This is a genomic window from Arsenophonus apicola, assembly GCF_020268605.1.
GTDB lineage: Bacteria > Pseudomonadota > Gammaproteobacteria > Enterobacterales > Enterobacteriaceae > Arsenophonus > Arsenophonus apicola.
The window spans coordinates 2,998,918-3,056,588 of sequence record NZ_CP084222.1; the positions used below are offsets into that span (position 1 = coordinate 2,998,918).

A 57,671-nucleotide genomic window follows, 5' to 3' on the forward strand; every position below is an offset into this window, starting at 1 on the left:
AATACATGACCCGTACTCGAGTAATCTAGATAACAACGTTCAGAGGCCGCCTCTCCCCATTTTAACAGTAGCGTACCTGAAGCTTGTTCCGTTCTGACATATACTTGATTATTTTGACCAACCATACCAATCACATTATTTTCTTGGTCAAAAACTTCCGTACCAATCGGTAAAAGAGAATGATCGGTTAGCTGTGCTTTAATCAATAAGGCATAACCTGCACGGGTTTTAAACATGACTTTAACCGCGGCGCCAGCATAAGAAGCCACTTGTTTTTCATTCTCATTTAATTCAAAATTTTCCGCCATTCCTTGTGGATCGATAATAATCTTATTATAACGATATGGCGTTATAGATGGGACTAATGCATAGCCATTGTCATCAATTACTGTTCCTTGTGCATTCAATACAGCCGCACCAGATGCGCCTTTAGCTTCAACTAAAGCAAAGGTGTCTCCTAAATAAGGGCCAAACGTAATCCCACCACTATGAAGCGCTAAAGCGCCCTGAGCATTAGCGCCCGCCTGCCAATAGTTTTTGCCCTTAGATGCATTAATACTCAAATTAGTATTAGAAAAACGTTTCTGTAAGCTACCATTAACGGTTGATTGGTCATACTGCCTTACATAACTGGCGCCAACACTATAATTTATGTTTTGTTGTTCATTCGCCGTTCCTGACAACATTACCTGATATTGATCACCAATATTTCCACCATGGGTATAACTACTACTTACTGTCGGCGTATAACTAGAATATTGACTACCCAATGGAAAAGAGAAAGAAACGGAGGTGGAGGTCTCTTCTTTGCCTAGATGTCCACTTGATTCGGCCAACTGCTGTCTAGCAACAACAACATTCATTGTTAAACCATTATCAAACGCTTTATTGTAGCCTAATTGCAACTGACTATCGCGCGGACGGTTATCACGATAATTTTGGATTGAGCCTGAAAGAAATAGATTACCAAATTCATTTAATTGCTGACTTAAGGTCAGTTCAAGCCGATTAAGTTGTCTATAAGTTGAAGAACTCCATGCTGTGCCACGAGTAACGGCTTCACGGATGCCTAAAACATCTGAAAGTTCGCGATAACCGTCTGTCGAATAACGATAACCAGCCAATGAAATTGTAGTATTAGTTATATTAAAAGTGCGGCTATAAGACAGATTAGCCATCCAACCCTGAAGGCGTATAGAACCATCAGCTGATTGATTATCGATAGGAACAACTGAATTAGAATAAGTGGTATTAAACCCTAGGGCTCCAAATCGACTACCATAGACACCCCCTAACATAATGGCCTGATATTTGTCAGCAACCCGCAAACCTGAACTAACAGAGAAACTATTACTCAAGCCATACTGATAAATAGCATCAGCAAAAACCGAATCTTGGCCAATATTACGTGTTCGGCCAACAGAAAAATTATAGCGATAACTACCGGGACGTAGAGATTCAGGCACCGCTTAAAATGGCACACTAAAACGCCGGACTGAACCGTCTGCCTCGCTAATTTCCACATCAAGATCACCGTTATAACTGGTAGGGTAGAGATCGGTAATCGAGAAAGCACCCGGTGAAACTGTCTTTTGGTAAATTTGATTACCATTTTGTTTAATAGTAACGGTTGCCGTTGTATTAGCGACTCCTTGTACAACCGGCGCATAACCACGCAAGGAATCAGGTAAAGTCCGCTCATCACTGGCAAGGGCTAGCCCATTAAAATTCAAACCAGAAAAGAATTTTCCTTGGGTAACCAATTGACCTAATGACAGCATCCCTGCGATAGCGGGAAAAGGACGTTGCAAATAACTACGGATGTTACTCCATTTAGCGCCCGACTGGCGCGAATATGTGTAATTGGATTGTTGCCGATATTGCCATATACCAAAATTCATACCACCATTTAAAGAGAGGTAAGCAATATCTTGATCTTTAACATTGTTATCATTATTAATATGATAATAATTTCCAATATAGTTAAGAAAAAAAATAGAATTACCCGCATCTAATAAATTAGGATCAATATAACCTCTTGGAATATTCTGTAATCCATCGTCAGGAATGGTTAAGTCCAGTCGTAAATCTGATAAAGTTAATTTGACCTGGCTACCAGCAATATATTCCGGCAAAAAAATACAACTTTGAGCGGATTTTTTATCCGTTAATTTTACTATTATCCCAGCTTGCTTGATCGTCGCTAAATTAAAACATGGGCCAACTGTGTGATTTTTATTTTTAACAAAAGTTATTTCTTTAGATTGAAAAAAATGATTATTAATATAAATGTCAACTTTATATTTACCAGGAATAATTGAATTAGCCTGATTAAATTGAGCTAACATTGTCGGGCTTACTACCCCACCACGAAATAAAGTTGGATCAAAAGTATAAGTCTCATTTGTTGAATAGACTAAAGTAGGAACAAAAGTTAATAATAATACATATTTTGTCGGCCGGAAATGACAAAATACCATTCGCCCTATTAACATAGACTTATAAATCATTAGTAATCCAATAGGGCAGTACATACTTAATTTCCTACTAACAAATAAAAATAGCAAAATAAAATATATTTATCTTTGGTTATTATTAAGCAAATAAAGGTAATTCAGTAACAACATCAACACCATAATCGTTCAATAGAGTAAGGCGTATAATATTTTTTGCGTTACGGTTAATAGCCCGCGGTAATTTCCAACGTGTCGTTGATTTAGGTGATAACATAATAGAATCCGCTAATTTAAATGACTGGCCATTAGCAATTAATGTCGCAGAATGAACAACGGCATAATACCCAGTAGGGTTTTCAACAACTATTTGCTCATTACTCTGTTTAAATATCAGTTTATCCGCCAGTTGATTTATATCATCTGACAAGTTTTTAGGCCGATAAAAAATTTTTATTCGTGTATTAAATAATAATACTAATTTATTAGCCTGATGCTGTTGCTCATTAAAAGCTGGAACCTGACTAAAATTAAAATAGAAAAGGGACTCCCTATCTTTAGGAAGTTTATCATCTACAGACATTAATCGTATTATTTGTCCTGATTTAGCTTCTATCCGAAAAATTTGCGGATTAACAATAAAAGGCATCTCTGTCATTTCTTTGCTTGAATTCTTATTACTATTCTCCAACCAAACTTGAATAACATTCGGATGATTATCATTATTAGATAATTGTATCGTTTTATCTTTCATTCCTTCATAATAAATAATACGTGTTCCTGTCATTACCACACTAGCATGGCCATAAGACATTAAACTAGTAAAAAACAATGTGATAATAGCAATAAATGAAGTTAATATATTACTCATTTTAAAATCCAAATAATCATTACTTTATAGTCAATAAATATCTGTAACAAAATTATATTTAATAAATATTTAGTAATTAATAATTTCTCTAAAATCAATTATTGCTGAAAATATTGCTATTTTCAGCTTAAAATAAAATGATCAGCAGAAATTATAAATAACCCACTGTATATTCGACCATCGCTTTTACCTGACCGGCCTTTGCGTTACCATTTTCAGAAATATATTGCACCCCAAATGTATGAGAAGCTGTAGTTTCATCTTTTTTAAGAACTAAACCTGGAACACTAGTCTCACCATTTAATACCACTGGAGTTGTTCCACTTTCATTGGTAGTAATCTGAATTGCGACATTTTCTGCCCCATTATCAGCAGAAGTTACCAAATTAGCTAAATTACCCGCAGTGGTTACATTGTGCCCTAAAAATTTTGTTTTAATATCAATATTACCACTAGTGGGTGCAGTACAATTTTTTATTATCACTGTAAATGGTGTTAAGCCAGCAGTGCTACCTGCGGTAGATAGCTGAGTAACAGAAACGTTAGGTAAAAGAACTATTGAATTAGTCTCTTTATTAACTTCGGTTTCACATGTTTGTGCACTTACCTCTCCCTGGAAAGTGATTGTCGGAGCAGCATTAGCAGCAACAGGCATAACACTAATAACTAACAGTACTAATGGGAATTTCATAAATACCTCAATATTATTAATACAACATCAATCTATTATTATTTATAAAAATAAAAGATAGCGTTATGAAATAATTTCTTAACGGTAATATTTAATTTTATTAAATAAGAATAAATTAATAGGTGAAAACACAGTAACTATAAATAAATAACTTATTTTGTATTTGCTATTATAAGGGTTTAGATAAATATCGCTTTAAATAAATTCATCGATAAAAAAATACTTACAGTTAATGAATATTAAATCACTATCTGTAAGTTTCTTTAATTATGCAATTTTAAGTCATCAATATCAATCATAATGAATAAAAAAGAAATAAATGTTTATTTTATTCATTGATATTAATATTAAATCCCACAAAACTATTTAACACCAACAATAAAACCCAACAAAATTAATGGATTTAGTTTATTACACATATATTTTGCGAAATTTCACTTATAAATAACAAAATACTCATTAAAATTAGCAAAATATTTTTATTCTATACACGGTAATTGGTCATAACAATTTAATATATAAGAAAAATTTTGCTTTTTCACTAATGCATAAAATCTTTTTCGCCAGTAGAAAAATACCATTAAAATCATATATTAAATAAGAAAAATCAATAATTTATTCAATAAGTTAACTATAATAACAGTATAACTTTTTGATATTATTAATAGAAAAATAAAAAAATGATAACTATCAGAATTATCTGTAATTTTATATTAATCAATATTTATTATTTTTTGACTAATTCAATATAAAAAATATATTCTAATCAAAAAATACATTTTGTTACTTTTTATAAACAGCACAAAATGCTAATTAATATTTTCTTATTTAAAGTAAGACTGAATTATAATTATCACTGTAAGTAATAGTTCAATGTAGTAACTTTATTTTTAATATTTTAAATGGCTAACCTAAATAAAATTGCTCACATACTTTAACACAAGCATTATGTAAAATAGTCAATACAATAAAATTTCAGATAACTTTAAAATTATTAAATCTACTTATTAGTTTACAATAGGTATTAGGTATAATTTAGGTAGAATTATCACAATAAATTCTACCTATAAGAAAAAATCACCATCTGAAATATAAAAATTCCTAAACAAATAAACGAATAATTTCAACTATTAGCTTTTTAATAGTGAACATTTCTATCCAAGTTATTATTTATATTATGATTTACATTACCATTAGGCCAAACAGAGTTGTTATTTACATCACCATTAGGCCAAACGGAGTTATTATTATTCTAGTTACCACCCTGTTCACCTCCATTGTTATTACCCTGGCTACCTCTATCTCTATTATGCTGCCCATCCCAGTTATTATTACCTTGCCCACCGCCATTGTTATTACCTTGCCCACCGCCATTATTAATTTGGCCTCCACCATTGTTATTACCCTGCCCGTTACCATCACCGCCTAAGGTTGTAACCTTAAAAGAATTTAAAAAAACCGAATTTTCTTTTGCCCAACTTTTTGTATCATCATAAAAAAGATTGCTTGCTCCAACTCTTCTCATAGCCACATCGCCACTGCCTGTCGGGCCTATTTTATAAATTCTTACAGCAAATTTGTGTGTTATCGGATCCCAGCGTCCACTAGTCCAGCAAGTAGACGTAGCATCTAAATTATTAATCCAGCCCTTTGACGGAAAAAGCATTTTTCCACACATTGAATTAATACCTAATGCATAACCAATCCCGGCAATGTTTGTCTTATATACTCTCACACCATCAATATCTGTAGCGAATTCACCATATGCTCTTCCACCAGTAGTCATATTTTTTACGTTAGAACACTGATAAGTTTTAATTAAATCGGTTGTGAACGTATCTAATAATGTACCTACAGGCATATCATCGGTCACAATAATATCTCTCCCATTGACCTTTATCTGTCCACCAATCTCAATACATTGAGCAAAAACCGATGTGGTATAACCAAAACTATAAGTAAGTAGCATAATCAAAGATAAATTTTTCATAAACATGTTCCTTATTAAAATAGATTTCAAAAGAAAATTATTTAAAGTTATAAATAGATTTACTTATAAAATGAATAGATAGAGATAATTATATAAATTAATTTATTAATTGAACTGCCATTAAAAAATATTAAATTTCATGACTTGCTATAAATTATAAATAACTTACAACAAGATATTATTTAATAAAAATAGCTTTTTTATTTCATTTTATTGATTTGATATATGCAGCATTATCATTATTGATAATAAATTACCTTTAGTTCTGTTTACATTTCAATATAAAAGATTTTATTTAATAATGTAGATAAACATTAAAAAAACAAATCCCTATAACTAAATAACTTTCGGTTATATGTAGGTTAATAACCTTTATTTCAGATTAAAAATTATTATTATTAGTATTATGACTCATGCCATTATTTCCATTATTAGGCCAAATATGATTATGATGATTATCTTTATCAATATTGTTGTTATTATGTTGATTACTATTATTGTTGTTATCCTGGTTACTATTATTACCTGTTGTTGCAACGTTAAAAGCATTTAAAAATACCGGATTTTCCTCAGCCCAATTATTATGGTTATTATATGACAAAATAGTGGCACCAATTTGTTTCTTGGTTACAGTTCCACTTGCCGTCGGCCCTATTTTATAGATCCTGACCTTAAAATTATGGGTTATCTGGTTCCAGGTATGGCTAAACCAACAAACAGCAATATTATCTATATTATCTCGCCAACCTTTAGATGGAAAGATCATACCACCACGACACATTGTTTGAACGCCAAGCGAATAACCAATCCCTGCAACATTGGTTTTATACACCCTAATACCATCTATAGTCGTTGAAAATTCACCATACAACTTTCCTCCGGTAGTCATATTTTTGGTATTATTGTCATCACAATGATAAGTTTGTAGTAAACCGATGGTAAAAGTGTCTAATAAAGAACCGATAGGAGTATCATCATGTACAATAATATCTCTGCCATTTATTGTTAATGGCCCCCCAACAGCAATACATCCAGCAAAAGATAAAGCACTATAACTTAAACTAGATACAGCCAAAAGGATCCATAACATATTTCTCATAAGCACCTCTTTTATTAGGGTAGATTTGCGTGTTTAATCTTTAACATTTATAAATAAATTTACTAAAATAGAGTTTTTATAAAAATCGATTTAGTAATTAAAATTTTATTAAAAAATAATATTAATAACATTAGTTAATTTTTTTTTATCTGTATATTTATTGCCACTAGAGATAAAATATAATTTTATCTAAACATTAATAAAAATCTTTTATCTAGATATTTAAAAAATTTAATCAATTATACCAGAAAATATTGTTATTCAAAATTACAAATCATTATTGTCACTTTCATTAGCGTTATTATTTGCGTTATTATTTTCATTATTATTAGTGTTGTTATTGTTGTTATCATTGACGTTATTATTAGTGTTATTATTGGCATTATTATTGGTGTTGTTATTAGCATTATTATTGGCGTTATTATTGATGTTATTATTGATGTTATTATTGGCATTGTTGTTCATATTTTTATTAATATCTATATTGTTATTATTAGGCCAATTATGTTGGTGATAATGTCTATGATAGTGTTGATGATGATGTTGAATATTGCCACTTAGCTTATTATCATTTGATTTATTATCATTTATTTTATTGTCATTTGGCTTATTACTATTATCTATTGTTGTTACTCTAAAACTATTTAAAAATACTGGATTTTCCTCAGCCCAGATGCTGGTATCTTTGTATGCCAAAATAGTTGCGCCAATTTGTTTTTTTTCAACAATTCCATTTGCTGTAGCACCTATTTTATAGATCCTGACCTCAAAATTATGAGTTATCTGATTCCAAACCTTATTTGACCAACAAACATCGATATTATCTACATTATCTCTCCAACCTTTAGTTGGAAAAACTATATCTGGACACATTGTTTGAACACCAAGTGTATAACCAATTCCTGCGATATTTGTCTCATATACCCTGATACCTTTTATTAGGGTCGCGAATTTACCATAAAGTTTGCCACCGCTAATCATATTTTTAGTATTATTATCACAACGATAAGTCTTAAATGAACTTGATGTGAAGGTGGCTAACAAAGTACCAATAGGTGTATCATTTTGAACAGTAATATCTTTTCCATTTATTGTCAGCGGTCCACTAATAGCATCGCAAATACCAAAACTCATTAAGCGATTAAAACTAAAAAAATCATTAAAATGAGCTAAAGCAAAAGTTGTATAACAAAAACTAGAAATAATAAAAATAATTATCAATATAATCCTCATAAATTTTCCCTTCATTAAAATAGAGTTATAATAATTAATATTTAAAATAAAAACATTACCATACAACTCAATTTTTAATTAATAATTTTATTAAATTAGGGTTTATCAAAGTAGATAAATTTAAAACAATTTACAAATAAAACTCAGGAGTATTAAAAATATCATTTAATTATACATTCGACTAAATTAATGCTTTCTTCAAATATATTCAATAAAGGTAGAGCTAAATCAATCGACCCACCCTACCTATATATTTTATATATTTATAAAAATATTATTGTAATCTTTCATAAATAAATATTTACCAAAGAGTGATATTATTTTTAATGACTATATTGATAGTTAAACCTAATATTATTACTATTACCACTTTTATTTACATTGCTGCTTCTATTGGTATTACTACTTCTATTGGTATTAGTGCTGTTATTAGTGTTAGTACTGCTATTGGTGTTGGTACTGCGATTGGTATTACTACTACTATTGGTGTTACTACTACTATTTATATTAGTACTCTCATTAGCATTGGTACTCTCATTGGCATTAGTACTCTCATTGGCATTAGTACTCTCATTGGTATTAGTACTCTCATTGGCATTAGTACTCTCATTGGTATTAGTACTATTATTGGTATTGCCTTCCTGCCCACTAGTTCCACTTTCACCACCGCTATTATCTAGCGAACCATTATTATTGCCTTGCTCACTACTATTGCCCTCCTGCCCACTAGTTCCACTTTGACCACCGCTATTATCTAGCGAACCATTATTATTGTCTTGCTCACTACTATTACCTTCCTGCCCACTAGTTCCACTTTGACCACCGCTATTATCTAGCGAACCATTATTATTGCCTTGCTCACTATTATTACCTTCCTGCCCACTAGTTCCACTTTGGCCACCGCTATTATCTAGCGAACCATTATTATTGTTATTATTGCCTTGGCCGGCACTATTATCAATTGAGCCATTATTATCCGGCTTATTATCATTAGTATTCAACGTCACAACTCTAAAATTATTTAAAAAAATTGAATTTTCATGTGCCAATGTATTTTGGTTATTAAACGCTAAAATTGTGGCTCCAATTTTTTTCTTTTCAACAATACCACTTCCTGTAGTAGGGCCTATTTTATAGATCCTGACCTCAAAATTATGTGTTATCTGGTTCCAAATATCTTCATTCCAACAAGTTGCTATATTATCTAAATCTCCCCTCCAACCTTCAGTAGGAAATGATAAATCACCACACATCGATTGAACACCAAATGAATAACCAATACCTTCAATATTAGTCTTGTATACTCTGATTCCATCTATATAAGTAGCAAAATCACCATAAGCCCTTCCACCTGTTCGCATATTTGCTGTATTATTATCATCACAACGATATGTTTGAAAAGAACCTAATGAAAAAGTATCTAATAGTGTAGAAACAGGGGTTTCATTTTTTACAACAATATCTCTTCCACTTATTGTTAGTAGTCCTGCAACAGCGTTACATTTCGCAAAGGCTAGATTCATATAATAAAAATTACAGATAATAAAATTAATTAATAATATGATCCTCATATGTGTTTTCCTTTTTTAAATAAAATTATGAATAATCATAAATAAATTCATCACAATATATAAATTAAATTATACATTTCAAATCAATCATTACATTAAAATTTAATCTATTAACTCATATTTTTTTAAATTAAAATTACTGAACGTTATATATCTATAAATAAAAATTTAAACATAATAAAAATACTATTAAATTATTAAAAAAATAAATTAATATCTTCTTATAATAATAAGATATATTATTAGAATAATAAGAGTCGCTTTAACTATGTTTCAAAAAAATTAATTATCTATTTATTATATTGATACAAAAAATAAATCATCACAACAATAAAAAAGAATAAAAATTTTATCCTATTAGGAACCTTATTACTTATTAACATTATTCTTATTATAACTGTGGACTAAGATATCTTATTTATACTAGTAACGAAAGTGCTATCTAACAATTACCTAAAAATATCATATATAACAATAAATTGTACAATTTGCTTTTAAATCACAGTATTATATTATTATAATCAACTGTTAATAGTAGTATTATTTTTTATCTTTATTAGCTGGATATTACTATAACTAAAATAATTTTATTCTATATGTATAAAAATTTAATAACTCAAAATTTATATCTCATGATTATTTTATTTTAAAAGTTTGATTGAAATAAATATAGCAAAAAATATATTTTATAATTGTTAGTATACAAATTGAATTTATTATGTTTATGTTGAGTTATTGTCAAAATACAATAAAACAATTTATGTAGTACAAAGTTATTGAATAGAATACTCAACTTTGGCAAAATTTTATATTGTTTAATTTGATATGATTAATAATATGAATATTTAAATTAATATAAAGTTATTAAATATAGTATTATAACAAAATTGATATTATTAAATATTGAAATCATTGACTATTCTAAAAATTAATTTATAAAAACATCGTAATTTAAAAAATAAAATATCTTAAATATTTACAATAAAAATACAAAGCTCAATATAATCTATATTTGATTATTCTAAAATAACACTTTCTGCTAACAATGAAAATTCATCAAATTGTGCATTCTTCTGCTTCATTTTTGATTCGTTTTCTATTAATTCTGCAAAAAATGAATCTATTGGTATATTTAATGCTTGAGTAATTGAATATAATGTATTTACTTTAATATCATTGACCCCACGTTCATAACGTGAGAGCTGTTGTTGACTAACGCCAATTTTTTCAGCTAATAATTCTCCAGAAAATCCTTTTTCTTTTCGTTTAAATTTAATCATTTTACCTATATTTATATTGATACTCATACATTATCCTTGTATAGAAATAAAAATTGTGACTAGTAAACAAGACTTCGTCTAAATAATGAATAACGTTATTATTTACTCTTCTTAATATAGAAAAATCAACGACCATTTACCACCCCTCAACTTAATAAATGATTAACCTTAATAGCATTGATAGTTATTCTATTGTCAATGTTCTAATAGAAAATTTTATTTAATGATTTTCAATAAACAACTAACAATATAAAAACATGATATTTAATAGGCAGTTATCTTATCATAATAAAATTTTTAACTTTTAGTATTGCTAGATTCTTAACATTTAATAACTCATTAATAAACTTACATTAACAATACTTAATCTGTAATATTGTCACTTATACTCACTAATCGTGACTTTTCCAATGAGTTATCTATTAAACTACCATTCAATGGTTTAATAATACTATAGCAAAACTACATTAATAACTATCCAGATGCTATTAATTACACAATCATCACATTATATAAATAACAATTACATCATCATTCATTAAATTAATATAAAAATCATTTCTCTAACCTTCTTAAACTTTATAAAATGAACTATTAACTATAAAAAATCAATATAATAATATAAAATCATAGATAAATTCAAACTCAATCCTATCTATTGCAAATAATCAACATTTTTAAAATTAATACCATTTATTACTTTCATCTCTTTTAATCAAATAACAATAATGAAAATAAATATTTGCATAAAATAACTCACAATATAAAGCCATTAAAGATTGGTTATAGAAAAAATATTATTTCAAAAAAATCATATTGTTAATTAATTTTGTATAAATAAAATTTTATATCATTTCATTATTTTTTATATTATAAAGTTATATAATAAAACTAAAAATTATTAGTTGAATAAAACATATTTTTATCAATTTTATAAAAATCTGATATCATCTGTGATCCATCGTATGGCAATAAGGAGATTTTTATGCTCAAATATATAATTATGTTCTTAACTTTTATCTCATCTAGTCACGTTGTAGCCTATAACATAGAAATTGATAAAAAAACGGAACAAAAATTAGATAAAATAATCTCGACTAAAGTTATTCCTAATCAATATGCTGAAAGAAGCGATCTATTAAATGAAATATCAGCTTCTTTCCTAAATACACCTTATAAAGCCAATACACTTGTCGGTTCACCAACTATACCGGAAGATTTAGTTGTCAATTTCAATGGCGTTGATTGTTTTACTTTACTGGATTATATACAAGCAATTAGTCATTCAACCAACAAACAAACATTTTTACAAAATCTGAAAAAAACACGCTATACAGATAGCAATGTTAGTTACTTAAAAAGAAAGCATTTCTTCTCTGATTGGTTTGCTAATTCTCCACAAAATGCCAATGATATTACAAATAAAATAAGTGATGACTATATTACCGTAACTAAACATCTTAATCTTAAGTCTGATGGTAGCAAATTTATTCCTGATTTAAATATCATCGAGCGTAAAATTAATTATATTCCATCAGACAAAGTAAACTCACATACATTACAAAAATTAAAAACCGGAGATTACATAGGAATTTATTCAAAGCTGGATGGCTTAGATGTTTCTCATGTCGGCATGGTTATTAAAAAAGGAGAGCAAATTTTTTATCGCAATGCATCATCACTTGCAAAAAATATGAAAGTTGTTGATACACCTCTACTTGATTATATTCGCTCACGGCCAGGTATTATTGTTTTGCGTTCCATTTAACAGTTTAAATTTTGATTTATACTCTTTGATATTATAAGTTCAAAGAGTATCTATCTTTTTAAAAATATTAGCAAAAAACCATAGTTCAAAATAAATCAAGCTATTTATTCTAGTCAACAATTGCCACATTTACTTTCAATATCCGAAATTAGCCAAATCAATTAACAATAATATAAATAAAATAATTCAAAATAAGAAAAAAGCTTTTCATTCAATAAAAAACTATTATTCTTATAGTAAACAGTACTAAATCAATAATATTTTTACTATAAAAAAGTCAGATAAAACACTCAATATTAGATAAGTTAAAAACATCCTATATTTAAAAAATCCGCCATTAACAAAAATAACCATAGTAATTATCAAATAGATAACTAATTAAGCAATCGATGAGAAATTTGTGACACCAGTCGTTGCTCTTATTTATTTAATCAATTCAAAAAATTGGTTACGATTAAGCTAACCAAAAAGCTTTTAAAAAATATTTATTCAAATAATTTTAAAAATATTTACATATTAAGCACTAAAAAATCCAATTTCTACTACAATCACTTGATGAAGCAAATTACTATACAATTCGTTCACATTATCATGGCACATTTAAACAAGTTTTATATGTTTTAGTTAATTAAAATTTAAAAAATAGATAATCCTAAATACAAGTTAATTTTGATATGACTATAGCCTCTCAATCAGAGTTATATTTTCATAAAAAAATTTATAGGATTTTTATGAAAAAATAGAATAATTTGATTTTCTATATTGAAAATATAATCTGAATGCTTTTAACTACAAAAACTGACCATAATTAAAAAATTAGACAATAATTTATATTTCTACAATTTTATAGGATATGCAATGCGACTAACAAAAAAATATTTAATAAATAATAATATAGCTGCGTCACTCCCTTAACCAAAATCAGCTATTCCCGTTTGCTTACTCTACTTTTCAAACATTTTACATATCAAATGGTGTCTTTAATCAATGAAATCTATTCGCCTTTATAAATTATTGTTACTAATAATGACTTTTACTCTGCCATACTCGAGTTTCGCACAAGAGCGACCATTATTATCAATCACAGTCAATGAGTCCTCTTATCAGCAGCAACGCGATGATGATCTATCCCGGCCAGCGGTACAGAGCGAGTCTCGTATTTTGCCAATTTGGGGTAATGAAGCACGAGCTCGTGGTTATGATCTACCTGAACCATTTGGTATTGGTTATGGCTATAAGAACCTACGGCAGGACGTAGTCGTAGATAAAATTAATTTTATCTCACCAAAATACCCAGGATTTTCTGATTTAATAACAATAAATGCCGGCCATACCCGCGAGAAAAATGAATCGCATATGTTAAAATTAGATACTTGGGTATTACCTTTTTTAAATATATATGGCGTTTATGGCAAAACCAAAGGTTCCTCGAAAACCAAATTGGCTGGCGTTTATTTGGGGGATGCAGAACTAGATTTTGCACGAAATATGCCTTTCGTATTAGATTTTGAAGGGAAAACCTACGGTGGTGGCGTGGTTCTAGCTGGTGGCTACAAGCAATTCTTTGCTACTTTAGATGCTAATTATACGCGTACTAACCTTGATATTTTAGATGGGGATATAAGTGCGTTAGTTATTACGCCGCGCATCGGCTACGAGTTTACTTTTCAGCCTTTATTATCAGGACAAGGCAATACCAAAGTACATGTATGGGTAGGTGCTATGTATCAGGATATAACTCAACGCTTTAAAGGCAATATTAGTAATCTGAATTTACCTGAAGAATTCGCCGGATTAGTTAAATTGCTTGATGATCCTAATATGAAATTTGATGTTAAACAACATCTTGCGCACAAATGGAATAGTACGATGGGTGCTAGAATCGAAATTACTCGTCACTTTAATATTTTAACTGAGGTGGGATTTAATAATCGCAATAGTTTTTATATCTCGGGCGAATTTCGTTTTTAAATAAAATAATATTACTCATTAAGTTGATTGATTTATGTACTTCTGGCTTATACCATCAATCTTTAAAAAAGATAATTCAGTTAAACAGTACAGATTGCTGTATGTGAAAGATTGGAGGTTGAATTTGAAATTATTTGTTCAGATTATCTGCCTTTGCATTTTCTTAATCGGTTGTAAAGAAAACGCAACAACTTCAATAACCATACAGCCAGTACTCAAAACAGAAACTCACGAAGAAGCACACAGGGTTTGGCCTGTTATGCAATCAATAACACCACCGCAAGGCTTAAGACCTTGTTGTGCTTTTGGTTATAATCTCAAAGTTAAACTTTGGCAAATACCAATCCCTTTTTATCGAATTGAAAATATTGTTGAAGCAAACAAACTAGGTGAACATCATTATAATGATAGCTTTTGGGGGACATTAACAGCCCTTAGCGGACTTAGTAAAGAAAAATTAGGCATTCTTTATACAGAAAAAGGAGGGTTTATTGACATTGCCCATGTAAAAGATACTGCAGATTATACCCTATATCTTTTTACTGAAATTTTTGCTCATCTGGGAGAAAATTATCAAATACAACTGGATGATGAATTAGCTACCCGCAAAATACAACTTTTTGCCACCAAACCATCAACTTCCTATCTTGAACGTTATACACTAAGTGCTTACCTCGCGGCTGAGTTAGCATTTGAATTAGCTGCCTGGCATGAAATTGCTCAAAGTTATGGCTATGAATCTGTACCTGGTTTTTCTGAAGGCATTTCCGCTTTTTCACCTGAAGATCTCTATTCCAACTTGTTAGGCGCTCGTCTTGCCCTGACACTAATTTTACAAGGTCAAGCAAGTTCAGTATCACAATTTAGTACTGCTATGGCTAAAATATTACCATTAGCACTAAAAGAATTAGGTGCTTACACTAAAAAAGAAACCCAACAAATGTTCGATCAGGAAGATAATCTATGGTGGAATAGCAAAATGCATGTACCTGAAAAATTTCTGTTGCTAAAACGAGACTATGAAACCAGTAGTACACGTATGCCAGTCATGCCACCTAAAAATATCCAACACGGACACAAACTGTCACTTCCTCAGAATTATAAACATTATAATTTATCCCAATTTGCGCAACTACAACTGTGGCCAACAAAATATTCTACTGTGTTACCCGCTAAAAATGGTTACTGGACGCGTGAAGACTTTTCACAAATAGCGAAATTTACTGAAATTCGCGATAATTTAGCGCTAAAGCAGCAATAAAATGATTAATTTATGCTAAAAATAGAGTAGTTCACTAATTAATTAATTAAATTTAACTTTTTTATATATTAAAAAATGCAACTTATTGTAAAATAAAAATAATATTATTTTTCATTAAAAATAACAAATTAAAACTAAAATATAACTAATATATGGCTAATAATGAGTAGCACTTGTTAAATTTATCTGCTAGGATTTGTGCAATTTTTGTTCAACTTGAAACGAGGAGAAGCGCCATGCCCTCTCGAACGATGAGGACTAACGCCGTCTTCGCTTTCTTGATGTTATTGTTATCAACTAGTTTTAGTTATTCATCAACCAGTACGAGTTTGTCTCTAAATGAGTATTATTACAAACCTGTGCAGACAAAAGAACTAACTCGTCTGCCTGATATGCGCAAATACCCATCAGGAGCAGCTCGCAAGAAAGCGTTTTTAAAAGCAATTGTCCCAATAATTGAAAAATACAACTACAAGATCATGAAAGATCGTCAGTGGTTATTATCCAAGCGTTACAATAAAAATTGGAATGCAGCCGATAAACAACGACTAAATCAGATTTGTACCAGTTATAATATACAATGCAGTTCCCCTGCTAGCTTAAACTGGAACAATCTGCTAAGTCGTGTAGATATTATTCCTACCCATTTTGTTGTTACCCAAGCAGCAACAGAATCAGGTTGGGGAGCTTCTGGCTTAGCACAGAAAAATAATAACTTGTTTGGCATGAAATGCGGTCGTAAGTGTACCTATAGCAAAGGTACCATCAAAGGCTATGCGGTATATTCATCTGTCGATGCATCTGTCTATGCATACTTAAAGAATTTGAATACTAATAATGCCTATCAATTATTACGCAATTCACGCGCACAGCAGCGTAGAACTCAGAATTCATTAAATACTAGTGTATTAATTGATCATCTGAAAAACTACTCACAACTTGGAAGAGAATATAATCGTTATTTACAACAGATGTTCTCTAGTAACGAAGAATTAATCACCCAAGTTCAACAGAATATGCCAAAACATATTTGATCGACTTTGCTGTAATAATTACTAAAAATAAAATCCATACATAATAAATGTATGGATTTTATTATTTTTTTAATATAAACACACTGATCCCTAACAGAATAGCATCATTTAAAATTCGGTTTATTCGCTAGCATCAAAGAAAAACAAAAAATAGCATCCCTATAATCGCACCAACTGTCCCTAGAATGGTTTCCATTAAAGTCCAAGTTTTTAATGTTTGGCCCTCGCTAGCACCAGTAAATTTACTAAATAACCAAAACCCAGAGTCATTTACGTGGCTTAGTACAATTGATCCGCCAGAAATACAAACTGCCAAAGCAGCTAATTGAGCGCCAGAATAACCTAACTCACTGATAACCGGCAATATAAGCCCAATAGTTGTTAAACAAGCTACCGTCGCTGAGCCTTGAATAATACGTACAGCAGCCGCTAAGACAAAACAAGCCAATGCGATTGGTAAACCAGTATTCATTAACGCATTACCTAATACTGGCCCAACACCTGAATTTACTAAAACTTGCTTAAAAACGCCTCCAGCGCCTGTTATGAGTAAAATAATTCCTGCCGGTTGGATCGCTGCGGAGCAGATTTCCATCACTTTTTCTCTATTCATACCATAGCGAAACCCTAAACCATAGATAGCAAATAGACAAGCTAACAGCAATGCTATAAATGGGTGGCCAATAAACTCTAACCATTGCTCTGCAACAGAATCTTTTACCAAAAAATAATTACTTAATGTTTTCAATCCTACCAACGCTAAAGGAAATAGTACGATTAATAAGCTGAATGTAAAACTTGGCATTTTTCCTTTTTTGCTCTTATTACCTTGATAATTTTCAGGTAACGCAATAAAAACATGTTGGCTAATAAAATTACCAAATAATGGGCCAGCGATAAGCATTGCAGGGATCGCTGCACATATGCCAATTAAAATCATCCAACCAAAATCAGCATTCATCTGAGATGCAACCAACATTGGCGTTGGGCCCGGAAGTAAAAATGCAGCAGCAGCAGCTACTCCAGCAAAGAGCGGGATAGCTGTTTTAACAACATTCCCGCCTAAACGGTTAGTAATGGTAAAAACAATACCAATTAATAATACTATGGCGACATCAAAAAAAAGTGGCAATGCACAAATTAATCCTGTAATACCTATAGCTAAATTAGTCCGCTTTTCACCAAAACAAGTTATTAATTTTATCGCAATTTGCTCTAATGCGCCCGTTTCATGGAGTATTCGTCCAAACATGGTTCCCAATGCCACAACAATTGCTAAGAATCCTAATGTTCCTGCCATACCTTCTTGCATTGTTTCTATAATTTTTTTAACCGGCATGCCAGAAAACAGTCCCGCTAAAATAGAAACTACCATCAATGCAATGAAAGCGTGTAATCTTGCATACATAACCAGAAACAACAATAAAAAGACTGCACCTGCTGCAGTCAAGGTCAATATCAGCATATTGAATGTTTCAGGAATAGGCGTGTTCATCTATTTTCCTTAGTAATAATTTCATCAATTAATTTTACTGTATTATCAATAACCTCAATTAATGGTGGCTTAATATCGATGACATACACATCTTTTTCATCATTACTGGGTACTTCCAAAGTGTCAAACTGCGAGACCAACATATTTGGTTTGAAAAAATGATTTTTACGCTTTTTTAATCGGCCTTCTATTAACTTAAAGTCTCCTTCAAGATAAAGGAATGACAGATGTTGATTTCCATCTCTTAAAATATCTCGATATTTTTTTTTCAAAGCGGAACAAACAATTAAAGAAACACTATTTGTTCTTTGCATAGCAAAAATAGCATCATTCAATGCTTTAAGCCAAGGCAGTCGATCAGAATCATTCAAAGCATGGCCAGCCGACATCTTTTCAATATTGGCACGTGGATGCAAAAAATCACCATCTAAAAACGCAGCTCCTGTTTTCTGAGCGATCCCACTCGCAACTGCAGATTTACCACTACCAGATACCCCCATCAGTATAAAAACATGGTGTATTTTTTTGGTATCACTCATTAAAAACTCCGTTAAAAATCAGGCAATATATAAAATCTTACTGATAATTATCAGTTATAAAAAAATAATATAATAGATTTGTGATAGGAATCTCAGTAAAGAGGCGGATCTGAGCACAAGTAAAACTCGTTATCGGTTTTATAGCTCTTAATATAACCAGCAATAATTAATATTAGTTCCGTTAGCTCGTTGAAATTAATCATTTTAATTACGATTGACTATATGTGCTATTTTCCAATTTAGTATCTATTTATAACAATAGAAAATAAAAAAACATTATTAGAAAATAGTAAAAGATATTATTTATTTTAGAACTATGGTAGATATCAAAAAGTATAAATATGATAATATCATTATTATAATGATCTTCACCTTAGGATAATTCATGACAAAGCAAGATCAGGAAAAAATACTGTCCCAAGCTAAGAAAATATGCCAAGCGCGTAACGTACGTTTAACGCCACAAAGAGAAGAGGTATTGCGCCTTGTAGCAGCTCAACCTTGTGCTATTAGTGCTTATGATTTGCTTGACCTACTTAGAATTTCTGAACCTCAAGCTAAACCACCAACCATATATCGTGGCCTAGAATTTCTCTTAGAACAAGGATTTATTCACAAAATAGAATCAACAAATAGTTATGTTATTTGTCATCATTTTGAGGATCCTAAACATACTTCAGTTATGTTAATTTGTGACAGTTGCGGCAGTGTCGCCGAAAGTAATGGTCAAACAGTAGAAACCGCTATTATAAAATTAGCCAAACAGACTGGTTTTCAGTTATCTCATACCGTTGTTGAAAGCCATGGACTATGCTCGCCTTGCTACAAAATCGAGAAAAAATCCTGTTAAAACTATGCATTATTAAGGTTAAATAGAGATACAAAGGCCAGGCGTATGAACAATCGGCCTTTATTAAAAAATCAATAAAAATTTAAAATATCTTACTTAATACTTATTAGTTATAAATCAAACAAACTAGAAAATAATAATATTTTTTTCAATAAATTAAACTGAATTAACTTAAAAAATTAATTAGATATAAAATGACTAAAAATTTGACTAAAATGAATCACTACTACGAATAATACCAACAGCGAGTCCTTCAATAGTTAAGTTTTGTGTCCGCAAATCCACAATAATTGGCTCAAATTCAGGATTTTCAGCAATTAATTCAACTTTACTACCCGCTTGCTTGAAACGTTTAACCGTCACTTCATCATCAATACGTGCAACAACAATTTGCCCATTATGTACCTGTTGTGTTTTGTGTACAGCAAGTAAATCACCATCCATAATTCCGATATTTTTCATGGACATACCATTAACACGCAATAAAAAATCAGCACTAGGTCTAAAAATAGTAGCATCAATCCGATAATGGCTTTCGATATGTTCTTGGGCAAGTAATGGTTCTCCTGCCGCCACCCGACCAATAAGTGGTAACCATTCATCCTCATTTTCTTCTTGTAGTAGCCGGATACCGCGAGAAGCACCGGAAACAATTTCGATCACGCCTTTACGTGCCAAAGCCTTTAAATGTTCCTCTGCTGCATTTGGTGAACGAAAACCTAAACTTGTTGCAATTTCAGCGCGTGTGGGAGGCATACCCGTTTGCGAAATGTGTTCACGCACCAGATCATAGACCTGCTGCTGCCTCAACGTTAATTCTTTCATTTCGCCCCCTATTTATTTGCATTCGCACATTGTCACTGTAAGTATATACAGTTATATCAAGATTTTAAACTGAAAAATGTGTAAAACCCTATTTTTTATAACTAGCTCACGAAATAATGATTACTGATCACAATTGCCCAAATAAAAATAGCTAACCAAATTGAAATAAAAACAGCCGCTGAGCCCATATCTTTTGCCTTACCAGAAAGTTCATGTAATTCTGTACCAATTCTATCAACCACTGCTTCAATCGCACTATTTAATAATTCAACAATAGCTATTAATACCACTGAACTTATAAGTAGTAACCGTTCAATCCATTGTACATCAAGGAAAAAAGCCACACTGATGGCAATAATCACCATAATTGCTTCTTGTCTAAAAGCGGCTTCACTCTTCCAAGTTGACCTTAATCCTTTGAGCGAATAACCGGTTGCTTTAATAATTCGGGTTAGTCCCGTTGTTTGATTTGCCATAAAATTTACTCTCTAGATATAGTTCTATATGGGATTTAGTATAATTATTATCTTTTAAACAGATATTAATTACTATTTCTGATATGCTTGGGTAGGATTCAAATAAGAGGCTATCGCTCATCTATGTCATTTTGGCGTAAAATTTACTACAATCTATTAGATTTACCAATGAAATTATTGGTAAAAAGTAAACTCATACCAGCAGATCCAATTAAAGAATTGCATCTTGATACGACACGTCCTTTTCTATATGTATTACCTTATCATTCTAAAACAGACTTATTGACGTTACGTCAACAATGTTGTTCTATTGGTTTACCTGATCCACTTGATCCGATTGAAATAGACGAAATTAAATTACCTGCCTATGTCTTTATCGATGATGGCCCGCGTGTCTTTCGTTATTATTCGCCAAATCCACGTAAAGATTCCGTAAAAACGTTTACGGCTTATCTTGATCTTCATTGCCATAATCCCGAACTAAACATTCAGATGCTACCCGTATCAGTGATGTTCGGTCGAGCACCTGGTCGAGAAGGCCACTCACCAGCGCCTCCGTTACGTTTACTTAATGGTATTCAAAAATTCTTTGCCGTTATCCGGTTAGGACGTGACAGTTTTGTTCGTTTTTCACCCACTGTCTCTTTGCGCCAAATGGCTGGCGAATATGGTACTGATAAAATTATTGCCAACAAACTTGCTCGAGTCGCCCGCATTCACTATTCACGGCAACGATTGGCAGCAGTTGGCCCCAAACTTCCTGTACGCCACGATCTATTCAATAAGCTGTTAACTTCAAAAGCAATTGAAAAAGCAGTTGAAGATGAGGCTAAAGCAAAAAAAATCTCACTAGATAAGGCAAAACATAATGCGATTGCCATGATGGAAGAAATTGCCGCTAATTTTTCCTATGAAGCGATCCGTATTACTGACCGCGTACTTAGTTGGACATGGAATCGACTTTATCAAGGAATTAATGTGCAACATGCCGAACGTGTACGCCAATTAGCGCAAGATGGCCATGAAATTGTCTATATTCCTTCTCATCGTAGTCACATGGATTATCTATTGCTCTCTTACGTACTTTATCATCAAGGCTTAGTTCCTCCTCATATCGCCGCTGGTATCAATCTTAATTTTTGGCCTGCTGGCCCAATTTTTCGTCACTTAGGTGCTTTTTTCATTCGCCGCTCCTTCAAGGGCAATAAACTTTACTCCACCATATTTCGTGAGTATCTCAGTGAACTGTTTGCTCGTGGTTATTCAATTGAATATTTTGTCGAAGGCGGCCGCTCTCGAACAGGCCGACTACTGGAACCAAAAACTGGCACGCTGTCAATGACCCTACAAGCAATGCTACGAGGTGATTCACGTCCAATTACCATTGTCCCTATTTACATTGGCTATGAGCATGTATTAGAGGTTGCTACCTACGCTAAGGAACTAAAAGGGGCAGCAAAAGAGAAAGAAGGATTTTTTTCAATGTTAAGAGGTTTACGCAAATTGCGTAAACTAGGACAAGGTTATGTTAATTTTGGTCAACCGATTGCGCTAACACAATATTTGAATAAACATGTTCCAGAGTGGCGTCAATCTATTGATGCCATTGAGCCCCAACGTCCAACATGGCTAAATTTAACCGTGACTCGGCTAGCTCATAAAATTATGGTTAGAATTAACAACGCCGCTGCCGCTAATGCGGTAAATTTATGTTCAACGGTGTTGTTAGCCTCACGCCAGCGTGCATTAACCCGAGAACAACTGATTGAACAAATAGAATGTTACCTTCAACTATTAAGAAATGTGCCTTATAGTGGTGATAGCACGACACCAAATAAAACTGCCGAGCAGCTATTAGAAGACGCATTGCAATTGGATAAGTTTGAAGTCGAACATGACAGTATGGGTGATATTGTCGTATTACCACGTGAAAATGCAGTATTGATGACCTATTATCGAAACAATATTATGCATTTACTAGTTTTGCCTTCCTTAGTAGCCAATATCGTATTGCATAATGAAAATGTTCAACGTCAGGAAATTGGTTATCAAGTTGCACTCATCTATCCATTCTTAAAAGCAGAACTCTTCATGCGATATAGCATTGAAGAATTGCCTGAATCTATCGATATTCTGTTGGATGAATTGGCACGCCAACAACTAATACTATTAACAGCAGAAGGTTTTGTAACTATCAATCCAGCTCGTATTCGCCCTCTTCAGCTTTTAGCTGCTGGTATTAAAGAAACGCTACAGCGCTATGCAATTACACTTTCGCTACTCAGTACCATACCTGAAATTAGCCGAGGAATACTAGAAAAAGAGAGCCGTATTCTCGCTCAACGTCTGTCTGTACTGCATGGTATCAACGCCCCAGAATTCTTTGATAAAGCTGTTTTTTCCACACTGGTAAATACATTAAAACAGGAAGGTTATATTAATAGAGAAGGTGATGCGATTATCAGCGCAAATGTACAACGACTTTATCGTATTATCGCTAAGTTAATATCTCCTGAGGTTTGTTTAACCATTGAAGGAGTCAAACACGTTACTCATGAGCCATTGCCTGAATAAATCATCTTTATATCAATATAGTAACGTAAAACGATTTAGACTGAAATCGCCCAAAACCACACTCAGGATAATCACTTGAGATTATCCTTTTTTTAATTAAAAATAATTTAATAAGATACCAATAAATAATACCAACCCCACATAATTGTTATTCATAAATGCTTTAAAACATAATGCTGGTTGACGATTGGCAATGAGTTTTTGTTGATGGATAAATAAGCCTACTACGAATATCAAACTAGCAAAATAAGGCACCCCCAAATCTAGCTGTTGCCCTATATAAAATAACAGCAAAACCATAGCTAATTGTAAAATACCAATAATCAATTTATCAAAATGAGCAAAAATAATTGCGGTTGATTTTATTCCAATTTTAATATCATCACTACGATCAACCATGGCATACTGGGTATCATAAACAATAGACCAAATGATATTAACCAGAAATAATAACCAACACTCCAAAGGTAAGGACTCACTAACTGCTGCATACGCCATTGGAATTGACCAACCAAACGCAGCACCCAGAACAATCTGTGGAAAATGGCTAAATCGTTTGATAAATGGATAAATCCAAGCTAATAATAACCCAATCACCGATAACCAAATAGCCATTTGATTTAAGGCCAACACTAATATAAATGCGATAATAACCAATGAGAAAAATAGCGTCTTAGCTTCTTTTTCTGTTACCTCACCATTTGGCAGAGGGCGCTCTCGGGTTCTGGCAACATATCCATCAAATTTTCTATCCGCAAAATCATTAATAACACAACCAGCGGCACGCATTAAAAAGACACCCACAGTAAAAACCAACAAAATAAAAAGATCTGGTAACCCTCGGCTTGCTAACCATAATGCCCAATAAGTAGGCCATAGTAATAGTAAAATACCTATCGGTTTATCAATACGCATTAAGCGAAAATAGGCTCGCCATTTATTCAATTTCAACGTCGTTTGCCCTGCCAATCTATTTATCTCCTTATTATTTTGTATAGATAGGTGAATCTGGCAAAAAAAGTTCAGTTAATAGTAAAGGCTTAGCCGATAATCTTAATAACGAACGCCTTACCCAACAATTATTCTGTATGCCTAAATTAATATAATCACGAGTTAAATTATTTCTACTAAACAAATGGTGTCCTAATGGCACATTGCCTAAATTTATTAACTCACATTCAGGACCCGTCAATGTCTCTTCTGGGATCACTGTCCGCCCATATAACCATGGGCAACCATCACCAAAAAGTACGACTTCACGTAACCAATAGCGCTGGCTATTAGGCAAAAGTTGAGCTTCTTCGTCCTGACTATCTAATAAAATAAAACCTTCTTGATAAGGTTTTACCGTGACGTGCTGACAATAGCGAGCAAGACGCTGAGTCATTGAACCTAATTCGGTTAACCAATTATATATTGGATCCGGTACGTTAATTTCTTGTGCAGAAAACCAATTAATCGATTGATTGCAAAAAAGTGACTGATTTTTTATATGGCTTATTTTTACAGCTACGCCCATAGAATACTTCTCTCATTCTATCTGGAAATTTAAAATAGAAGATATCATGTTAATAATGAATGAAATGATAGGATCTACTAATTTATATAAAAAGTTATCCCTGATTGCAAAATTTTTATTAATTTTGCAATCTTTATATTAGCAAGAAGTGATCTATCTGGCAGTTTATTTACTATAACCAAAACCTGCTGTTACAGACTTTGGTAAAAAATTATTGGCGCCAAGCTTTAAAACAATTAATCAATCCATTGGTAGAGGTGTCATGACTATCAATTTTAGCCTGAGTTGCCAACTCAGGTAGAATACGACCGGCTAATTGCTTACCAAGTTCGACACCCCATTGGTCAAAACTAAAAATATTCAATATAGCACCTTGCACAAAGATCTTGTGTTCATACATTGCAATCAAAGCACCTAATGTATAAGGCGTAATTTGATTAACGAGGATAGAGTTAGTGGGACGATTACCTTGGAAAACTTTATAAAGCGCAACATAGCCCATTTTAGCCGGATCTTGGCCGGCAGCTTTAAATTCTTCGTCCACTTCAAGCCGATTTTTGCCAAATGCTAACGCTTCTGTTTGAGCAAAAAAATTAGACATTAATTTGTTATGGTGATCACTTAATGGATTATGACTAATAGCAGGTGCAATGAAATCACAAGGAATAAGTTTTGTACCTTGATGGATCAACTGATAAAACGCATGCTGACCATTAGTTCCTGGTTCACCCCAAATAATAGGCCCCGTTTGATAACTCACTTTTTCGCCATTACGATCTACATATTTACCATTTGATTCCATATTGCCTTGTTGAAAATAAGCGGCAAATCGATGTAAATATTGATCATAAGGTAAAATGGCCTCGGTCTCTGTAGCAAAAAAATTATTATACCAAATACCAATTAACGCTAATATTACTGGAATATTATGCTCAAAAGCCGTCTCAGCAAAATGGCGATCCATTGCATGAGCGCCACTTAGTAATTGCTCAAAATTATTAAATCCGATGGAAAGAACAATCGAGAGACCAATAGCAGACCACAAAGAGTAACGACCGCCAACCCAATCCCAGAATTCAAACATATTTTGGGTATCGATGCCAAATTTAGCCACTTGTTGTTCATTGGTTGATAAAGCAACAAAATGTTTTGCGATCTGACTCTCATCCTCCGCGACATCTAAAAACCATTTTCGGGCAGTTAGGGCATTAGTCATTGTCTCTTGGGTGGTAAACGTTTTAGAGGCAATTAAAAATAATGTTGTTTCAGGTTTAATTCTTTGCAATGTTTCAGCAATATGGCTGCCATCTATATTGGAAACAAAATGCATATTTAAATGATTTTTGTAAGGTCTAAGTGCTTCTGTCACCATATATGGGCCAAGATCAGAACCACCAATACCGATATTAACAACATCTGTTATTGCCTGACCAGTGTATCCTTTCCAATCACCATTAATGACACGCTCACTGAAACAACGCATTTTATCTAACACAGCATTAACTTGTGGCATAATATCAACACCATCAAGCTTTACTGGGCTATTGCTACGATTACGTAAAGCAATATGCAAAACGGCTCTATCTTCAGTTCTATTGATTTTCTCGCCAGAGAACATACTATTAATTGCACTGCTTAACTTTGTCTCTTTTGCTAAATCCAGTAATTTATGCAAGGTGTCATCAGTTATTCGATTTTTAGAAAAATCAACCAAGATTTGGTCATTAAAAGTGAGTGAAAACTTAGCAAAACGGTCAGCATCATTAACAAAAAGATCACGCAGATGGATATCTTTTATTGTTTGATAATGTTGTTCTAATTCGTGCCATGCTGCTGTTAGACTTGGATTAATGTTTTCCATTGAAATACTCTCTATCTTTCTTCAAATCAGATTTGCAACTATTAATGATTGGATAGTAACTCATTCACACCATCAATTTAACTTCTTTTAATGCCTTCCGCTGGTTAATTTAATCACATCGTCGCATCATTGATCGAATATCGATCAAATTGATAATCTTTTTGTCATTATAAAAATTATTGATTTTGCTAAAAATAAATTGACCTTCAGACAATAACTCGATAAAGGTAGATTAATTGTTCGCCATTTAAATATATGGGGATAGCATTATGCACCCAGTTTATACCGTCTGCGCAAATAAAAAATTTATTATTGCCAAGTTTGGTGGCACCAGTGTCGCTAATTTTGATGCTATGTGTAAAAGTGCCGATATCGTTATTACAAATAAAAATGTGCGAATTGTTGTACTTTCAGCTTCGTCAGGCATTACCAATCTACTACTCAACCTTACTCAAGCGTATAATGACAATAGACGTAAGGCGCTATTAAAACAAATTAGTCAGCTTCAATACACAATAATGAATCGTCTAGATAATTCTGCTGACATTCAACCAACTATTGACCACTTACTGGAAAGACTTACTACTTTATCTGAAGTTACGGCCCGACAACCACTTACCGCACTAGAGATTGATGAAATTGTCAGCTATGGTGAACTGATGTCAAGCTACCTATTTGTTGAAATTCTACGACAAGCTGGAGTAAACGCAACCTGGTTTGATGTTCGTAATATTATGAAGACCAATGATAAATTTGGTAAAGCCGAACCCAATCAGCAACAATTAAAGCAACTAGCAGATAAATATCTACAACCTAAGCTACAAGAAAGCCTGATTGTGACTCAAGGTTTTATAGGCCAAGATGCGGCAGGCCGAACAACAACATTAGGGCGCGGAGGTAGTGATTACACCGCTGCACTAATCGCGGAAGCGCTATCCTTTACCCAGGTTGATATCTGGACAGATGTAGCGGGTATCTACACGACCGATCCGCGTATTGTTGCTAGTGCCAAATCGATTAGCGCTATCACTTTTAACGAAGCAGCCGAAATGGCTACATTCGGCGCCAAAATCTTACATCCTGCAACATTGTTACCCGCTATTCGAGCAGGAATACCCGTCTTTGTCGGTTCAAGCCAAATGCCAGAAGAAGGTGGCACCCTTATCTGCACCAGTACCGAGAAACTACCTCAATTTCGAGCACTAACTCTACGACGAAAACAGACACTCCTCACTTTGCATAGTCTGAAAATGCTCCACGCGCGCGGATTTCTTGCTGAAGTATTCACACTATTATCGCAACACCATATTTCTGTTGATCTCATTACTACATCCGAAGTGAGTATCGCTTTAACGCTGGATACCACCGGCTCTACCAGCACCAATGGAAATCTATTGACTGAGACTTTAATAACGGAATTAGCCAAATTATGTCGTGTAGATGTTGAGGAAGGGTTAGCACTCGTTGCCATTATTGGTAACAACTTATCGCAAATAAATGGTCTAGGAAGTCAAATTTTTAGCGCACTAGCGACTTATAATATTCGTATGATCTGTTATGGCGCTAGTAGTCATAATATTTGTCTACTGGTAGCCGATAAAGAAGCAGAAACGATTATTCAAATACTGCATAAAAATCTTTTTGAATAACCGAGATATTATCACCGCTTAAAATGACAAATTGAGCGGTGAGATTGACTTTTTGCCAATGAAAAGTTAGTTAGTCATATTTTTCTGATAATTTCAAATCTGTTGGCTTGATAACTAAACTCGTTTGTAGTCGTTTAAGATTTTCTTTAGCAGTAACATTATTAAGCTTTGCAGCAGTTGCAAACCACATAATAGCGCGGAAAATATTTTTTCTTAATCCCTGACCGGTAGCATATAAGACCGCTAAATTATTTTGTGCATCGGTCTCTTGTTTATAGGCAGCAGATAAAAACAGTTCACTGGCTTTTTGTGGATTTTTTTCAGTACCTATGCCATAAAAATAAAAAAGTCCCAGCTGATTTTTTGCATGGGGTATTTTTTGTGCTGCTTTTTGCATTAAGCTAAATGCATTTTTAGGCTGCTTATTAATACCTTTACCAGCTAAATAGAGTTGCGCCAGTCGGTATTGCGCTTTAGCTTCACCACTATTTGCCATGATCTGATACAGTTGTGCCGCTTTAGTAAGATCTTTCTTTATACCAATGCCCTTTTCATAATAATAAGCGACTTTTAAACTTGCATCAGCATAGCCAGCATCCGCTAATACCTGATACCACTGCCTAGCTAAAATAGCATTCTGCTCTACTCCATAGCCATGTTGATAAAATTCGGCAAGATGATACTGTGCATCGATATGTCCTTGTTCTGCGGCTCGCTTATACCAATAAAAAGCCTGATAATTATTTTTTTCTAAATACTCTCCATCATCATAAATAAATCCCATATTATATTGAGCAATAGCATCACCGCTATATGCTGCACGCCGATACAATTCAATAGCATAAGCAGGATTTTTTTTAACCCCATAGCCTTTCTCATAAATCTGGGCTAAATTATTCAATGCACCTAAATCACCCAGATCAGCACTTTTCTCATACCACTCTCTGGTTTTCTTATAATCTTGACTAACACCAAATCCATTCTGGTATAAATATCCCAGAACAAATTGAGCATAAGCATCCTGCTGCAAGGCAGCTTTTTCATACCAATTTTTAGCTTGTTTATAATCTTTATCTACCCCTAATCCAACAGTATACATATAACCTAAACCAGATTGAGCATAAGGATCACCTTTGTTTGCACCCCGCTGCAACCAGGTTACCGCAGCTTTATAATCTTTTTTTCTTTGATTAATCACTCCCATATAATAAAAGGCATCGCTATTGCCTTCTTTAATTGCCTTTTCGAACCAAAAATTAGCTTTGCCAATGTCTTCTTGTATATCTTTTGAGCCATAAAGATATGTTATCGCAACATTCATTATGGCGTTCATCTCACCTTGCGAGGCTTTTTTTAATTGTTGGCTAAATGTGTCGTTTTTCTCTTGTTCAACAGATTGCGTATTAATTGCTATATTCATGTCAATTTGTGGCAAAACATCACTCTTTGCCAATGAAAAATTTAATAATATCAAGCAAGTTATAAATAATTTTTTTTCATTTAGTTCACTATCCAAATATTAATTTGAACCAAAAAACACGAGGATGAAAACTATATTATAAAACAGAAAATGTTAATAATATTTTTACATTTTTAAAATAAAATTACCCTCAACACTATTGTATTAAATAAATTTTATTCCTCTTCACACCTATTATATTCATCTTTACATCGCTTATTGACTAATTCATTACCGTAGCCAAATTAACTAAGCTAATTACCAAATTTTTTCTAATGAAACTGACTAACTCAATAAAAAATTTTTCTTTCCTTTCGTTAATTTTTTTAATTTTCTAAATAATCCAAACTTTATGTAATCAAATTAGAAATTGATAAAGTTGCCAGCAATTAAAATAATGAAAAAATAGCAAAAAAATAATCAAAACCTCTTATTTTATTATATGCTAATATTTGAAATTTTTTAGTTAAAACATCTAGCTATCTAAATAGTGGTAATTGCATAATTAAATATATTTAAATAAAAATAAAATTTAATTGTAATAAAAATGATTCTATTCTACTAAAAGGATATGTTCATTACTAAATAATCAGGAAAATTTATTAAAACATTTACAAATAGTTAACTAAATGGAACTGTTAAAACACTAATATTAATCAGTTAACCCTCTTTAAAGAGGATTAAAAAGTAAATTTAATTTATGTATCTTTATTTATTATATTATTACAATAGTCTACAAATGCACCTGGATTTATGACCAATTGCTTAGATAATACCGCTTCTACTTTATCCCTCATATCATTAAACTGTTTCTTTATTGCTATAGCTAGGTTTTCTGTTTTACTATCATTCGCTAATTCTGCAATAATTGGCGCATAATATATAGAAATACCACTAAAATAATCAAAACACTTCATTTTAGCCTTAATATAGGTTTGCAATAATTCTTGATTTTCAGCTAAGTTAACTAGTATTAATGAAGAAAAATCTGCTACCCCTAAACGCTTTTGATTACTTTTGGTAACACCCGCAATATTAAACTCTGTTTTTTCTTCATTATTAATCGTTAATTTAACATTATCCTTTATAAAATTAATAAGTTGTTTTTGTTCTATATCACTATTAGTCTTTAAAAATTGAGAACCATTCATTAAAGGTATCTTTAATGCATTATGTAATTCGACCATTGGATCATCAAAAATAGTAAAATTTTGACTAAATATATCCTTTACTGACAGCTTTATTTGATTATTGTATTCCCCAGCGATATCTATCTGAAAATCATATCGATGTTTTTCACCAGCAAGCTTAGCAAGCTGACTAAAGGCTAAAATTTTGTTGTAAGTTGTTTTAGGAATATTATTTGTAGTTGAATTAGATAAAATCTGTAACTGCTTTTCTATTTCACCTTTATGAAAAGGCGAGCCCCAATTGTTCATTGCTTGTGATAATTTATCAAAATCAGTCACTAACACTAACTTTGCTTTATCTGTCTCTATCTGTTGAATATGAAAAAAATTTTTAATACGTTCCAGAGTAACACCCATCAATATATCCTTAAAAATAGTTGTCCATGTCAATAAAAATACTCGGCTTAGCTATTTTACAGATATAAATAAAATGGCATTTATATTTAAAAGCCAAATTTTTATAAAAATAAATTTTACAATAATAAATTATTATTAATTATCACCTTACATTAATTTATTTTAAATAAAAATGAATTTGCATGATAGGAAGGTTATGCCGTGTTCAATAAGCAAAACATAACCCCCAAAAGAGTATATACTCATCAATGCTCTTTTGGGTAAAAACAATTTAAATCACCAATGTAAATACTATATTTACTTCATTAGCATATAACAATGTTCAATAATGTTTTCTGTATCTATATTCTTTTGATTAAATAAATTAAATAAGGTTTGCTCAGTATTCTCTCTAACTTTATCAAATTCGCCCTTTAAATTTTGTGCCATTTCAAAGGAATTATGGCAAGCTAGTTCAGAAAAAATTGATGATAAAGATGAAGCAGTCGCAGAAAAATAATCAAAACATTTCATTTTTGCCATAATAAAAGCCTGTAAGAATTGCTTATTTTCCATCAAATTTTGCCGTACCTCTAAAGAAAATTTAGCGATATCTAAACGTTCCTGATTTTTATCTTCAATCCCTTGCAGTCTAAAGCTTTGTGAATCATTATCATCTATAATCAATGCCAATTCTTTCTGCATAAAGGAATGGATCTCTTCTTCTGACATACTGCTTTTGGCAGCCAAATATTCAGAAGAATTTGTTAAGGGTACTTTCATTGCACAAAATAGTTCATACATCGGCTCGCCAAACCAGATAGATTCCTTATCCAATACATCTTTTACCGATAAAGTTATTTGGCTAAAACCATTATAGGAGTCAACCTTTGACATATCCAAATATGGAGAAAGTTGTATTTTAAAATCATTTCGATGTGTTTCACCTGCCAATGTAGCAAGCCTAATAAATGCTGATAGCTTAGCATAAACCGTTTCGGTATTATCAATAGATTGATGATGGGACAAAGTTTGTAAATGTCGCTCAACTTCATCTTTATCAGATGGATCACACCATTTTGTCATGGCTAAAGATAATTTATCAAATTTATTTGCTGTTGCCGGTTGTTCTGTTTTATTTGTCGAATTAACTGTAGAATTAAAAAAACTTTTAATACCATCAATGATATTTATATTACTCATTTACATCTTCTTAGAAATTAATTTTAATTAATTAAAAAAACGTCATATTTTCTCATTAAGAATGGTAACTTATTAAAATACGAATAATACCAGAAAACGATTCTCCAATAATCTGTTTAATTCCAAGTTAGGTTAATAATAAAATTAAAACTTATTTAATCAAATGTTTATATTACAAAAATAAATATTTTACTTTATGTCTGATTAATATTATTAAGCGATCAATTAAAAAAACAATTGGTTAATCATTGCTCAATAATAATTATATTTAACTAAAAAAATAGTATGTTTGAATAGATATTATTCAGTAAAAATTTTTTAATTAACAAAAAACAACTCCTCCGATGAAAATTTATTGCTATTTCGTTCATAATAAATAGAAATTTATTCTAACTGTGAGCCCTAATTACCTGAAAAAAACGACAATTAATAACAAAAAAACAAAATCAAAAGCTCTAATAATCGCATATCATTCGTCTCACAAGTTCAATCATTAAGTCGAGGTTTAACTCTATTTGAATATAGTATATATAACTGTATTTGCTTATATTAAAATGTGCGTTGACTAAACCTTTGCTTTACCGGATAAGCAAAAACATCGGCTATATACCCCTGACATATTTTATTTTGTAATGATTGCCAATATTCTGTACTAAATAGATCAGCATGATGCATTTCAAAATATTTTTTAATAACAGGATCATTACAAAGAAAATGGCGAAACTCTTCGGGAAATACATCATGTTCAGCAACACTATACCATGGTTCGTCAGCCATCTCTTGCTCCGGATAAAGCGGCTCTGGTATTTTACGAAAATTCATCTCAGTCATATAACAAATTTCATCATAATCGTAAAAAACCACTCGTCTATGACGAGTAACGCCAAAATTTTTAAATAACATATCACCTGGGAAAATATTTGCTGCAGCTAACTGTTTGATAGCATTGCCATAATCTTCAATGATCCATCTTAATTCTTCACCTTTAACTTGATCGGTATAAATATTCAGCGGGATCATCTTTCGTTCCATATAGAGATGACGGATCAAAATCTTATCGCCTAAATCTTGAAGTTTGGAGGGTATCTCACGCCATAATTCCGCCATCAATTCTTCACTAATATGTTTTTTTGCGATAACAAAATTTTCAAACTCCTGGGTGTCCGCCATTCTACCAACCCGATCATGCTCTTTAACTATCCGATAGCATGCTCTTACACGCTCCTGCGTAACTTGCTTTGGTGGCAAAAAGCGATCTTTGATCACTTTAAAAACTCGCTCAAAAGAAGGAGAAGTAAAAACTAGCATTACCATACCTTTGATTCCAGGCGCAATAATAAACTGCTCTTGTGAAAAGTTTATAAAAGCCAGATATTCTCGATAATACTCGGTTTTTCCATGTTTCTGACAGCCAATTGACATATACAATTCGGCAATAGACTTTCCTGGTAAAATATCTCTTAACCAAAAAACTAAGGCAGCAGGAAATGGAACATAGACCATAAAATAGGAACGGGCAAAACCAAATATAATACTGGCATTGTTATAATTAGTCAGACAAGTATCAACATAAATACCACCTTGCTCATTATTATGGATTGGCAATAAAAAGGGATAAACAATTTTACCAATCATTATTTTACCTACGACCCAAGCCGCTTTATTGCGATAAAATAATTCATTTGCTATTTCAAATTTGACGTCAGCTAATTGTTCAGCAGAAAATGTCTTTTTAAGATAGTTAACTATATAATTCACATCTCTTGGTAAATCTTCCCAAGCTATACGAAATGGAATATCTATTAAAATATTTTCTATTGTTTTTTTAAGTCCCATATGAATAGAAAAACAGCGGGATAACGGACGCGGGGTATCACAAAAACGATTTACTGGCTGTGAAGTAAAAATAAATAAATTGGTAGGTGTCAAATCACAATGCTGAAATAATCGACAATAAACTGAATTAAAAAAACTTTCTGCAATTTCAAAACGTGGGTAATCTTCTAACAGTCTGATATAAAACTGCTTAATTTCAGCTAATAATGGCTTAGTAAACTCAGTAGTTAAATTCATCTGTCCAAGTTGTTTAACAACTAAATCAACATGATGATCATATAGATTAATTCGCTTTTTCATCGCTTCTTGTACACCATGCCAATCAGCATCCTCAAAACGTTGCTGGGCACTTGATGTTACCTCCAAAAAACGGCCATACTGCGCATCAAAGCCTTGTAAAATTGTCTCGGCAATTAACTCTGCTGAGCTTAAGGTCATAAATGGCGCCCTCATTTCGGCAAATTAAACTTTACTAGCATCAAATCCATCAGGCTAAGTAACATAAGCAGTATATTTAAAACTGCTGTTCTTCAGTTGATCCTGTTAGTGCCGTAACAGAAGAAGTTCCACCTTGAATAATAGTTGTTACTTTATCAAAATACCCCGTGCCAACTTCCTGCTGATGGGAGGAAAACGAGTAACCCTGCTTAGCTGCTGCAAACTCCTTTTCCTGAATTTTCTCAACATAATGTCTCATTCCTTCACCTTTTGCATAGGCATAAGCTAAATCAAACATGTTAAACCACATACTATGAATACCAGCCAAGGTTATAAATTGAAATTTATATCCCATTTCAGATAACTTTTCTTGAAAACAGGCAATGGTTTTATCATCTAGATTTTTCTTCCAATTGAAAGATGGAGAACAGTTATAAGCCAACAGCTTATTAGGATATTTAGCATGAATAGCCTCGGCAAATATTTTAGCTGCACCTAAATCTGGTGTTGATGTCTCACACCAGATCAAATCAGCATAAGGTGCATAAGCTAAGCCGCGACTAATGGCTTGTTAAATTCCTGCCTGAGTGCGAAAAAATCCCTCTTGCGTCCGTTGCTCGTGAATGATGAATTTTTCATCATAAGGATCGCTATTTGAGGTCAGTAAATCTGCCGCTTCAGCATCGGTACGAGCTATCAAAACCGTTGGAACACCACAAACATCAGCCCCCAAACGTGCTGCAATTAACTTTTGAATAGCTTCATGTGTCGGCACCAATACCTTACCACCCATATGGCCGCATTTTTGGCAGCAGCAAGCTGATCTTCAAAATGCACAGCTGCAGCACCTGCTTCAATTAATGCTTTCATAAGTTCAAAAGCATTCAATATGCCACCAAAACCTGCCTCCGCATCAGCAACAATTGGTAGAAAAAAATCAATATATTTAGCATCATCTGGATTTATATTATTTGCCCATTGAATTTGATCGGCTCGACGAAAGCTATTATTAATCCGCTTGACAACTTCAGGGACTGAATCAACAGAATAAAGCGATTGATCTGGATACATATTCGCAGCAGAATTAGCATCAGCTGGCACTTGCCAACCCGATAAGTATACTGCTTCTATACCTGCCTTTGCTTGCTGCAACGCCTGACCACCGGTTAATGCACCTAGCGCATTGACATAATCTTTCTTTGATTTGCCATTAATTAATTGCCAAAATTTATCTGCACCATTGCGCGCTAATAAATAATCAGGATTTATAGAACCGCGTAATTTAACAACATCTTCTGCACTATAATTGCGAATAATTCCTCTCCAACGGGGAGAAGAACGCCATTCTTCCTCAGGTTGAGCAATCTGTTGTGATCTGGTCGTTATCATTGTTATCTCCCCACATACGAGTTAATTAGATATTAAATAGCTAAAATATTTTCTTTCAGTTAAGTTGCTGGTAACCCGCCAAGGTCAAAAATTCGATCAACTCATCCTGAGTGGTAATAGAGATCATCAATTCCACTGCCTCCCGAAAACGACCATGTTGAAAACGAACATCACCTAGCTCTTGCTGAATAGTGTGTAACTCTTCATCCAACATATCTAAGAACAATTCTTTTGTTACTTTTTGTCCATTAGATAATCGTTTTTCATGACGGATCCATTGCCAAATAGAAATACGCGAAATTTCCGCAGTTGCAGCATCTTCCATTAATCCATAGATCGGCACGCAGCCATTTCCAGAAATCCAAGCTTCAATATATTGAACCGCAATGCGAATATTCGCTCTCATACCCGCTTCAGTACGCTTACCACGACAAGGCTGTAATAATTGTTCAGCTGTAATAGGTTCGTCATTCTCACGTATAACATCTAGTTGATTTTTTCTTCCCGCTAATTCCTCATTAAAAACAGAGATTGCAATATCCGCTAAAGCAGGATGAGCAATCCAAGTTCCATCATGACCATTTTTAGCCTCTAATTCTTTATCTGCTCTAACCTTCGCCCATACTGCTTCATTCTGTTTTAGATCTTTAGTTGGAATAAAAGCCGACATTCCTCCCATAGCAAAGGCACCACGACGATGACAAGTCTTAATTAGTAAACGGGAATAAGCATTTAAAAAAGGTTGTGTCATTGTTACTACCTGCCGATCCGGTAGTACCCGATCACGGTATTCTTTTAGCGTTTTAATATAACTAAAAATATAATCCCAACGACCACAATTAAGTCCAACAACGTGATGACGCATATAATAAAGGATTTCGTCCATTTGAAAGACGGCGGGTAGTGTCTCAATCAGTACAGTCGCTTTAATTGTACCCAGGGGTAACCCGTACCGTTCTTCGGTATAACTAAATACTTCACTCCACCATTGAGCTTCTTTATAAGATTCTAATTTGGGGATATAGAAATAAGGGCCGCTCCCTTTTTGCAATAATTTTTTATAGTTATGAAAGAAGTAAAGCGCAAAATCCAATAATGCCCCTGGAATTGCTTTTCCCCGATATAAAATATGTTTTTCAGGTAAATGTAAGCCTCGTACACGAGCCATCAAAACAGCCGGATCAGACTTCAATTGATAAACTTTGCCTTGCGGATTAATAAATGAAATAGTGCCATTAACAGCATCACGTAAATTAATTTGTCCTTCAATCAATTTTTCCCACGTAGGTGAAAGTGAGTCTTCAAAATCAGCCATAAAAACTTTTACATTAGCATTCAAGGCATTAATAATCATTTTACGTTCTACTGGACCGGTTATTTCGACTCGTCGATCAAGTAGATCCGCAGGAATACCTTGTATTTTCCAATCATCCCTCCTGATTGAAATAGTTTCTGTCATAAAATTCGGCAAAATACCTTGATCGATCTGTAGTTGTCGCTCAACCCTAGCCTTAAGTAAAACATCACAATTTTCAGCAAACTGCTCAACTAACGCTGTTAAAAAATCAACCGCGGCTGGTGTCAAAAGTTGTTCTTCTAGTACGCCAAATGGTTGCAAAAAAGTTAATTCATTGATCGCTGCCTGCTGATCCATAGAGTATCTCCTTTAATATAAGGTACACTTGCTAAAGACTATCTCAAAACCAGCAAAAATCAAAAACCCTTCCATTTTCAAAAAAAACATCTATTTTATTGAAAATAAAGGATTTATTGAAAAATATGATAAAGATAATTATCTCAAGTTAAGGCAATGAAAATGTTGCATATTTATTATATAAATGTGCATTTAATGGATTAAATGTAATATTACAAGAAGAAATAAGTGGAAAAACTTTTTAGCCTAGTTTTTTTAGTTTTTTCTCGATTCCTAGCAAATCAAAAAAATTTACAAATAAGATTTTCTAATTAATAAAAAACAAACTAAATTGTTTTACGATATAACTAGCCAAACGTCAAAAAGCCACCCTTAGGTGGCTTTTTAAACATAATTAACGTCTGGCAGCTCCCTACTCTCACATGGGGAGACCCCACACTACCATCGGCGCTACGGCATTTCACTTCTGAGTTCGGCATGGGATCAGGTGGCACCACCGCGCTATTACCGCCAGACAAATTCTTTTTTCGCTATCCTGTTTCGTTACGCTACTGCCTCGGGCGCTCATCTCGGCTGCCTCTCGCTATGCGCAGGCCATCTCGCCCGTTGACTTCTAGCGCCGTAACCGCTTACAGGCACCAATCTCTGAACAAGCTAAAATCTCTTCTCTCTTCTCAAAACACCTTCGGTGTTGTCAGGTTAAGCCTCTCGGGTCATTAGTACTGGTTAGCTCAACGTATCGCTACGCTTACACACCCAGCCTATCTACGTCCTCGTCTCGAACACCCCTTATAGGACATTACTGTCAGGGAAGACTCATCTTGAGGCAAGTTTCCCGCTTAGATGCTTTCAGCGGTTATCTCTTCCGCACTTAGCTACCAGGCGATGCCATTGGCATGACAACCTGTACACCAGTGGTGCGTCCACTCCGGTCCTCTCGTACTAGGAGCAGCCCCCCTCAATCTTCCTTCGCCCACGACAGATAGGGACCGAACTGTCTCACGACGTTCTAAACCCAGCTCGCGTACCACTTTAAATGGCGAACAGCCATACCCTTGGGACCTACTTCAGCCCCAGGATGTGATGAGCCGACATCGAGGTGCCAAACACCGCCGTCGATATGAACTCTTGGGCGGTATCAGCCTGTTATCCCCGGAGTACCTTTTATCCGTTGAGCGATGGCCCTTCCATTCAGAACCACCGGATCACTAAGACCTACTTTCGTACCTGCTCGCGCCGTCACGCTCGCAGTCAAGCTGGCTTATGCCTTTGCACTAACCTCACGATGTCCGACCGTGATTAGCCAACCTTCGTGCTCCTCCGTTACTCTTTGGGAGGAGACCGCCCCAGTCAAACTACCCACCAGACACTGTCCTCAGCCCGGATTACGGGCCCAAGTTAGAACATCAAACATTAAAGGGTGGTATTTCAACGTCGGCTCCATGCGAACTGGCGTCCACACTTCAAAGCCTCCCACCTATCCTACACATCAAGGCTCAATGTTCAGTGTCAAGCTATAGTAAAGGTTCACGGGGTCTTTCCGTCTTGCCGCGGGTACACTGCATCTTCACAGCGAGTTCAATTTCACTGAGTCTCGGGTGGAGACAGCCTGGCCATCATTACGCCATTCGTGCAGGTCGGAACTTACCCGACAAGGAATTTCGCTACCTTAGGACCGTTATAGTTACGGCCGCCGTTTACTGGGGCTTCGATCAAGAGCTTCGCCTTACGGCTTACCCCATCAATTAACCTTCCAGCACCGGGCAGGCGTCACACCGTATACGTCCACTTTCGTGTTTGCACAGTGCTGTGTTTTTAATAAACAGTTGCAGCCAGCTGGTATCTGCGACTGGCTTCAGCTCCATGGGCGAACCACTTCACCTAACGCCAGCGTGCCTTCTCCCGAAGTTACGGCACCATTTTGCCTAGTTCCTTCACCCGAGTTCTCTCAAGCGCCTGAGTATTCTCTACCTAACCACCTGTGTCGGTTTGGGGTACGATTAATGGTTACCTATCGCTTAGAGGCTTTTCCTGGAAGCCGGGCATCAACTACTTCACCACCTTAGTGGCTCGTCATCACGCCTCAGTGTCTTGGTCATGCGGATTTGCCGGCATAACCCACCTACACGCTTAAACCGGGACAACCGTCGCCCGGATAGCCTAGCCTTCTCCGTCCCCTTCGCAGTCACCCTTAGTACGGGAATATTAACCCGTTTCCCATCGACTACGCTTTTCAGCCTCGCCTTAGGGTCGACTTACCCTGCCCCGATTAACGTTGGACAGGAACCCTTGGTCTTTCGGCGAGCGGGTTTTTCACCCGCTTTATCGTTACTTATGTCAGCATTCGCACTTCTGATACCTCCAGCAGACCTCTCAGTCCACCTTCGACGGCTTACAGAACGCTCCCCTACCCAACAACATTGCTGTCGCTGCCGCAGCTTCGGTGCATGGTTTAGCCCCGTTACATCTTCCGCGCAGGCCGACTCGACCAGTGAGCTATTACGCTTTCTTTAAATGATGGCTGCTTCTAAGCCAACATCCTGGCTGTCTAAGCCTTCCCACTTCGTTTCCCACTTAACCATGACTTTGGGACCTTAGCTGGCGGTCTGGGTTGTTTCCCTCTTCACGACGGACGTTAGCACCCGCCGTGTGTCTCCCGTGATTACATTCTTCGGTATTCGGAGTTTGCATCGGGTTGGTAAGTCGGGATGACCCCCTAGCCGAAACAGTGCTCTACCCCCGAAGATGAGTTCACGAGGCGCTACCTAAATAGCTTTCGGGGAGAACCAGCTATCTCCCGGTTTGATTGGCCTTTCACCCCCAGCCACAAGTCATCCGCTAATTTTTCAACATTAGTCGGTTCGGTCCTCCAGTTAGTGTTACCCAACCTTCAACCTGCCCATGGCTAGATCACCGGGTTTCGGGTCTATACCCTGCAACTTGACGCCCAGTTAAGACTCGGTTTCCCTACGGCTCCCCTATGCGGTTAACCTTGCTACAGAATATAAGTCGCTGACCCATTATACAAAAGGTACGCAGTCACCCCATCCTCAAATGTCCCGCTTGTCTTTGCGGCTAATCTTGTCCGCTTTTTAACTTCCGCTGCTCGTGTACTTTTAGGTACACTGCGCTGCGGCTTGAACACCGAACAACCTTGTTGGCAAAGCCTGCGCTGTTATTGTGATGGTATGCCATCACCCAACTGCCGAGGCACTTGAGTGATGGGGCTCCCACTGCTTGTACGTACACGGTTTCAGGTTCTTTTTCACTCCCCTCGCCGGGGTTCTTTTCGCCTTTCCCTCACGGTACTGGTTCACTATCGGTCAGTCAGGAGTATTTAGCCTTGGAGGATGGTCCCCCCATATTCAGACAGGATAACACGTGTCCCGCCCTACTCTTCGAGCTCACCATACTAACATCTTCGGATACGGGGCTATCACCCTTTATTGCGCGCCTTTCCAGACCCTTCTCCTGATGCTAATATCGATGCTGACTCTGGGCTGCTCCCCGTTCGCTCGCCGCTACTGGGGGAATCTCGGTTGATTTCTTTTCCTCGGGGTACTGAGATGTTTCAGTTCCCCCGGTTCGCCTCGTTTGACTATGTATTCATCAAACGATAGTGCATTAATGCACTGGGTTTCCCCATTCGGACATCGCCGGCTATAACGCTTCATATCAGCTTACCGACGCTTTTCGCAGATTAGCACGTCCTTCATCGCCTCTGACTGCCTAGGCATCCACCGTGTACGCTTCATTCGCTTAACCTCACAACCCGAAGGTGTCTTTATTTCACTATCATTCTGATAGGTTATGGCTGCGCGTACAGTAATTCTTTGTTGGGTAGTGCTCGCAATGCTCACGTACTTTTGTACGCTGCGCTTGCTGCGCGCTGGCCGCCTCGAATTCCTGACTGCTCGCTCATAACGCCTGCCTTCCTGACTGTGATGACACTTCACGTTGGAGTATTGAGAGTTCTCCACATTATTTTCTCAATAATGTGTGTTTCAATTTTTAGCTTGTTCCAGATTGTTAAAGAGCATTATTATTCGCAGCATACTGTTGCCAGCCTGCTCTGAATAACCTTTTATCTAGTTTTATCTTGCAATATGGTGGAGCTAAGCGGGATCGAACCGCTGACCTCCTGCGTGCAAAGCAGGCGCTCTCCCAGCTGAGCTATAGCCCCATTAAGATTCTCGTATCATTACTCCTTACCGCTAACTTCACCTTTGGGCAAAATCCGACAGCAATGTTGGTAGGCCTGAGTGGACTTGAACCACCGACCTCACCCTTATCAGGGGTGCGCTCTAACCACCTGAGCTACAAGCCTAATGATACCTTCTGCTCAATCTTCATCAGACAATCTGTGTGAACACTCACATTCCATCTATCTCGGTAAGGAGGTGATCCAACCGCAGGTTCCCCTACGGTTACCTTGTTACGACTTCACCCCAGTCATGAATCACAAAGTGGTAAGCGCCATCCCGAAGGTTAAGCTACCTACTTCTTTTGCAACCCACTCCCATGGTGTGACGGGCGGTGTGTACAAGGCCCGGGAACGTATTCACCGCGACATGCTGATCCGCGATTACTAGCGATTCCGACTTCATGGAGTCGAGTTGCAGACTCCAATCCGGACTTCGACGTACTTTCTGAGTTCCGCTTCCCCTCGCAGGCTCGCCTCTCTCTGTATACGCCATTGTAGCACGTGTGTAGCCCTACTCGTAAGGGCCATGATGACTTGACGTCGTCCCCACCTTCCTCCGGTTTATCACCGGCAGTCTCCTTTGAGTTCCCGACCTAATCGATGGCAACAAAGGATAAGGGTTGCGCTCGTTGCGGGACTTAACCCAACATTTCACAACACGAGCTGACGACAGCCATGCAGCACCTGTCTCAGCGCTCCCGAAGGCACGCCTTTATCTCTAAAGGCTTCGCTGGATGTCAAGAGTAGGTAAGGTTCTTCGCGTTGCATCGAATTAAACCACATGCTCCACCGCTTGTGCGGGCCCCCGTCAATTCATTTGAGTTTTAACCTTGCGGCCGTACTCCCCAGGCGGTCGATTTAACGCGTTAGCTCCGGAGGCCACAATTCATGACCACAACCTCCAAATCGACATCGTTTACAGCGTGGACTACCAGGGTATCTAATCCTGTTTGCTCCCCACGCTTTCGCACATGAGCGTCAGTCTCTGTCCAGGGGGCCGCCTTCGCCACCGGTATTCCTCCACATCTCTACGCATTTCACCGCTACACATGGAATTCTACCCCCCTCTACAAGACTCTAGCTAACCAGTCTTGAATGCCATTCCCAGGTTAAGCCCGGGGATTTCACATCCAACTTAATTAACCGCCTGCGTGCCCTTTACGCCCAGTAATTCCGATTAACGCTCGCACCCTCCGTATTACCGCGGCTGCTGGCACGGAGTTAGCCGGTGCTTCTTCTGTCGCTAACGTCAATTGCTAAGAATATTAACCTTAACACCTTCCTCACGACTGAAAGTACTTTACAACCCGAAGGCCTTCTTCATACACGCGGCATGGCTGCATCAGGCTTGCGCCCATTGTGCAATATTCCCCACTGCTGCCTCCCGTAGGAGTCTGGGCCGTGTCTCAGTCCCAGTGTGGCTGATCATCCTCTCAGACCAGCTAGAGATCGTCGCCTAGGTGAGCCTTTACCCCACCTACTAGCTAATCTCATATGGGTTCATCCGAAGGTGTGAGGCCTAATGGTCCCCCACTTTGCTCCTTAGAGATTATGCGGTATTAGCCACCGTTTCCAGTGGTTATCCCCCGCCTTCGGCCAGATCCCCATACCTTACTCACCCGTCCGCCGCTCGCCGGCAAGAAAGCAAGCTTTCTCCCGCTGCCGCTCGACTTGCATGTGTTAGGCCTGCCGCCAGCGTTCAATCTGAGCCATGATCAAACTCTTCAATTAAAAGTTTGATGCTCAAAGAATGTTTTACTGGCCGTAACGCTTCTTTTTGCCACTTTGTCGACGTTTTAACGCCTTCGCTGTGGCCCAAAATCACGTTACTGCTTATTAGTTCATATATGAATTAACTGTTTTGTCACTCTTCAAGACTTAATCTTCAAATAGTTTTTGATGATGTCTTGCGAGTGCCCACACAGATTGTCTGATTAATTGTTAAAGAGCGTGCGACCCAGGTCGCGAGGTGGCGTATATTACGCTTTTCACCTGTAAAGTCAAGTAGTTATTTCTACTTTTCTTTACCCTAAGTCGATAAAATCCTCTTTAATTGATTCGTTCTATCCTGACTCAGTGGGGGCGCATTATAGAGCGCCTAAAAATTTACTCAACTACTTTTTGTGTTTTTTTATTTATATGAATATATTTTCGTCATAATGAATTAAAATTCTACAAAATTAGCTCGATTTTATAGTATCCAGTCAACTCTATAATTTTAAAATGCAAAGATAAGCCTATAGGGTATTTAATTAAAAGAATTTTTAATAATATAAAATACAAATTTATCAATTCACTCTTTGATAACCAATTCAAATAATTTAATTAGGATAAACATAGCAATGATTTCTAATATAAGACCTTATTTGCACCTAAAACCCATCATTGGCAATAATGCGTTTATCGATCCAACGGCTGTGGTTATTGGTGATGTACGCATTTCTGATGATGTAAGCGTTTGGCCACTAACTGTCATACGTGGTGATGTCAATTACGTTTCTATTGGAGCAAGAACTAATATTCAAGATAGTTCCGTACTTCATGTTACACATAAAAATAAACTTAATCCCCAAGGGTATCCTCTTATTATTGGAGAAGATGTTACCATTGGGCATAAAGTTATGTTGCATGGATGTACTATTGGTAACCGAATTTTGGTGGGTATGGGTTCAATTATTTTAGATGGCGCAAAGATTGAGAATAATGTCGTTATAGGCGCAGGTAGTTTAGTCACACAAGGCAAAAAATTAGAAAGTGGTTATTTATATATAGGCAGCCCGGTAAAACAGATTAGAAAATTAACGTCTGAAGAGTTAGAAGGCTTAGTTCAGTCCGCTGCTAATTATAAAAATTGGAAAAATAATTACTTATAAATTTATTATAAGAAATGCCGTACACAATTTTACCTGACATTTTTATCGTTTTTTCGTAAAAAATATACTAACTAATTTATGTCACCATTTTTCTTTTAATCGCTGTAATACAGATGAAATATCAGGTAATTTACCGTGCCATAATTTAAAAGCATAAGCCGCCTGACCGACTAACATCCCAATACCATCAGCATATTTTAATATCCCATTAGTTTTTGCTAATGCTAAAAATGGTGTTTCATTTAACCGATAGAACATGTCATAACAAAAAACATTTTGCTTAAATATATTCGTTGAGATAGCAGGAACTTTCCCTGTAACACCAGAAGATGTGGCATTGATAATTAAATCATACTCGGCAGAATGAATAGATTGCAACATCAATGAATTGATATGTCCTATAGTAGAAAATTTTTTTGCCAGTTCATCTGCTTTACTAAATGTTCGATTCGTAATCGTTATTCGACAACCATAATTTAAAATAGGCGCTATAACACCACGTGCGGCACCACCAGCACCAATTACTAATATATGCCTCCCCTTTTCAATAAAACTCAACCGCTCAAGATCTAAAATTAAACCTATTCCATCAGTGTTATCACCTAGTAATCTATGATCATCTAACCTTTTGATAGTATTAACTGAACCACATATTTGAGCTTGTTCAGTTAATTCATCAACTTTATGGTAAGCTAACTCCTTAAAAGGTAGAGTAATATTTGCCCCCATTCCTCCTTGACCAAAAAAATCATCTAATTTTTCCTCAAATTTATTTACAGGGACTAACACTTTGCCATAATCATATTTAATACCAGTTTGCTCAGCAAATAATTTATGAATAAGTGGTGATTTACTATGTAGCACGGGATTGCCAAATACCGCAAATTCTTCCATTCACATTAACCTTTTCGATATAGATGGCCTGTTATTATATCTCGAATTTCAGATGGTTTTTTACGTCCCCCAACAGAACCTTCTAAAACGGATACATGGCCATTAAACTGGGCAATAACTTCTTCTTTTGTTCTGCATGGTGATAATCCATTTAAATTAGCGCTAGTAGAAATTAATGGTTTGCCATATAAAAAACAAAGCTTTTTAATTAACTCAAAATTTGTAATACGCACCGCTAGTGAATCAAATTTGCCTGTTAACCATTTTGGTGTGTCTTTTCTGGCAGGTACTACCCAGGTAATAGATTTAGCTCCTGTTGAAAGCATCATTTCTTTTTGTAAATTAGTTAATTTATTATCATCAATATAAGGTGTTAATTGTTCATAGTTTCCAGCTATTAAAATTAATCCTTTTTCCCATGAACGCTGCTTTAATAATAATAACTGACGGACTACTTTCTCATTATCAGGATCACATCCGAGGCCAAAAACAGCTTCTGTCGGATATGCTATAATTTTGCCTTCATTTAACGCTACAATAATATTTCGAAACGAAGGGGATATTTCATCAAACATGCCAATTATTCCATATATTTTTATTACTGCTGTTTATTACATAATTTATTTGCACAAAATATTTTCATATCTTGTGAAACCTTTTTTTCTATTAATAATGGATACTGACAGAAAGAACATTTACCAGAAATTGGTTTAGCGTTAACCACAAATTGACACTTAGGATAACAATTACAACCATAAAATACTTTGCCAAAACGTGACGTTCTTTGCAGTAATTCACCACCGTGACACTGTGGACATCCCACTAACGTTTTATCGGGTTTATCAATTAACTCTGTATGTTCACATTGAGGATAATGACTGCATCCAACAAACATACCGAAACGTCCTCGCTTCAACACCAAATTATGCCCACATTTGGGACAAAAATAATCCGATAATTCTTTAATTATTTGGCTGTCGGCTGCTTGTTTTAAAGGCCGAACATAATCACATTTAGGATAGTTAGAGCAAGCAACAAAAGGCCCATATCCCCCATTTCGAATAATAAGTTCACTATGACATTTAGGACAATACTCCTTATCTTCATGTGCCTTTTTTCCAATAAGGATTGGCTTTTGCATTCTCATCTCACTTTAATTAGTCGACTCTAATATATCCACCAGACACAAAGATAGCTTTACCCATCAATTCAAACTCCAACAATTGAGTAGATACCTCAATAACTGATAAGCCACTTCTTTCAGCAATTAAATCTATAGGTGTTGGTTCATAATCAATATAACTCAATATATTATTCATAGAATTATCGATCTGTAGATTATCAGATAGGATTTTATTTTCTGGTAACCATTGTAGTCCACTGTTTAAATATTCAATAACATCTTGGGGCGAAGAGGCTAAATAAGCCCCCTGTTGAATTAACCAGTGATTACCTTCATATAAGCTATTAGCTAACGCACCAGGTAAAGCAAAAATATCTTTACCTTGCTCCAACGCACATTTAGCCGTAATTAATGAACCACTTTTTAATCCAGCCGCAATCACAATTACTGCTTTACTTAAGCCGCTAATTATACGATTCCGACGAGGAAAATTCTTAGCTAACGGCGGAGTATCTGGTAGATATTCTGATACTAACGCCCCTTGTTCCTTAATTTTATTCGCTAAAGCAGTATGTTGAGTTGGATATAATTTATTTAAACCACTACCTAATACAGCAACAGTTAGTCCATTATGCTCTAATGCGGTTCTATGGCTAATCCCATCAATACCTATTGCTAAGCCACTGGTAATTGTAAATTTATGCATCACCAGTTCCTGACTAAATATTTGAGCCCATTTTTCACCATAAAAATCATTATAACGACTGCCTACCACAGCAATTTGAGCGGAATAAAGCGCTTTCTCTTTACCAGCAACGAAGAGTATAATTGGTGGCGAATATATCTGTTTTAACAAATATGGATAGTTGGGATCGGATAACGTAATGAGTTTATGCTCGCTTACATCTAGCCATTTCATTGCAGCATAAATAGCTTTTGAATTTGCATGAGTGAATTGTACACACTGATGGGGTGATAACCCACATGCTCGAAGAGAAGCAATTTTAACATTTTTTAATTCAATGAGTTTCTCTACAATTGCTGCAGCCTTAACAGCTGAAAGGTGAGAAACCATCCTCATGCGTAGCCATATTTCCCGTGGATCCATATACTTTCCAGACTTCATTGGCAATAAGTGTGTTTCATTTATAACCAATACTGTCAATCATAACGAGAAATGTCTAGAATAGGTATTAAATAACTTTCACTTTTTGGATATAGCTTTAAACATTTATGTCAGTATTAAATATATTACATTACCCAGATGAACGTCTTCGCAAAATTGCAGAACCGGTAAAAAAAGTTGATGCAGAAATACAACGTATCGTGAATGATATGTTTGAAACGATGTATGAAGAAGAAGGTATTGGTTTAGCCGCAACGCAGGTCAATATTCATCAAAGAATTATTGTTATTGATGTTTCAGAATCTCGTAATGAAAGATTGGTACTTATAAATCCCATTATCTTAGAAACATCTGGTGAAACGGGAATAGAAGAAGGTTGTCTTTCTGTACCGGAACAACGTGCATTCGTACCTCGTGCTGAATGGGTCAAAATTAAAGCCTTAGATGTCAATGGTAAAGAGTTCGAATTAGAAACAGATGATCTGCTTGCTATCTGTATTCAGCATGAAATAGATCATCTTAATGGCAAATTATTTATTGACTATCTTTCTGCATTAAAACGCCAACGCATTAGGCAAAAAATTGAAAAGCTTGAACGTCTAAAAGCTAAAACAAAGAAATGATATTTTTCATATTTTTAATATAGGGATCTTTACGTGTCAGACTGTCTACGAATCATTTTTGCCGGCACCCCTGATTTTGCAGCACAACATTTAGCTGCATTACTCAGTTTTCAGCATAAGTATCAAATAGTTGGCGTTTTGACACAACCAGATAAACCTGCTGGAAGAGGGCGAAAACTCACATCAAGCCCAGTAAAAATGCTAGCCGAAGAAGCGAATATTCCTGTTTTCCAGCCAACAACACTAAAAACAGCAGAAAGTCAGCACTGGATTGAAAATCAACATGCCGATGTTATGGTTGTTGTCGCATATGGCCTCATTTTACCTGAAATTGTATTAAATATGTTACCAATGGGTTGCCTGAATGTTCATGGCTCACTACTACCTCGCTGGAGAGGAGCAGCGCCAATTCAACGCTCAATTTGGGCTGGTGATAAAGAAACAGGTATTACAATTATGCAAATGGATATTGGTCTGGATACCGGGGATATGCTCTATCAAGTCAGTTGCCCTATTGAACTAAAAGATACCAGCGCGATACTGTATCAAAAACTTGCAAAACTTGGCCCTACTGCGCTGCTGCATACTCTTGATTTAGTCAAATCAGATCAAACAAAACCAGAAAAGCAAAATAATGCATTTGCTAACTATGCTGAAAAACTGAGCAAAGATGAAGCATTAATTGATTGGTCACTTTCGGCAGAACAAATCGAACGATGTATCCGGGCATTTAATCCTTGGCCAGTAAGCTATTTTATTTTTGCAGATAAAGCTTTTAAAGTATGGTATGCCGAAGTCATTTATCATGAAAATGACTCATCACCAGGAACAATTTTAAGTGCCGATAAAACAGGAATTAAAGTGGCAACCGGTAAAGGTATTTTAAACATCTTAAAAATACAACCGGCCGGTAAAAAAATAATGTTAGCTAGTGATTTTCTAAACTCTCGTCACGGATTGTTTATTCCTGGCAGAATAATAAATTCACCAATGCAATAAAATTAAAAATAAATTTCTTGCTTGCATTTATCATTAGTAGGTAATTATATTCAACATGAATAAAAAATATAACCTTAGAAGCATTTGTGCCCAGGTCATTGCCCAGGTTATTGATCAAAAACAATCATTAAGCACTGTACTACCCGAATGCCAAAAAAATATAACAGATAAAGATAAAGCACTTTTACAAGAACTCAGTTTTGGTGTACTTAGAGTGTTACCTTTATTGGAATGGTTTATTAAACAATTAATAACTAAGCCATTAAAAGGAAAACAACGCATTATTCATTATCTTATTATCGTAGGAATTTACCAACTTCGTTTTACTCGTATTCCTTCCCATGCAGCACTAGCAGAAACTGTTGATGGCGCTATCACACTAAAACTCCCTCAATTAAAAGGCTTAATTAATGGTGTATTGAGACAATACCAACGGCAAGAACAAATATTAAATGAAAAAGCCAATAATAAAGAAAATAATTATTTACATCCTAAATGGCTATTAGAAAAAATTCAGCAAGTTTATCCTGCTAAATGGGAAGAGATTCTTGAGGTTAATAACCAAAAACCACCTATGTGGTTAAGAGTAAATCAATTATATCATTCTACTCATGATTATTTAATGCTATTACAACAAGCGGGTATAGAGGCCAGTTTAAGTAATGACAGTAAATTTGCTATCAAATTACAAAAACCATGTGCGATTAACAAATTACCAGGATTTGACCAAGGTTGGGTAACCATTCAAGATTTATCAGCTCAACGATGCGTTGAATTATTAGCACCTAAAAATGGTGAATATATTCTTGATCTTTGCGCAGCTCCAGGTGGTAAGACAACGTATATACTTGAACTTGCGCCAAAAGCTGATGTTCTAGCAGTTGATATTGATGAACTACGAATAAAACGTATCCAAGAAAATCTTAATCGACTAAAATTACATGCAAGAGTTATTGCTGGTGATGGACGTAGACCATTCGAATGGATATCAGGTGCGAAATTTGATCGTATATTGCTAGATGCCCCTTGCTCTGCAACTGGTGTCATTCGTAGGCATCCAGATATAAAATGGCTTAGAAAACCGACAGATATCCCGCAATTGGTCAAATTACAATATGAAATTCTTGAGGCTATCTGGCCTTACTTAAAAACCAATGGCACCCTAGTTTATGCTACTTGCTCTATTTTACCGGATGAAAACAAAGAACAAATAAAGAAATTTCTTTTTCATCATCCAGAAGCATCTTTAAATAACAATATGGAACTAGGCCAACAAATATTACCCACTCAACGGGGAGGAGATGGTTTCTTTTATGCTTCTCTAATAAAAAATTAACACTACTATTTTGAATACATACTCAATCTGGCAGTGAGATAAAAATATAATGAAAATTATCATATTAGGTGCAGGACAAGTTGGTGGAACACTCGCAGAAAATTTAGTTGATGAAAACAACGATATCACTATCGTAGATACTAATACTGAACGTTTACGCCAATTACAAGATAAATTCGATCTAAGAGTTGTCAGTGGGCATGGCTCATACCCTAGAGTCCTAAGGGAAGCCGGAGCTGAAGATGCTGATATGCTTGTCGCTGTAACAAATTCAGATGAAACTAATATGATTGCATGCCAAATCGCTTATTCTCTTTTTAACACGCCAAATAAAGTTGCTAGAATACGCGCATCTGAATATATCAAAGAAACTGAAAAACTTTTTACCCCTGACCACATACCGATTGATTACCTTATTTCACCTGAGCAGCTTGTTATTGATTATATTTATAAATTAATCCAATATCCTGGTGCACTTCAGGTTGTTAACTTCGCAAGTGGCAAAGTAAGTATTGTTGCGGCAAAGGCCTACTATGGAGGTTCATTAGTAGGTAATTCCCTTTCAAATTTACGTGAACACTTACCCCATATTGATACCCGAATTGCTGCTATATTTCGTCAAGATAGACCTATTCGACCACAGGGATCCACAATTATTGAAGCAGGTGATGAAATTTTTTTTGTTGTAGCTACTGAGCATATTCGTGCTGTCATGAGTGAACTACAACGTCTAGAAAAACCCTATAAACGAATTATGATAGTGGGTGGTGGTAATGTTGGTGCTGGTTTAGCAAAACAACTAGAAAAAGATTACAGTGTTAAATTAATCGAACGTGATCAAGAAAGAGCAACTGAATTAGCCGAACTATTACATGATACAATCGTGTTTTATGGTGATGCTTCAGATCAAGAGCTACTAGCGGAAGAACATATCGAGCAAACAGATGTTTTTATAGCACTAACTAATGATGATGAAGCCAATATTATGTCAGCTATGTTAGCTAAAAAAATGGGCGCTAAGAAAGTGATGGTTCTTATTCAACGTTCTGCTTATGTTGATCTTGTACAAGGAGGAGTCATTGATATCGCTATATCACCTCAACAAGCAACAATTTCCGCTTTACTTGGACATGTTCGTAAAGCGGATATAATTAATGTTTCATCCTTGCGTAAAGGTGTTGCTGAAGCCATAGAAGCTATTGCTCACGGTGATGAAAACACATCCAAAGTCGTTGGTCGAAAAATTTCAGAGATAAAACTTCCTCCTGGCACTATTATTGGTGCTATTGTTCGTGATGATGAAGTCATCATTGCAAATAGTTACCATATTATTGAACAGGATGATCACATCATTATGTTCATTACTGATAAAAAACACGTTCCTGAAGTAGAAAAGATCTTCCAACCTAGCCCATTCTTTTTGTAAAAATTTTGATAGAAATATATTAAAAGATATTATAATTTAAACATTCTTATAAATTTTACGTTTTATTTTGATTAATGGTGAGGAGACTATGAGCTTTTTAAAAGAGTTCCGTGAATTTGCAATGAAAGGCAACGTTATTGATTTAGCTGTAGGTGTTATTATCGGTGCAGCATTTGGCAAAATTGTTTCTTCGCTTGTTGCCGATATTATTATGCCACCACTCGGATTACTTATTGGAGGTATTGATTTTAAGCAATTTCATTTTGTCTTAAAAGAAGCCCACGATAATATACCCGCTGTTGTTATAAATTATGGTATCTTTATTCAAAATGTTTTTGATTTTCTTATCATCGCTATAGCAATTTTTGTTGCGATAAAACTTATAAATAAATTGCGTCGTGAAAAGGAAGAAGCACCTGCTGCAGCGCCAACTAAAGAAGTCACATTATTAACCGAAATACGTGATTTACTAAAAAAACAAAAATAATTTAAACGAGTGAGTTAGTGATAATAAATTTTTTTAATTAATCCTCACTAACTCACTAGTTAGCTCTTTATTATGCTTCATTTTACGTTGATAACTCCCTTTTCCTTTTTTATTTTTTTCAATTCGTTGCCTATATAGAGGATCATGCAGTATGGCTGCTACTGCACTCTTCTTTATAACTCCTCGTTTATGCTGATAATTTGCCATATTAAACACTCCAATATCAATCACTCAATTGAATAAATACTTATAAAATTTGCTTTTAGCTAAAATGTATATCTCATTTAATGTTTATTAGCGCCCTGTTCAAGGATCTCTAAAATTGAGCATCTAGTACTAACATGTTTACTACCACAACAAGCGGCACTGAGCATTTTTAATGAGTCCTTCATTCTCTCCATTTCTATAATTTTAATTTCGATCTCTTGCAAGCGGGCATCTACAATATTTTTTGACTCCTGGCATGTATGATGAGCAGGATCAATACGAATAGACAATAACTCTGAAATTGATTCCAAAGTAAAGCCAAGCTGCTTAGCATAACGAATAAAACGTAAACGTTGTAAATCTTTGCTGCTATAAAGACGATAACCGCTTTCTGTACGATTAGGACGTTCCATTAACCCTTGTTTTTCATAGAAACGAATTGTGTCTGTAGTTACATCTGCCAACTTAGCTAATTTACCTATCTGATACATAAATACCTCTTATATATGTATAAATATCATTCACTATGATAGCAAACTATGAAATGACAAAAAGTTAATTTTTGATAATAAAAAACCGGGATTAATCCCGGTTTTTTATGTAATTGCAAATTTACTCTGCAGTTAATTCTGCTTGAGACTCAACAGTACGATCAACAAGCTCGATGTAAGCCATCGGCGCATTGTCACCGGCACGGAAGCCACACTTCATAATACGAGTATAACCACCTGCACGGCTCGCGAAACGCGGTCCAAGTTCATTAAATAATTTTGCCACGATCTCATTATCACGAGTACGGGCAAATGCCAGACGACGATTAGCTACGCTGTCGGTCTTGGCAAGAGTAATCAGTGGCTCAACGACACGGCGCAACTCTTTCGCCTTTGGTAAAGTTGTCTTGATAATCTCATGACGAACTAAAGAACCAGCCATATTACGAAACATAGCTTGGCGATGGCTACTATTGCGGTTCAATTGACGACCACTCTTACGATGGCGCATGACCTTATCCTTCTCAGTAAAACCTTAACCTGTGATCTCATTCATCAGCAATGCTTGCTGGAGGCCAATTTTCTAGACGCATACCTAGCGATAAACCTCTTGATGCCAAAACATCCTTAATTTCAGTAAGTGATTTTTTACCAAGATTAGGTGTTTTAAGCAACTCAACTTCAGTGCGCTGAACCAAATCACCGATGTAGTGGATAGCTTCTGCTTTTAAACAGTTAGCAGAGCGGACAGTCAACTCCAGATCGTCAACTGCACGCAGCAGAATCGGATCGAACTCTGGCTTCTCATCTTTAACTTCAACCTTAGCAACATCGCGTAAATCAACGAAAGCTTCGAGTTGTTCAGCCAAGATAGTTGCTGCTCGACGAATCGCCTCTTCTGGATCGATTGTGCCGTTAGTTTCCATCTCGATAACCAGTTTATCCAAATCAGTGCGTTGTTCTACACGCGTCGCTTCAACATTGTAGGCAATACGCTCCACAGGGCTATAGCATGCGTCAACTAATAAACGACCGATTGGGCGCTCATCTTCTTCCGAATGAATACGGGCAGAAGCCGGTACATACCCACGACCACGCTGTACTTTGATACGCATATTAATAGCAGCGCTTTCATCAGTTAGATGGCAGATAACATGTTGCGGCTTGACGATTTCGATATCATCATTAGGGGTGATATCGGCGGCAGTCACAGGGCCAATTCCAGATTTATTCAAGGTCAGAATAACTTCATCTTTACCGTGAACTTTTACCGCCAGCCCTTTCAGGTTAAGGAGAATCTCCAAGATATCTTCCTGCACACCTTCTTTAGTGCTGTACTCATGCAGTACACCATCAATTTCAACCTCGGTCACAGCACAACCCGGCATAGACGAAATCAAAATACGGCGTAGTGCGTTACCAAGAGTATGGCCAAAGCCACGTTCTAACGGTTCAAGGGTTACCTTGGCGTGAGTCGAACTAATTTGCTCGATATCAACCAGGCGCGGTTTAAGAAACTCTGTCACAGAACCCTGCATTGTGTCCTCTCTTTGGTACTAAGCTTTACTTAGAGTAAAGCTCGACGATCAGGTGTTCGTTAATGTCAGCAGACAGATCAGCACGTTCAGGAATACGTTTGAACACACCTTCCATCTTAGCAGCATCAACTTCCAGCCAACTTGGCTTCTCACGCTGTTCAGCAAGCTCTAAAGCAGCCTTAATACGAGACTGTTTTTTCGCTTTTTCACGAACGCTGATAACGTCATTCGGGGAAACCTGATAAGAAGCAATATTAACAACTTGACCATTTACCATGATTGCTTTGTGGCTAACCATCTGACGTGCTTCCGCGCGTGTTGCGCCAAAGCCCATACGATAAACAGTATTATCTAAACGACCTTCGAGCAAATTCAACAGATTTTCGCCCGTATTGCCTTTCAATCGCGTTGCTTCTTTATAATAGTTACGGAATTGACGTTCTAGAACACCGTAAATACGACGAACTTTTTGTTTCTCACGTAACTGAACACCATAATCAGATAGACGCGGTTTACGTGCGCCATGCTGTCCAGGTGCCTGTTCTAATTTACACTTGGTGTCAATCGCGCGAACGCCAGACTTAAGAAAAAGATCTGTACCCTCGCGACGGCTCAGCTTGAGCTTAGGACCCAAATATCTAGCCATTTTCTTTCTCCAACAATCCTAAAAACGTAACGTAATTAAACACGACGTTTCTTCGGTGGACGACAACCGTTATGAGGGATCGGAGTCACATCAGTAATGTTAGTAATGCGGAAACCAGCCGCATTTAACGCACGGATAGTTGACTCACGGCCAGGACCAGGTCCTTTAACCATAACTTCTAAGTTTTTGATTCCGTACTCTTTCACTGCTTCAGCACAGCGTTCTGCTGCAACTTGAGCGGCAAACGGAGTAGACTTACGAGAACCACGAAAACCAGAACCACCTGCGGTTGCCCAACCCAATGCATTACCTTGACGATCAGTAATAGTAACAATTGTGTTGTTAAAAGAAGCATGGATATGAGCCACACCGTCTGAAACTTGTTTTCTTACACGCTTACGTGCACGAATAGGTGCTTTTGCCATTATTTAATACCCCGACTTATTTCTTGATCGGCTTACGTGGGCCCTTGCGGGTACGCGCATTAGTCTTAGTACGCTGACCACGCACAGGAAGACCACGGCGGTGACGTAAACCACGATAGCAACCAAGATCCATTAGGCGCTTGATGCTTAGGGTAACTTCACGACGCAAATCACCTTCAACAATGTATTTAGCAACTTCGTCACGTAACTTGTCGATTTGCTCTTCAGACAGCTCACTGATCTTAACATGCTCAGCAATACCACTTGCTGCACAGATTGACTGCGAGCGAGTTTTGCCAATGCCGTAAATCGATGTTAATGCGATTACGGTATGTTTATGATCAGGAATGTTAATGCCTGCTATACGGGCCACTATGCACTCCTAAAGTTAAATACTGCATAACTGTGCTGAAAAGCCCGCTTTCAGGATACTCAAACAGTTATACATTTTTTAGATAAAAAGTTTGGCTGGCTAATTTAGCCAGCTCAACTCAACTTTGCAAGAAAAAAATGCTTTTTCTTAACCTTGACGCTGTTTATGTCTTGGTTCAACGCTGCAAATCACACGAACACTACCATTACGTTTAATGATTTTACAGTTACGGCATAATTTCTTGACTGAAGCACGAACTTTCATTTTTACTCTCCGTAACTTCTAAAGCAAATTAATTTAAAAGCAATTATTTACCTTTAAGATTTGCTTTTTTCAATGCAGACTCATATTGACTAGACATCATAAGAGTTTGCACTTGAGCCAT

Annotated in this window: 46 protein-coding genes, 2 tRNA genes, 3 rRNA genes and 2 pseudogenes (2 of these 53 only partly in view); 13 read left to right on the forward strand and 40 right to left on the reverse strand. The window is 35.5% G+C overall.

Going from position 1 to position 57,671, the window contains the following annotated elements; all coding sequences use genetic code 11:
- From LDL57_RS14205 to LDL57_RS14245, 9 genes and pseudogenes are all read right to left on the reverse strand, one after another.
- Nucleotides 1–308, reverse strand: partial view of a FimD/PapC C-terminal domain-containing protein gene (locus tag LDL57_RS14205; protein WP_310740191.1) — the 5' portion only. Its footprint begins 49 nt before the window's first position; 308 of the gene's 357 nt are visible here — the first part of the coding sequence; its start codon is at nt 306–308; its stop codon lies off the left edge, out of view.
- A pseudogene (locus tag LDL57_RS14210) lies at nt 291–2,534 on the reverse strand (fimbria/pilus outer membrane usher protein); the annotation flags it as partial. The gene LDL57_RS14205 and the pseudogene LDL57_RS14210, both read right to left, overlap by 18 nt.
- Nucleotides 2,535–2,595: 61 nt before the next feature.
- Entirely contained in the window at nt 2,596–3,324 is a 729-nt protein-coding gene (locus LDL57_RS14215; protein ID WP_225506236.1) for a fimbrial biogenesis chaperone, read from the reverse strand.
- A 151-nt stretch (nt 3,325–3,475) separates the two neighbouring features.
- Nucleotides 3,476–4,015 (reverse strand): fimbrial protein, encoded by a 540-nt coding sequence (locus LDL57_RS14220; RefSeq protein ID WP_180559350.1) that lies wholly within the window; start codon nt 4,013–4,015, stop codon nt 3,476–3,478.
- 1,252 nt (nt 4,016–5,267) lie between these two features.
- Entirely contained in the window at nt 5,268–6,005 is a 738-nt protein-coding gene (locus LDL57_RS14225) for a hypothetical protein (RefSeq protein ID WP_180559349.1), read from the reverse strand.
- A gap of 382 nt (nt 6,006–6,387) precedes the next feature.
- On the reverse strand, nt 6,388–7,104 hold the full coding sequence (locus LDL57_RS14230; RefSeq protein WP_180559348.1) for a hypothetical protein: 717 nt from the start codon (nt 7,102–7,104) through the stop codon (nt 6,388–6,390).
- Between the two features lie 267 nt (nt 7,105–7,371).
- Nucleotides 7,372–8,337: a hypothetical protein gene (locus LDL57_RS14235; RefSeq protein ID WP_180559347.1), complete on the reverse strand. Its 966-nt coding sequence runs from the start codon at nt 8,335–8,337 to the stop codon at nt 7,372–7,374.
- 323 nt (nt 8,338–8,660) lie between these two features.
- On the reverse strand, nt 8,661–9,908 hold the full coding sequence (locus tag LDL57_RS14240) for a dermokine domain-containing protein (RefSeq protein WP_225506239.1): 1,248 nt from the start codon (nt 9,906–9,908) through the stop codon (nt 8,661–8,663).
- Between the two features lie 1,016 nt (nt 9,909–10,924).
- Nucleotides 10,925–11,215 carry a helix-turn-helix domain-containing protein gene (locus LDL57_RS14245; RefSeq protein WP_225506243.1) on the reverse strand — a complete coding sequence of 97 codons (291 nt, stop codon included), beginning with the start codon at nt 11,213–11,215 and terminating at the stop codon, nt 10,925–10,927.
- A gap of 958 nt (nt 11,216–12,173) precedes the next feature.
- Here LDL57_RS14245 and LDL57_RS14250 point away from each other — a divergent pair.
- The 4 genes from LDL57_RS14250 (at nt 12,174) to LDL57_RS14265 (ending at nt 17,222) form a co-directional block, all read left to right on the forward strand.
- A complete protein-coding gene (locus LDL57_RS14250; protein WP_180559344.1) occupies nt 12,174–12,956 on the forward strand; it encodes a DUF1460 domain-containing protein in 783 nt (260 codons plus the stop codon).
- Between the two features lie 987 nt (nt 12,957–13,943).
- Nucleotides 13,944–14,927 carry a hypothetical protein gene (locus LDL57_RS14255; RefSeq protein ID WP_225506245.1) on the forward strand — a complete coding sequence of 328 codons (984 nt, stop codon included), beginning with the start codon at nt 13,944–13,946 and terminating at the stop codon, nt 14,925–14,927.
- 118 nt (nt 14,928–15,045) lie between these two features.
- Nucleotides 15,046–16,188: a DUF4056 domain-containing protein gene (locus tag LDL57_RS14260; protein WP_375141946.1), complete on the forward strand. Its 1,143-nt coding sequence runs from the start codon at nt 15,046–15,048 to the stop codon at nt 16,186–16,188.
- A 236-nt stretch (nt 16,189–16,424) separates the two neighbouring features.
- Nucleotides 16,425–17,222: a protein bax gene (locus LDL57_RS14265; protein WP_180559341.1), complete on the forward strand. Its 798-nt coding sequence runs from the start codon at nt 16,425–16,427 to the stop codon at nt 17,220–17,222.
- Nucleotides 17,223–17,355: 133 nt separating this feature from the next.
- Here the strand turns inward: LDL57_RS14265 and gntU are convergent, their stop codons facing one another.
- Nucleotides 17,356–18,717 (reverse strand): gluconate transporter, encoded by a 1,362-nt coding sequence (gntU, locus tag LDL57_RS14270; protein ID WP_225506278.1) that lies wholly within the window; start codon nt 18,715–18,717, stop codon nt 17,356–17,358.
- Nucleotides 18,714–19,256 carry a gluconokinase gene (gntK, locus tag LDL57_RS14275; protein ID WP_180559339.1) on the reverse strand — a complete coding sequence of 181 codons (543 nt, stop codon included), beginning with the start codon at nt 19,254–19,256 and terminating at the stop codon, nt 18,714–18,716. Before gntK ends, gntU begins: the two co-directional genes overlap by 4 nt.
- Before the next feature lie 385 nt (nt 19,257–19,641).
- Between gntK and zur the strand changes: the two genes are divergently transcribed.
- Nucleotides 19,642–20,106: a zinc uptake transcriptional repressor Zur gene (gene zur, locus LDL57_RS14280; protein ID WP_180559338.1), complete on the forward strand. Its 465-nt coding sequence runs from the start codon at nt 19,642–19,644 to the stop codon at nt 20,104–20,106.
- Between the two features lie 210 nt (nt 20,107–20,316).
- Here the strand turns inward: zur and lexA are convergent, their stop codons facing one another.
- Nucleotides 20,317–20,931, reverse strand: coding sequence for a transcriptional repressor LexA (lexA, locus tag LDL57_RS14285; RefSeq protein WP_180559337.1), 615 nt, complete (start codon nt 20,929–20,931; stop codon nt 20,317–20,319).
- Nucleotides 20,932–21,032: 101 nt separating this feature from the next.
- A complete protein-coding gene (locus LDL57_RS14290) occupies nt 21,033–21,407 on the reverse strand; it encodes a diacylglycerol kinase (RefSeq protein WP_180559336.1) in 375 nt (124 codons plus the stop codon).
- A gap of 123 nt (nt 21,408–21,530) precedes the next feature.
- On the opposite strand from LDL57_RS14290, the gene plsB reads away from it, so the two are divergent.
- Nucleotides 21,531–23,981, forward strand: coding sequence for a glycerol-3-phosphate 1-O-acyltransferase PlsB (gene plsB, locus LDL57_RS14295; RefSeq protein WP_180559335.1), 2,451 nt, complete (start codon nt 21,531–21,533; stop codon nt 23,979–23,981).
- Between the two features lie 96 nt (nt 23,982–24,077).
- Here the strand turns inward: plsB and ubiA are convergent, their stop codons facing one another.
- From ubiA to pgi, 3 genes are all read right to left on the reverse strand, one after another.
- Nucleotides 24,078–24,896: a 4-hydroxybenzoate octaprenyltransferase gene (ubiA, locus tag LDL57_RS14300; RefSeq protein ID WP_370520675.1), complete on the reverse strand. Its 819-nt coding sequence runs from the start codon at nt 24,894–24,896 to the stop codon at nt 24,078–24,080.
- A gap of 70 nt (nt 24,897–24,966) precedes the next feature.
- On the reverse strand, nt 24,967–25,500 hold the full coding sequence (gene ubiC / locus LDL57_RS14305) for a chorismate lyase (RefSeq protein WP_180559334.1): 534 nt from the start codon (nt 25,498–25,500) through the stop codon (nt 24,967–24,969).
- Nucleotides 25,501–25,711: 211 nt separating this feature from the next.
- Nucleotides 25,712–27,361: a glucose-6-phosphate isomerase gene (gene pgi, locus LDL57_RS14310; RefSeq protein WP_180559333.1), complete on the reverse strand. Its 1,650-nt coding sequence runs from the start codon at nt 27,359–27,361 to the stop codon at nt 25,712–25,714.
- A gap of 269 nt (nt 27,362–27,630) precedes the next feature.
- Between pgi and lysC the strand changes: the two genes are divergently transcribed.
- On the forward strand, nt 27,631–29,010 hold the full coding sequence (gene lysC / locus LDL57_RS14315) for a lysine-sensitive aspartokinase 3 (protein ID WP_180559332.1): 1,380 nt from the start codon (nt 27,631–27,633) through the stop codon (nt 29,008–29,010).
- 70 nt (nt 29,011–29,080) lie between these two features.
- Here the strand turns inward: lysC and LDL57_RS14320 are convergent, their stop codons facing one another.
- The 11 genes and pseudogenes from LDL57_RS14320 to LDL57_RS14370 all read right to left on the reverse strand — a co-directional run bounded on the left by LDL57_RS14320 (nt 29,081) and on the right by LDL57_RS14370 (nt 44,450).
- The gene (locus LDL57_RS14320; RefSeq protein ID WP_225506295.1) at nt 29,081–30,445 is read right to left on the reverse strand and encodes a tetratricopeptide repeat protein; all 1,365 of its coding nucleotides are present in this window, start codon (nt 30,443–30,445) and stop codon (nt 29,081–29,083) included.
- Nucleotides 30,446–31,167: 722 nt separating this feature from the next.
- A complete protein-coding gene (locus LDL57_RS14325; RefSeq protein WP_180559330.1) occupies nt 31,168–32,016 on the reverse strand; it encodes a hypothetical protein in 849 nt (282 codons plus the stop codon).
- A gap of 297 nt (nt 32,017–32,313) precedes the next feature.
- Complete coding sequence (locus LDL57_RS14330) at nt 32,314–33,198, reverse strand: hypothetical protein (RefSeq protein ID WP_180559329.1); 885 nt, start codon at nt 33,196–33,198, stop codon at nt 32,314–32,316.
- Nucleotides 33,199–33,747: 549 nt separating this feature from the next.
- Nucleotides 33,748–35,472, reverse strand: coding sequence for a bifunctional isocitrate dehydrogenase kinase/phosphatase (gene aceK, locus LDL57_RS14335; protein ID WP_180559328.1), 1,725 nt, complete (start codon nt 35,470–35,472; stop codon nt 33,748–33,750).
- 76 nt (nt 35,473–35,548) lie between these two features.
- Nucleotides 35,549–36,858: pseudogene (gene aceA / locus LDL57_RS14340) on the reverse strand (isocitrate lyase).
- A gap of 58 nt (nt 36,859–36,916) precedes the next feature.
- Entirely contained in the window at nt 36,917–38,515 is a 1,599-nt protein-coding gene (gene aceB, locus LDL57_RS14345; protein ID WP_180559327.1) for a malate synthase A, read from the reverse strand.
- Between the two features lie 399 nt (nt 38,516–38,914).
- Nucleotides 38,915–39,030: ribosomal RNA gene (gene rrf / locus LDL57_RS14350) — 5S ribosomal RNA — on the reverse strand.
- 180 nt (nt 39,031–39,210) lie between these two features.
- A 23S ribosomal RNA gene (locus tag LDL57_RS14355) occupies nt 39,211–42,280 on the reverse strand.
- A 342-nt stretch (nt 42,281–42,622) separates the two neighbouring features.
- Nucleotides 42,623–42,698 (reverse strand) — tRNA-Ala (locus LDL57_RS14360).
- 67 nt (nt 42,699–42,765) lie between these two features.
- Nucleotides 42,766–42,842, reverse strand: a tRNA-Ile gene (locus LDL57_RS14365).
- Between the two features lie 66 nt (nt 42,843–42,908).
- Nucleotides 42,909–44,450: ribosomal RNA gene (locus tag LDL57_RS14370) — 16S ribosomal RNA — on the reverse strand.
- Together the 16S, 23S and 5S rRNA genes with 2 tRNA genes alongside form the textbook arrangement of a ribosomal RNA operon.
- 611 nt (nt 44,451–45,061) lie before the next feature.
- Between LDL57_RS14370 and LDL57_RS14375 the strand changes: the two genes are divergently transcribed.
- Complete coding sequence (locus LDL57_RS14375) at nt 45,062–45,592, forward strand: gamma carbonic anhydrase family protein (protein ID WP_180558687.1); 531 nt, start codon at nt 45,062–45,064, stop codon at nt 45,590–45,592.
- An 81-nt stretch (nt 45,593–45,673) separates the two neighbouring features.
- Here the strand turns inward: LDL57_RS14375 and aroE are convergent, their stop codons facing one another.
- Genes aroE through dprA form a run of 4 tightly spaced genes read right to left on the reverse strand, consistent with a single transcriptional unit; the run spans nt 45,674 to nt 48,717 of the window.
- Nucleotides 45,674–46,486: a shikimate dehydrogenase gene (aroE, locus tag LDL57_RS14380; RefSeq protein WP_180558686.1), complete on the reverse strand. Its 813-nt coding sequence runs from the start codon at nt 46,484–46,486 to the stop codon at nt 45,674–45,676.
- A 5-nt stretch (nt 46,487–46,491) separates the two neighbouring features.
- A complete protein-coding gene (tsaC, locus tag LDL57_RS14385; protein ID WP_180558685.1) occupies nt 46,492–47,061 on the reverse strand; it encodes an L-threonylcarbamoyladenylate synthase type 1 TsaC in 570 nt (189 codons plus the stop codon).
- Nucleotides 47,062–47,084: 23 nt separating this feature from the next.
- Complete coding sequence (locus tag LDL57_RS14390; protein WP_180558684.1) at nt 47,085–47,627, reverse strand: DNA topoisomerase family protein; 543 nt, start codon at nt 47,625–47,627, stop codon at nt 47,085–47,087.
- Nucleotides 47,628–47,643: 16 nt separating this feature from the next.
- Nucleotides 47,644–48,717, reverse strand: coding sequence for a DNA-processing protein DprA (gene dprA / locus LDL57_RS14395; RefSeq protein WP_180558683.1), 1,074 nt, complete (start codon nt 48,715–48,717; stop codon nt 47,644–47,646).
- Nucleotides 48,718–48,842: 125 nt separating this feature from the next.
- Between dprA and def the strand changes: the two genes are divergently transcribed.
- From def to mscL, 5 genes are all read left to right on the forward strand, one after another.
- On the forward strand, nt 48,843–49,358 hold the full coding sequence (def, locus tag LDL57_RS14400; RefSeq protein ID WP_180558682.1) for a peptide deformylase: 516 nt from the start codon (nt 48,843–48,845) through the stop codon (nt 49,356–49,358).
- Between the two features lie 33 nt (nt 49,359–49,391).
- A complete protein-coding gene (gene fmt / locus LDL57_RS14405) occupies nt 49,392–50,357 on the forward strand; it encodes a methionyl-tRNA formyltransferase (protein WP_180558681.1) in 966 nt (321 codons plus the stop codon).
- A gap of 55 nt (nt 50,358–50,412) precedes the next feature.
- Entirely contained in the window at nt 50,413–51,693 is a 1,281-nt protein-coding gene (gene rsmB / locus LDL57_RS14410; RefSeq protein WP_180558680.1) for a 16S rRNA (cytosine(967)-C(5))-methyltransferase RsmB, read from the forward strand.
- 49 nt (nt 51,694–51,742) lie between these two features.
- The gene (gene trkA, locus LDL57_RS14415) at nt 51,743–53,119 is read left to right on the forward strand and encodes a Trk system potassium transporter TrkA (RefSeq protein ID WP_180558679.1); all 1,377 of its coding nucleotides are present in this window, start codon (nt 51,743–51,745) and stop codon (nt 53,117–53,119) included.
- An 88-nt stretch (nt 53,120–53,207) separates the two neighbouring features.
- The gene (gene mscL / locus LDL57_RS14420; protein WP_180558678.1) at nt 53,208–53,606 is read left to right on the forward strand and encodes a large-conductance mechanosensitive channel protein MscL; all 399 of its coding nucleotides are present in this window, start codon (nt 53,208–53,210) and stop codon (nt 53,604–53,606) included.
- 33 nt (nt 53,607–53,639) lie between these two features.
- Here the strand turns inward: mscL and LDL57_RS14425 are convergent, their stop codons facing one another.
- The 9 genes from LDL57_RS14425 to secY form a co-directional block, all read right to left on the reverse strand.
- Entirely contained in the window at nt 53,640–53,813 is a 174-nt protein-coding gene (locus LDL57_RS14425) for an alternative ribosome-rescue factor A (RefSeq protein ID WP_180558677.1), read from the reverse strand.
- A 77-nt stretch (nt 53,814–53,890) separates the two neighbouring features.
- Nucleotides 53,891–54,304, reverse strand: a complete 414-nt coding sequence (gene zntR / locus LDL57_RS14430) for a Zn(2+)-responsive transcriptional regulator (protein ID WP_180558676.1) — start codon at nt 54,302–54,304, stop codon at nt 53,891–53,893.
- 121 nt (nt 54,305–54,425) lie between these two features.
- Nucleotides 54,426–54,815 (reverse strand): 50S ribosomal protein L17, encoded by a 390-nt coding sequence (gene rplQ, locus LDL57_RS14435; protein WP_180558675.1) that lies wholly within the window; start codon nt 54,813–54,815, stop codon nt 54,426–54,428.
- A 37-nt stretch (nt 54,816–54,852) separates the two neighbouring features.
- Complete coding sequence (locus LDL57_RS14440) at nt 54,853–55,842, reverse strand: DNA-directed RNA polymerase subunit alpha (RefSeq protein WP_225506317.1); 990 nt, start codon at nt 55,840–55,842, stop codon at nt 54,853–54,855.
- A gap of 25 nt (nt 55,843–55,867) precedes the next feature.
- Nucleotides 55,868–56,488 (reverse strand): 30S ribosomal protein S4, encoded by a 621-nt coding sequence (rpsD, locus tag LDL57_RS14445; RefSeq protein WP_026823157.1) that lies wholly within the window; start codon nt 56,486–56,488, stop codon nt 55,868–55,870.
- Between the two features lie 35 nt (nt 56,489–56,523).
- Nucleotides 56,524–56,913, reverse strand: coding sequence for a 30S ribosomal protein S11 (rpsK, locus tag LDL57_RS14450; RefSeq protein ID WP_002919257.1), 390 nt, complete (start codon nt 56,911–56,913; stop codon nt 56,524–56,526).
- Between the two features lie 16 nt (nt 56,914–56,929).
- A complete protein-coding gene (rpsM, locus tag LDL57_RS14455; RefSeq protein ID WP_026823158.1) occupies nt 56,930–57,286 on the reverse strand; it encodes a 30S ribosomal protein S13 in 357 nt (118 codons plus the stop codon).
- A 147-nt stretch (nt 57,287–57,433) separates the two neighbouring features.
- Nucleotides 57,434–57,550, reverse strand: coding sequence for a 50S ribosomal protein L36 (gene rpmJ / locus LDL57_RS14460; RefSeq protein ID WP_026823159.1), 117 nt, complete (start codon nt 57,548–57,550; stop codon nt 57,434–57,436).
- Between the two features lie 43 nt (nt 57,551–57,593).
- Nucleotides 57,594–57,671, reverse strand: partial view of a preprotein translocase subunit SecY gene (secY, locus tag LDL57_RS14465; protein ID WP_180558674.1) — the final stretch only. The gene runs 1,248 nt beyond the window's last position; only the last 78 of its 1,326 coding nucleotides appear in the window; the start codon falls outside the window, past its right edge — the gene reads right to left on this strand; the stop codon is at nt 57,594–57,596.

What these genes read in the sequence shown, in the direction of transcription:
- trkA (WP_180558679.1), top strand. Translation starts at nt 51,743, where the DNA reads ATGAAAATTATCATATTAGGTGCAGGACAAGTTGGTGGAACACTCGCA.
- LDL57_RS14440 (WP_225506317.1), bottom strand. Translation starts at nt 55,842, where the DNA reads ATGCAGGGTTCTGTGACAGAGTTTCTTAAACCGCGCCTGGTTGATATC.
- ubiC (WP_180559334.1), bottom strand. Translation starts at nt 25,500, where the DNA reads ATGGGCGTAGCTGTAAAAATAAGCCATATAAAAAATCAGTCACTTTTT.
- tsaC (WP_180558685.1), bottom strand. Translation starts at nt 47,061, where the DNA reads ATGTTTGATGAAATATCCCCTTCGTTTCGAAATATTATTGTAGCGTTA.
- LDL57_RS14240 (WP_225506239.1), bottom strand. Translation starts at nt 9,908, where the DNA reads ATGAGGATCATATTATTAATTAATTTTATTATCTGTAATTTTTATTAT.
- LDL57_RS14250 (WP_180559344.1), top strand. Translation starts at nt 12,174, where the DNA reads ATGCTCAAATATATAATTATGTTCTTAACTTTTATCTCATCTAGTCAC.
- dprA (WP_180558683.1), bottom strand. Translation starts at nt 48,717, where the DNA reads ATGGATCCACGGGAAATATGGCTACGCATGAGGATGGTTTCTCACCTT.
- ubiA (WP_370520675.1), bottom strand. Translation starts at nt 24,896, where the DNA reads ATGCGTATTGATAAACCGATAGGTATTTTACTATTACTATGGCCTACT.
- plsB (WP_180559335.1), top strand. Translation starts at nt 21,531, where the DNA reads ATGTCATTTTGGCGTAAAATTTACTACAATCTATTAGATTTACCAATG.
- LDL57_RS14425 (WP_180558677.1), bottom strand. Translation starts at nt 53,813, where the DNA reads ATGGCAAATTATCAGCATAAACGAGGAGTTATAAAGAAGAGTGCAGTA.
- gntU (WP_225506278.1), bottom strand. Translation starts at nt 18,717, where the DNA reads ATGAACACGCCTATTCCTGAAACATTCAATATGCTGATATTGACCTTG.
- def (WP_180558682.1), top strand. Translation starts at nt 48,843, where the DNA reads ATGTCAGTATTAAATATATTACATTACCCAGATGAACGTCTTCGCAAA.
- LDL57_RS14265 (WP_180559341.1), top strand. Translation starts at nt 16,425, where the DNA reads ATGCCCTCTCGAACGATGAGGACTAACGCCGTCTTCGCTTTCTTGATG.
- LDL57_RS14375 (WP_180558687.1), top strand. Translation starts at nt 45,062, where the DNA reads ATGATTTCTAATATAAGACCTTATTTGCACCTAAAACCCATCATTGGC.
- rsmB (WP_180558680.1), top strand. Translation starts at nt 50,413, where the DNA reads ATGAATAAAAAATATAACCTTAGAAGCATTTGTGCCCAGGTCATTGCC.
- LDL57_RS14290 (WP_180559336.1), bottom strand. Translation starts at nt 21,407, where the DNA reads ATGGCAAATCAAACAACGGGACTAACCCGAATTATTAAAGCAACCGGT.
- mscL (WP_180558678.1), top strand. Translation starts at nt 53,208, where the DNA reads ATGAGCTTTTTAAAAGAGTTCCGTGAATTTGCAATGAAAGGCAACGTT.
- LDL57_RS14390 (WP_180558684.1), bottom strand. Translation starts at nt 47,627, where the DNA reads ATGCAAAAGCCAATCCTTATTGGAAAAAAGGCACATGAAGATAAGGAG.
- LDL57_RS14225 (WP_180559349.1), bottom strand. Translation starts at nt 6,005, where the DNA reads ATGAAAAATTTATCTTTGATTATGCTACTTACTTATAGTTTTGGTTAT.
- LDL57_RS14230 (WP_180559348.1), bottom strand. Translation starts at nt 7,104, where the DNA reads ATGAGAAATATGTTATGGATCCTTTTGGCTGTATCTAGTTTAAGTTAT.
- rpmJ (WP_026823159.1), bottom strand. Translation starts at nt 57,550, where the DNA reads ATGAAAGTTCGTGCTTCAGTCAAGAAATTATGCCGTAACTGTAAAATC.
- LDL57_RS14220 (WP_180559350.1), bottom strand. Translation starts at nt 4,015, where the DNA reads ATGAAATTCCCATTAGTACTGTTAGTTATTAGTGTTATGCCTGTTGCT.
- LDL57_RS14215 (WP_225506236.1), bottom strand. Translation starts at nt 3,324, where the DNA reads ATGAGTAATATATTAACTTCATTTATTGCTATTATCACATTGTTTTTT.
- LDL57_RS14245 (WP_225506243.1), bottom strand. Translation starts at nt 11,215, where the DNA reads ATGAGTATCAATATAAATATAGGTAAAATGATTAAATTTAAACGAAAA.
- lysC (WP_180559332.1), top strand. Translation starts at nt 27,631, where the DNA reads ATGCACCCAGTTTATACCGTCTGCGCAAATAAAAAATTTATTATTGCC.
- aceK (WP_180559328.1), bottom strand. Translation starts at nt 35,472, where the DNA reads ATGACCTTAAGCTCAGCAGAGTTAATTGCCGAGACAATTTTACAAGGC.
- aroE (WP_180558686.1), bottom strand. Translation starts at nt 46,486, where the DNA reads ATGGAAGAATTTGCGGTATTTGGCAATCCCGTGCTACATAGTAAATCA.
- rpsD (WP_026823157.1), bottom strand. Translation starts at nt 56,488, where the DNA reads ATGGCTAGATATTTGGGTCCTAAGCTCAAGCTGAGCCGTCGCGAGGGT.
- LDL57_RS14235 (WP_180559347.1), bottom strand. Translation starts at nt 8,337, where the DNA reads ATGAGGATTATATTGATAATTATTTTTATTATTTCTAGTTTTTGTTAT.
- LDL57_RS14255 (WP_225506245.1), top strand. Translation starts at nt 13,944, where the DNA reads ATGAAATCTATTCGCCTTTATAAATTATTGTTACTAATAATGACTTTT.
- lexA (WP_180559337.1), bottom strand. Translation starts at nt 20,931, where the DNA reads ATGAAAGAATTAACGTTGAGGCAGCAGCAGGTCTATGATCTGGTGCGT.
- aceB (WP_180559327.1), bottom strand. Translation starts at nt 38,515, where the DNA reads ATGGATCAGCAGGCAGCGATCAATGAATTAACTTTTTTGCAACCATTT.
- rplQ (WP_180558675.1), bottom strand. Translation starts at nt 54,815, where the DNA reads ATGCGCCATCGTAAGAGTGGTCGTCAATTGAACCGCAATAGTAGCCAT.
- gntK (WP_180559339.1), bottom strand. Translation starts at nt 19,256, where the DNA reads ATGAGTGATACCAAAAAAATACACCATGTTTTTATACTGATGGGGGTA.
- zur (WP_180559338.1), top strand. Translation starts at nt 19,642, where the DNA reads ATGACAAAGCAAGATCAGGAAAAAATACTGTCCCAAGCTAAGAAAATA.
- LDL57_RS14330 (WP_180559329.1), bottom strand. Translation starts at nt 33,198, where the DNA reads ATGAGTAATATAAATATCATTGATGGTATTAAAAGTTTTTTTAATTCT.
- zntR (WP_180558676.1), bottom strand. Translation starts at nt 54,304, where the DNA reads ATGTATCAGATAGGTAAATTAGCTAAGTTGGCAGATGTAACTACAGAC.
- LDL57_RS14325 (WP_180559330.1), bottom strand. Translation starts at nt 32,016, where the DNA reads ATGGGTGTTACTCTGGAACGTATTAAAAATTTTTTTCATATTCAACAG.
- rpsK (WP_002919257.1), bottom strand. Translation starts at nt 56,913, where the DNA reads ATGGCAAAAGCACCTATTCGTGCACGTAAGCGTGTAAGAAAACAAGTT.
- pgi (WP_180559333.1), bottom strand. Translation starts at nt 27,361, where the DNA reads ATGGAAAACATTAATCCAAGTCTAACAGCAGCATGGCACGAATTAGAA.